General features: G+C 55.9%; 46 protein-coding genes. 17 read left to right on the top strand and 29 right to left on the bottom strand.

Annotated features, from left to right (window positions below):
- Window positions 1–273: 273 nt before the first annotated feature.
- On the bottom strand, window positions 274–900 hold the full coding sequence (locus HDF16_RS26485; RefSeq protein ID WP_184223342.1) for a hypothetical protein: 627 nt from the start codon (window positions 898–900) through the stop codon (window positions 274–276).
- 314 nt (window positions 901–1214) lie between these two features.
- Between HDF16_RS26485 and HDF16_RS26475 the strand changes: the two genes are divergently transcribed.
- The gene (locus HDF16_RS26475) at window positions 1215–1592 is read left to right on the top strand and encodes an HU family DNA-binding protein (protein ID WP_246410217.1); all 378 of its coding nucleotides are present in this window, start codon (window positions 1215–1217) and stop codon (window positions 1590–1592) included.
- A gap of 226 nt (window positions 1593–1818) precedes the next feature.
- Here the strand turns inward: HDF16_RS26475 and HDF16_RS26470 are convergent, their stop codons facing one another.
- From HDF16_RS26470 to HDF16_RS26370, 20 genes are all read right to left on the bottom strand, one after another.
- The gene (locus HDF16_RS26470) at window positions 1819–2676 is read right to left on the bottom strand and encodes a dienelactone hydrolase family protein (protein ID WP_184223338.1); all 858 of its coding nucleotides are present in this window, start codon (window positions 2674–2676) and stop codon (window positions 1819–1821) included.
- A gap of 303 nt (window positions 2677–2979) precedes the next feature.
- Complete coding sequence (locus HDF16_RS32220; protein ID WP_432432291.1) at window positions 2980–3474, bottom strand: phosphotransferase; 495 nt, start codon at window positions 3472–3474, stop codon at window positions 2980–2982.
- Between the two features lie 546 nt (window positions 3475–4020).
- Window positions 4021–4809, bottom strand: coding sequence for a hypothetical protein (locus HDF16_RS26460; protein ID WP_221313220.1), 789 nt, complete (start codon window positions 4807–4809; stop codon window positions 4021–4023).
- Window positions 4799–5590, bottom strand: a complete 792-nt coding sequence (locus tag HDF16_RS26455; RefSeq protein ID WP_184223332.1) for an ABC transporter permease subunit — start codon at window positions 5588–5590, stop codon at window positions 4799–4801. Before HDF16_RS26455 ends, HDF16_RS26460 begins: the two co-directional genes overlap by 11 nt.
- Entirely contained in the window at window positions 5587–6477 is an 891-nt protein-coding gene (locus tag HDF16_RS26450; protein ID WP_184223330.1) for an ATP-binding cassette domain-containing protein, read from the bottom strand. Before HDF16_RS26450 ends, HDF16_RS26455 begins: the two co-directional genes overlap by 4 nt.
- A 2-nt stretch (window positions 6478–6479) precedes the next feature.
- Window positions 6480–6968, bottom strand: a complete 489-nt coding sequence (locus tag HDF16_RS26445) for a GntR family transcriptional regulator (RefSeq protein WP_221313219.1) — start codon at window positions 6966–6968, stop codon at window positions 6480–6482.
- A gap of 116 nt (window positions 6969–7084) precedes the next feature.
- Complete coding sequence (mobF, locus tag HDF16_RS26440; protein ID WP_184223325.1) at window positions 7085–10645, bottom strand: MobF family relaxase; 3561 nt, start codon at window positions 10643–10645, stop codon at window positions 7085–7087.
- 6 nt (window positions 10646–10651) lie between these two features.
- A complete protein-coding gene (locus tag HDF16_RS26435) occupies window positions 10652–12703 on the bottom strand; it encodes a type IV secretion system DNA-binding domain-containing protein (RefSeq protein WP_184223323.1) in 2052 nt (683 codons plus the stop codon).
- Window positions 12700–13092, bottom strand: coding sequence for a plasmid mobilization protein (locus HDF16_RS26430; RefSeq protein WP_121625956.1), 393 nt, complete (start codon window positions 13090–13092; stop codon window positions 12700–12702). The genes HDF16_RS26435 and HDF16_RS26430 overlap by 4 nt, the downstream gene beginning before the upstream one ends.
- Window positions 13093–13273: 181 nt before the next feature.
- The gene (locus HDF16_RS26425; RefSeq protein WP_184223321.1) at window positions 13274–13606 is read right to left on the bottom strand and encodes a hypothetical protein; all 333 of its coding nucleotides are present in this window, start codon (window positions 13604–13606) and stop codon (window positions 13274–13276) included.
- A 23-nt stretch (window positions 13607–13629) separates the two neighbouring features.
- A complete protein-coding gene (locus HDF16_RS26420; RefSeq protein ID WP_184223319.1) occupies window positions 13630–14661 on the bottom strand; it encodes an ATPase, T2SS/T4P/T4SS family in 1032 nt (343 codons plus the stop codon).
- On the bottom strand, window positions 14658–15503 hold the full coding sequence (locus HDF16_RS26415; RefSeq protein WP_184223317.1) for a VirB8/TrbF family protein: 846 nt from the start codon (window positions 15501–15503) through the stop codon (window positions 14658–14660). The genes HDF16_RS26420 and HDF16_RS26415 overlap by 4 nt, the downstream gene beginning before the upstream one ends.
- 35 nt (window positions 15504–15538) lie before the next feature.
- Window positions 15539–15784, bottom strand: coding sequence for a hypothetical protein (locus HDF16_RS26410; RefSeq protein ID WP_184223315.1), 246 nt, complete (start codon window positions 15782–15784; stop codon window positions 15539–15541).
- A complete protein-coding gene (locus HDF16_RS26405; protein WP_184223313.1) occupies window positions 15781–16677 on the bottom strand; it encodes a type IV secretion system protein in 897 nt (298 codons plus the stop codon). The genes HDF16_RS26410 and HDF16_RS26405 overlap by 4 nt, the downstream gene beginning before the upstream one ends.
- 360 nt (window positions 16678–17037) lie before the next feature.
- Window positions 17038–17826, bottom strand: coding sequence for a hypothetical protein (locus HDF16_RS26395; RefSeq protein ID WP_184223309.1), 789 nt, complete (start codon window positions 17824–17826; stop codon window positions 17038–17040).
- 23 nt (window positions 17827–17849) lie between these two features.
- A complete protein-coding gene (locus HDF16_RS26390) occupies window positions 17850–19151 on the bottom strand; it encodes a TrbI/VirB10 family protein (RefSeq protein ID WP_184223307.1) in 1302 nt (433 codons plus the stop codon).
- Window positions 19152–19155: 4 nt separating this feature from the next.
- Window positions 19156–19983 (bottom strand): TrbG/VirB9 family P-type conjugative transfer protein, encoded by an 828-nt coding sequence (locus HDF16_RS26385; RefSeq protein ID WP_184223346.1) that lies wholly within the window; start codon window positions 19981–19983, stop codon window positions 19156–19158.
- A gap of 214 nt (window positions 19984–20197) precedes the next feature.
- Window positions 20198–22564, bottom strand: coding sequence for a VirB4 family type IV secretion system protein (locus HDF16_RS26380; protein ID WP_184223305.1), 2367 nt, complete (start codon window positions 22562–22564; stop codon window positions 20198–20200).
- Window positions 22545–22808 carry a VirB3 family type IV secretion system protein gene (locus tag HDF16_RS26375; RefSeq protein ID WP_184223303.1) on the bottom strand — a complete coding sequence of 88 codons (264 nt, stop codon included), beginning with the start codon at window positions 22806–22808 and terminating at the stop codon, window positions 22545–22547. Before HDF16_RS26375 ends, HDF16_RS26380 begins: the two co-directional genes overlap by 20 nt.
- Before the next feature lie 12 nt (window positions 22809–22820).
- Window positions 22821–23204, bottom strand: coding sequence for a TrbC/VirB2 family protein (locus tag HDF16_RS26370; RefSeq protein WP_221313218.1), 384 nt, complete (start codon window positions 23202–23204; stop codon window positions 22821–22823).
- A gap of 355 nt (window positions 23205–23559) precedes the next feature.
- On the opposite strand from HDF16_RS26370, the gene HDF16_RS26365 reads away from it, so the two are divergent.
- The 3 genes from HDF16_RS26365 (at window position 23560) to HDF16_RS26355 (ending at window position 25356) form a co-directional block, all read left to right on the top strand.
- Entirely contained in the window at window positions 23560–23868 is a 309-nt protein-coding gene (locus tag HDF16_RS26365; RefSeq protein ID WP_348641443.1) for a helix-turn-helix domain-containing protein, read from the top strand.
- A gap of 128 nt (window positions 23869–23996) precedes the next feature.
- The gene (locus HDF16_RS26360; RefSeq protein WP_184223299.1) at window positions 23997–24596 is read left to right on the top strand and encodes a sigma-70 family RNA polymerase sigma factor; all 600 of its coding nucleotides are present in this window, start codon (window positions 23997–23999) and stop codon (window positions 24594–24596) included.
- Window positions 24597–24891: 295 nt separating this feature from the next.
- Window positions 24892–25356 (top strand): hypothetical protein, encoded by a 465-nt coding sequence (locus HDF16_RS26355; RefSeq protein WP_221313214.1) that lies wholly within the window; start codon window positions 24892–24894, stop codon window positions 25354–25356.
- A 191-nt stretch (window positions 25357–25547) separates the two neighbouring features.
- Here HDF16_RS26355 and HDF16_RS26350 read toward each other — a convergent pair whose 3' ends face one another.
- The 8 genes from HDF16_RS26350 to HDF16_RS26310 all read right to left on the bottom strand — a co-directional run bounded on the left by HDF16_RS26350 (window position 25548) and on the right by HDF16_RS26310 (window position 36244).
- The gene (locus HDF16_RS26350) at window positions 25548–26783 is read right to left on the bottom strand and encodes a S41 family peptidase (RefSeq protein WP_184223295.1); all 1236 of its coding nucleotides are present in this window, start codon (window positions 26781–26783) and stop codon (window positions 25548–25550) included.
- A 9-nt stretch (window positions 26784–26792) separates the two neighbouring features.
- A complete protein-coding gene (locus HDF16_RS26345; protein ID WP_221313212.1) occupies window positions 26793–29300 on the bottom strand; it encodes a CHAT domain-containing protein in 2508 nt (835 codons plus the stop codon).
- 845 nt (window positions 29301–30145) lie between these two features.
- A complete protein-coding gene (locus tag HDF16_RS26340; protein ID WP_184223291.1) occupies window positions 30146–31195 on the bottom strand; it encodes a replication protein RepA in 1050 nt (349 codons plus the stop codon).
- 291 nt (window positions 31196–31486) lie between these two features.
- Window positions 31487–32098 carry a ParA family protein gene (locus HDF16_RS26335; protein ID WP_184223289.1) on the bottom strand — a complete coding sequence of 204 codons (612 nt, stop codon included), beginning with the start codon at window positions 32096–32098 and terminating at the stop codon, window positions 31487–31489.
- A gap of 131 nt (window positions 32099–32229) precedes the next feature.
- Window positions 32230–32505, bottom strand: a complete 276-nt coding sequence (locus HDF16_RS26330; protein ID WP_184223287.1) for a hypothetical protein — start codon at window positions 32503–32505, stop codon at window positions 32230–32232.
- A gap of 143 nt (window positions 32506–32648) precedes the next feature.
- Complete coding sequence (locus tag HDF16_RS26325) at window positions 32649–33524, bottom strand: ArdC-like ssDNA-binding domain-containing protein (protein WP_184223285.1); 876 nt, start codon at window positions 33522–33524, stop codon at window positions 32649–32651.
- Between the two features lie 706 nt (window positions 33525–34230).
- Window positions 34231–35811: a ParB/RepB/Spo0J family partition protein gene (locus tag HDF16_RS26315; RefSeq protein ID WP_184223281.1), complete on the bottom strand. Its 1581-nt coding sequence runs from the start codon at window positions 35809–35811 to the stop codon at window positions 34231–34233.
- An 85-nt stretch (window positions 35812–35896) separates the two neighbouring features.
- A complete protein-coding gene (locus HDF16_RS26310) occupies window positions 35897–36244 on the bottom strand; it encodes a single-stranded DNA-binding protein (RefSeq protein WP_184223279.1) in 348 nt (115 codons plus the stop codon).
- A gap of 556 nt (window positions 36245–36800) precedes the next feature.
- Here HDF16_RS26310 and HDF16_RS26300 point away from each other — a divergent pair.
- From HDF16_RS26300 to HDF16_RS30385, 13 genes are all read left to right on the top strand, one after another.
- Window positions 36801–37520 (top strand): SOS response-associated peptidase, encoded by a 720-nt coding sequence (locus HDF16_RS26300; protein ID WP_184223275.1) that lies wholly within the window; start codon window positions 36801–36803, stop codon window positions 37518–37520.
- A 130-nt stretch (window positions 37521–37650) separates the two neighbouring features.
- Window positions 37651–38076, top strand: a complete 426-nt coding sequence (locus HDF16_RS26295) for a LexA family protein (protein WP_184223273.1) — start codon at window positions 37651–37653, stop codon at window positions 38074–38076.
- Entirely contained in the window at window positions 38073–38405 is a 333-nt protein-coding gene (locus HDF16_RS26290) for a hypothetical protein (RefSeq protein ID WP_184223271.1), read from the top strand. Before HDF16_RS26295 ends, HDF16_RS26290 begins: the two co-directional genes overlap by 4 nt.
- Window positions 38398–39672 carry a Y-family DNA polymerase gene (locus HDF16_RS26285; RefSeq protein WP_184223269.1) on the top strand — a complete coding sequence of 425 codons (1275 nt, stop codon included), beginning with the start codon at window positions 38398–38400 and terminating at the stop codon, window positions 39670–39672. Before HDF16_RS26290 ends, HDF16_RS26285 begins: the two co-directional genes overlap by 8 nt.
- A gap of 209 nt (window positions 39673–39881) precedes the next feature.
- Window positions 39882–40046, top strand: coding sequence for a CopG family transcriptional regulator (locus HDF16_RS26280; protein WP_184223267.1), 165 nt, complete (start codon window positions 39882–39884; stop codon window positions 40044–40046).
- Between the two features lie 67 nt (window positions 40047–40113).
- On the top strand, window positions 40114–41580 hold the full coding sequence (locus tag HDF16_RS26275; RefSeq protein ID WP_221313211.1) for a hypothetical protein: 1467 nt from the start codon (window positions 40114–40116) through the stop codon (window positions 41578–41580).
- Between the two features lie 18 nt (window positions 41581–41598).
- The gene (locus HDF16_RS26270) at window positions 41599–42993 is read left to right on the top strand and encodes a DNA methyltransferase (protein ID WP_184223263.1); all 1395 of its coding nucleotides are present in this window, start codon (window positions 41599–41601) and stop codon (window positions 42991–42993) included.
- A 3-nt stretch (window positions 42994–42996) separates the two neighbouring features.
- Window positions 42997–44211 (top strand): hypothetical protein, encoded by a 1215-nt coding sequence (locus HDF16_RS26265; protein WP_184223261.1) that lies wholly within the window; start codon window positions 42997–42999, stop codon window positions 44209–44211.
- Window positions 44204–45439: an AAA family ATPase gene (locus HDF16_RS26260; RefSeq protein WP_184223259.1), complete on the top strand. Its 1236-nt coding sequence runs from the start codon at window positions 44204–44206 to the stop codon at window positions 45437–45439. Before HDF16_RS26265 ends, HDF16_RS26260 begins: the two co-directional genes overlap by 8 nt.
- Before the next feature lie 178 nt (window positions 45440–45617).
- Window positions 45618–46742, top strand: coding sequence for a hypothetical protein (locus tag HDF16_RS26255; protein WP_184223257.1), 1125 nt, complete (start codon window positions 45618–45620; stop codon window positions 46740–46742).
- 428 nt (window positions 46743–47170) lie between these two features.
- On the top strand, window positions 47171–47782 hold the full coding sequence (locus HDF16_RS26250) for a recombinase family protein (RefSeq protein WP_184223255.1): 612 nt from the start codon (window positions 47171–47173) through the stop codon (window positions 47780–47782).
- A gap of 22 nt (window positions 47783–47804) precedes the next feature.
- Window positions 47805–48581 carry a MobA/MobL family protein gene (locus HDF16_RS26245; protein ID WP_184223253.1) on the top strand — a complete coding sequence of 259 codons (777 nt, stop codon included), beginning with the start codon at window positions 47805–47807 and terminating at the stop codon, window positions 48579–48581.
- Window positions 48578–48969, top strand: a 392-nt coding sequence (locus HDF16_RS30385) for an HNH endonuclease signature motif containing protein (protein WP_221313210.1), incomplete at its 3' end; no start/stop codon positions are given. The genes HDF16_RS26245 and HDF16_RS30385, both read left to right, overlap by 4 nt.

The following is a 48969-nucleotide window of genomic DNA, read 5'->3' as shown; positions in this document are numbered from 1 at the left end:
AAGTTTAAGGGGCTGGTGCGGCGCAGCTACCTAGAACCCACCATCACCGCCCTGTACCAGATTGCCCTTGGTGACAGCAATGTTGGGTTTACCCCTTCTACGTGGTTTCCGTATTCTGGGGCGAGATGCTCTGGAAACGCTCCCTAATGGCTTAGGCGACAAACACATCTCTGGCACCTGACGTGGTCCTGAAACTCGTCAATCATTGCGAACTTTAGGATGTGGAAGCTTTTATCCCGGCACTGTCGCTCGGACCTGAGGAGGCTTAGCGGCTCATTCGGGCCATACGTAGTAATCACTCGCAGGAACCCGAACAAACCCTACCTCTTCCCAGAATTGCCTCACTCGTTGCTGCGCTGGCCGTTTTCCTCGGGGATTTTGGTCTTCACATCTACCAGTAAATTGCAAAGGAACTGGGACGCAAGTGATGACACCGCAGTTAGCTCCAAGTCTTCGAATAGCCATGAGAGCAATTTCCTTTCCTATGCCTTGTCCACGGTACTCCTGATCGAGTTCAAGATGCTCAATCAGCATCAGGTCCCAGTCAAGGGACCGATCTTCGGAAAGCAAATGCTGAACGACCGGCTTAAGCTCTTCAGTCTTGTGATCGAATAGGTTCGCAAAGCAATCACAACTATCTCCATCAAGGGAATCCATGACCTCGAAGAGAGACACTTCTTCATTAACGATGCGTCCGCGCTCAACAATGTAGATCGTGACTTTTCCAATCTTGCGCTCACTTTCATCGTTCATCGTTGCGATGGCGCTTCCGTGATAAACAGTGATGAAATCGCTGGGATCTCCAAGATCCTGGGCGATACTGAATTCAAAATCGACGCGAATGCCTATGTGCTGAGCCTCTTTGCGTCGTTCCGATGTGTTGGCTATCGCTTTACGCACGGGTACAGCATATCTGTCCCCGTGATGTTTAAGCACCTCTTCTGAAAACTTCAGGGAGCTCTAGGACGTAGAATGACGAGATGCCCAAAGCAGCTGCAGCAATCACATCTCCTAAGATCAAGAAGCTCGCCCAGAAAGCGCTGAAATCGCCTAGCATGTTGACGACCGCAGAAACGCGTGAGCTCGGCGCGTCCGTCATTGCTTACGTCTCACCTCCAAAGGAGGGAACTGCGGTTCCAGCAAAGAAAGCGGCCTCCAAGAAGACCCCAGCGAAGCAGAAGTGACCTACTAACCCGTTCGACCTTGAGGATTCCATGGCAACGAAGAAAGCACCCGCAAAGAAGACCGCTGCTCCCGTGGCGGCAAAGAGCAGCGCCGCTCCAGCGAAGAAGACGAGCTCCACCAAGAAGATGACGAAATCAGAGCTGGTCAAATTAGTCGCAGAGAAGATGGAGTTGTCGTCGAAGCAGACAGCGGCGTTCCTCGATTTCCTCGCGTCGACTGCTATCCAGGAGACCAAGAAGAACGGCGAGTTCACGATCCCTGGCCTCGGTAAGCTGGTGAAGGCTCAACGGGCGGCTCGTATCGGCCGTAACCCTCAGACAGGTGAAGCGATCAAGATCAAAGCCAAGACGGCCGTCAAGTTCCGGGTTGCGAAGGCAGCCAAGGACCTGATCGCACCCATGAAGTAACGAGGAAATCAGAGCAGTAAAGCGATCCTTCGCGTCAGCGGAGGATCGACTGTTTAGGTCCTCGAAGGAGCATAGGTCTGATAATGCTATTAACCCGCGATTGACTATACGTAATTACGCTTATCAGACGTAAGTAATTGATAACAACACGCTTACATAGTATAGCGCAAGGAACGCACCGCTCTCAGTCCACCTTCTCGGCCGGAGACACGACGACAGCAGTGCGTCATGGTTTCACGGTTGCGTGATGGTCAGGTAATGTGGCGAAGCGCTCCCAACTTAACGCAACGTCCCTAGAGGGGAGCCAACCGGCAGGAACCGCGTCTATCGGAGGAACTTCAGAGGGCTGTGCGTACCGTAGATCTACTGCTCCCATAAGCGGCACGTGGCTATTGGTGAGGAGTCCAGTCGGTTCTTTGCGAAAAAACGCATAGTAGCCACTGTTTTTATTTACTACGGCTGAGGCTCGTTTCGATCCAGAGTTGTCCAGAATTGCGTTTAGCCACGCGAGGATGAGCTCGGTCGCATCCTCATTGCAAAAATGATTCGCATCGTTCTGGGTAGCGAAGAGCCATGGAGCGCCCCGCCCCCAATGCTTGGAAAAGTACGAATAGGGCGTTTCTGTTCCCACAATCTCGTCTTTGCCCCCGACCAGAATAAGTACCGGAATCTTCAAGGCAGCGCCTGAGAGGCTGATGGTATCGAGTCCCAATGGAGCGCCCTGCCCACCGTGAGACACAATTGCTGCTTCGATTCGGTCAGGAGCGAAACCTACAAGCCTGCCCACAAGCGCACCCGCTCCCGAAAAACCCATGAGCAGGAGAGGGGCAGTCTTCAGTTCCAGATGATTCGTTGTCACAGATAACTGGTCGATGGCCGTCAACAAACTTCGGCCGAGACCATGATCTGGATCGACATCGAGGTCTCCATTATTTTTTGTTGAAGGGCACCCCATCGGCATGAGCATTGCCAAATCGTGTTTTCTTGCGAAAGCCGCAACCTCGGGTTCCTCGTAAAAATGTTGTAGCTCGGGGCCTCGTTCGAAGACCACAAACAATCCACGAATTGGTTTGGCTTCTGACAAGATTCGCAGATCGTACTGGCATGGGGCTGCGACATCCTCGTCTGGTTTCGCAGCTACGATCGTGTGAAAAGAGGTCACCGTGCTTTGGGCAAAGCAATCAGACGGGATTACAGTCGGGATAAAAAGCGTAAACGCGGGAAACAACACGCAATAAGTGCCTACTCTCCAAAGACGAGACAATCCGTGCTCCTTTCCAGATGCCAGCTACTATAGGGGATCATAATTAAGCATGTTCAGGTATTCCGCCAATGTCTGTCCTGATAAACGCCGCTCACGCCACTTTGCCGGTTCTGCCTCAATTCGCTAGCGTTCGATTTTTGACGTTTGGTGTAGGGACCCCTTCAAAGAGGCGAGCAATTCTTCTAAGGCTGAAGCATTCTGGTCGATGTAATCCGATACCGGACCCCAATATCGGTGGTGTTCCTCAACGTAAAGTCGAGCCCAGGGTTCCTGTCCCTTTTGGGCACCCTCAACAATGAAGTCATGCTCCGCTCGGGCTCTCTTAACCATTAGCTTTATGAGCTTGCCGTAGCTGGACCGCTGAAGACGATACCCATCCAAGAGTGCATGCATGGCAGTTGCGGCCCTCGGAAGCTCGCATTGAGGTTCAAATGGTGGGAACGCTATTGAAGCCCACGCCAAGTCCCATAATCGGGTGGCGGGCGCAGCAGCGTCCCAATCAATGAAAACCCACCGGTCAGCGCCACAAACCAAATTCCATGGTGCCAGATCATTGTGGCAAATGAGATCACGTTCGTCCGGCTCATAGCGGACGTTCCATTGAGCCTCTTCGGGCATTTGGAATGAGGCGGCTGCGTCGTGCAAAGTCCTGATGATGGTGCCGACGCGGCGAAAATCAGTTTGTGTGTGAGTTCCAACGCTGCTCCACAACGAACCTTGTACAAACTCCAAGACCTGTCGCCCTTGCTCGTCTATTCCGAGAGCGGCTGGAGATGCTTCGAAGCCTACAGCCTGAAGATATGCCAAGAGACTGTGTACGGCAGGAGTAGAGGATGTCACAGGTTTGCGCACAGTCGATCCAAGCCGAACAACTGATTCGGCGGTGTTGCCACCCGTAAGCTGTTCTTCTTGTTCTGACATAATCCTCGTGGAAATTCTAATTGCTCCTGAAATGTCGCATTCTCGGCAGTCGTGGAAATGCCGGAGTCGTGCAAAGCACGGAACGGTAAAGCTGTCCCACCCTTCGCACCGCTCCTTGGCAGACGCCAATGCTGCCGGCGTCTTCCACATCCCCCAGCCCTCGACGGCGGGATATTTATGTAAAGACACAAAGACATAAAGGGGGTCACTACACCAAACGTCAGAAATCGTACGCTAAGCGTCTTAGAAGTCACGAATCTTGATGACCGCGCCTGCGACTAATAGCAAGATCAAAGAGATCAAGAGACAAATGGCTAGGCCGAGCCAATGAAACGTTCCTGTTAGCAACTGGGTTTTCGAATCGATTGAGGCTGTAGCGCTCATCACGTCGAAGACGTTCCAGCCCTGAAGCGCATGTCCTCGATAGCCGAGAAACACTGCGGTGAGTGTGCAAAGGCCAACGACCGGAGCGGTGAACTCTCCCTCGAACATTTCCGACAGCAACAATCCAAAGGTTACGATCACAAGACCCGTTACGCCCATCCACGCCCCGAACGCTAACGCTTGAAGGAATGGATAGGATTCGCCAATGATTGCTGACAGCGCTGGGATGAGAATGGCCGAGCCCAAACCAAATGCGATTGCCTCGGCCCACGCTATGGAGGCGCGGGCGAGGAAGAGATCGAGCCGCCTGACCGGCAGAGCAAGTGTAAAGAGGGCAACGCCGGTTGTTCTTTCCCTTGTCAGCCCTCCGAGGGCAACGATAAAGGCCGCCAAAATCCACAATCCTTGTAGGGCGTAGTGGAACAGACCTGACCAAACATAGGCCGAGTAGAGCAGCGGCTTGTCAGGAAAGCGTGTGTTGTAGCGGGCAAGAAATCCGGGGCTGGTAAGCACTGCATAGAAAACCAACGATGCCAACAGCACGAGGGAGCAGAAAAAGCGCCCACGAGATTCTCGCCAGGCTTTATGTAGGAGGGCGGGCCTGCCAGATACAAAGTCATTGCGTCGCCTAAGAGCATCAGTAGTCAATGTGATCTCCATGGGCGACAGTGGCCGCGAGCAAAGCTGCTGTGAGCATCCACGTTACGAGGAGAATCGTCCATGGTGTCGCACTCCAGCTCAACTGCCATGGACCGGCCATGGCGTGCGCGAAGTCCAGGTACCCCAACCATGTGGAGTGCCCGACGTAGCGCATGTGTTGCATATAGGTCTGAAGCCAAAGGTAAGGCGCTCCGAGGACGGCCAGAGTAAGAATGAGGCTCATATAGTTGCCCGGAAAGAGCGTGTAACAGAGATTGCCGAAAGCGATCAGGAAAACACCAGCGGCAACCATGAGCGCAGTATGCAAAAGCAGCTGTGAGAGTGAACAGGTTTGATGAATTACGAGAGAGCCGACGATGACCACGAGTACGGCGAAGAGACTCAGAGCAATGCTCTCAAACAGCGCTACCGCCAATCTCGTGAAGAGCCACTGTCGTCGGCTGACCGGTAGGCCCAGGCTGAACAAAACCGTTCCGCCGTTGCGCTCGCGAACCAATCCGCCAAACGCAAACAGGATGGCAAACAAGGCCCAAACCTGTTGCAGGTAGTTATCGTAAAGGTAGTGCCAGAGATACCAGCCGTATTCATGAATGCCAAGTGGCATCCATTTCATATGGTAGCCATGAGGGTTTTGCAATTCCCCCGTCCACATGCTGACTAGCCAAGCGTGCTGCTGCATGTAAAAGATACAGACGATGGCTGCAGCAAGAAGGCCAGTAAAGAAGCGGACTCGGGTCTCGATCCAAGCCTTGTAAAGAAGCATTCTCATGATCTGGCCTTCACCTTCTCAAGGAAGATTTCCTTCAACGAGATGGGTAGAACATCGACGGTTCTCGCATGGAGCATGCGAACATGCTCGACGATAGAGTCCACGTTGTGGCTGGCGACGAACGAAGCTGTTCGCCCTTCTATGCGAACCTTTTCTATCCCCGGCACCCTGAAGTCACGCTCTTCGACCGGTTCCGGGAAGACCGCCTGAATGTGCCGGTACTGCTCCTTGACCTGGTCCACTGACGCATTGAGCACAAGCTTGCCATGGTCAATCATCAGAATGTGATCCGCTACCTGTTCGACCTCCGCAATCTGATGGGATGAGAAGAAGATGGTTGTCCCTTGGGCCGCGAGCGACACAACAATCTGAAGCACGTCTTCGATGGCTACAGGGTCTAGCCCTTCTGTAGGCTCATCCAGTATCAAGAGTTCGCAGCCACGGGCGAAGCCAAGAAGCAAAGCGAGTTTTGTTCGCATGCCCTTCGATAGCTGCCGGATCTTGCGATCGGGAGGGAGCTCAAACTGCTCCAGGAGGCGCGCTTCGAGGGCGTGATTCCATCCAGGAAAGAATGACTTCGTGAAGTGAATGATCTGGGCGACGCTCATGTAGTCGTAAAGCCGCTTATCCTCCGCCACGAAGGCTACTTTTTGACGAATTAACAGACTCTCCCTCTCTCTATCGATGCGGTGTCCGAGGATGCTGCCACTGCCTGACGTAGGGTGAATCATTCCGAGTAGCATCTTGATCGTCGAGCTTTTTCCTGCACCGTTTTGGCCAAGAAAAGCACATACGGAGCCGGCCTCAACCGAGAGACTCAGACCACGAACGGCCTGCTGCTTTCCATATGTTTTTCTCAGATCGATCGTTTCGATGACTGCGGCCACGACTACCTCCCTTGAAGCTCTTCGGCGAATTCGGCTTCAAAGAGTCGTCGAATCTCGCCTTCGTTCAGACCTTGCTTTTTCAAAGTGTCGATAAAATCACGAACCAGCTGCTGGGCGTCTCGCATCCCCTCAGCACCGGATAGACTGCGGGGCCGGGTCGTTACGAACGCTCCGAGTCCGTGCCTTATATCGAGAACTCCTTCGTTCTCCAGCTCGCGATAGACCTTTATGACAGTGTTGGGGTTGATGACAAGAGCTTCGGCCAGGCTGCGGATGCCCGGCAACTGATCTCCGGGAGAGAGGGCACCGGTTTCAATGACATGCCTAATTTGTTCTTTGAGCTGAACGTAGATAGGAATGCCCGACGACGGATTTGGTTTGCGAAACACTGTTATAGAGTAATAGCACAGTAGGGCGGACAAGGCAATCGTGTATCTGTTGCGCAAACGAACGTTTGTGCGAGGGTGCGTTACCGAGTCGAAAACCGTCATTTCTGGGTTGCAGAAGCCTATTGCGATTGCCTTTCCAGTGGCGACAGGTTTGTGCAACAGGCCTTAGCGTACGATTTTTGACGTTTGGTGTGGTGACCCATAAAGGCAAGCGATGGCTAGAAGCCGATGCCGAAGTCGTGCTGCTGCCGGACAGGCTGTGCAAGTTCAGGCGCCGCGATTTGTTTGGAAGTAGAGAAATCGTGCTGCGGCTGGTTGGTGTACAAAGCAAGATCCGTTTTCGGAGAAACGCCCTGGAAGGTTTGTTGGGAAAGGCCATCGCCTGTTGCGATCACGCGTTCCGCGCGGAGGTTCTTCAGGCCGTCGACGGCGTAGCCGTATTCGATGTGCCGGGACTTCTCTGAAGAGACCTCGGCGTTCTTGCCGGAATCGAGCTTCACTGTCATGGAGTGGTCCTGACCTATGCGGGTTACGGTGCCGAGGTCACCGGAGCGGACGCCGGTCTCCTTGTCATAGCTGGTAAAGCGGATGCGCTCACCTTGCGCTATTTCGCGGGTCTCCTCTTGGTAAGTCCGGCTCTCGCGTGTTTGCGTGCGGAGCTGCGCCGGGTTGTAGGAAATTTCTTCACGCGTGGCGTCTAGCTGAACCGAAAGGACGTTGCCGCGCGGCTTCGTAGATACAACGGTGGCCTCGCTGTCGTGGGGAATGCCATGAAGGCTGGGACTGCCAGTCTTGTAGTGGATCTTGTCTCCGGGTTTGTAGCTCTCCACGCGCATTTTGCTGCCGGTGTCTTTCTCCACTAGAACCGGAACAGCCTGCGCGTCCCGGCCGAGCTTGCCCTGCGCGTAGAGGTCGGCACGGACGAGCTGCGTCAGCTCCTCACGCTCCGTGCGATCGGGTGCGACGATCACACTACGCTCTGGGCGGCTGACGTACTCACTCGCAACGGCGGCGAGCCGTGAGTCGGCATTGTTGTACTCGTGGACCTGAACGATCTTTGGAGCTTTGGGGGGCTGTACAGCTTCGGCCTTTTCAACTTTGGTTGTGAAGTCGAGTGCGGCCGTCTTGGTTACATCCGTAGCGAGCCGCGCACCCAACGTTTCAGCGTCGTTCGTGTAAATTCTCGCGTCCTGGGCCGCGCGTGAGATGGCTACATAAGCGAGGCGGCTGTTGATGAGGCTGCGCGAAGAGTCGGTGTCGATGTTGGCTATCACGCGGTCTGCCGTGAGTCCCTGGGAGCTGTGCGATGTGACGGCGTAGCCGTGGTCGAACTGCCGAAACTCTGTGGGGTTGAAGCTGACGAAACGCTGCTCCTTGCCATCCATAAGGACGGTCATGCGGTCTGGCTCCATCTTGCTGATGGTGCCCATGTCGCGGTTGGAGATCCCAAGCTCCTTATTCAGCGCAGAGAACTGCAGCCGGTCGCCCGTGGCAAATTCGCGGCTGGTCTCGCGATAAACGTTCACGCCATAGACGCGCCTGGGGTCGTACTCTACTGTTGCGCCGTTTGGAAACTCCACGGTCAGCCGATTCGCGGTCGCATCGCTCGATCGCACAACGGCGAAGCTGTTGCGCTCGATCCCTTCGGCTTTGCTGCCGCGCTCGTACTGGACAACATCGCCGGGACGGTACATCGCCGCCCAGGTGCGATCGGGACCGGTCATGTCCGAGCGATGGGAAAGTGTAAGGAACTGTTGGCCATCCCCGGCAAGCGTGCCGGCTTTCAGCAGCTCGCCGCGCACGGCTTCATTGATCTGCTGGCGGCTGCGATTGTCAGGGGAGACGATGAGGGTGTTCTCTGGTTTAGCAGCGTAGTCCCGCGCGATCGCCGCGATGCGCTCTGGCGCATTGGCAAGCTGAGTGACACGTCCTTGCTCGGAAAGCAGCGCAATTCCCTTCTCCGTTTCGTTCGTGGCGAGGTGCTGCACGGCGCGAAGCAACTCGGGGTCTTTCTGCCTCATGATGGTGTCCAGCCTGGAAGTCTGCATGCCTGCTTCCTGCATTTGCTGGAACGGTCGGCCCGCATCGACACCCTGGTGCTGGCGTATGTCACCGATGACGAGAACGCGGTCCTCCGGGCGTATCTTCTCTAAGAAAGCTCGCATCTGCTTGGTGCTGGCGAGACTGGATTCGTCCAGCATGTAGAGATGTTTGCTGGCAGGGTCGGACTCCTTCTGCCGTGCAAGGAAGCTCTGAAGCGTATTCGCTTCGATCCCGGCTTCGCGGAGCTGGCCTGCCGCTTTAGAGGTCGGGGCGAAGCCTTCGACCTTGTAGCCGCCTTGCTCCGCACCCTCGCGGATGGCCGACAGGGCGCTCGTTTTTCCGGTGCCCGCAAGCCCCTGAAATCCGTGTACACGGTCGGTACTTGTCAGCACCTCGCGGATAGCTGTGCGCTGCGCGTCGTTCAGAAAATCACGAGATTGGGCCTGCTTCTCGGCGGCACGATCACTCAGCATGGGTTTGCTTGCGTCTCTTCCATCCATGACGTGTTGCACGTTGGCACGCTCCGCCGCGATGGTCTCAGGAGTGGTGAAGCTGCGCCCGGAACTGTGCTTTTGCCCCTGGACGGAGCGGAACTCCCCTTCCTCTCGTCGCCGCTGGAACTCGCTCTGCACTTCGGAAAAGCTGACTTCGCCCATACCTCGGCGCAAGGCCTCGCGCATGATGATCCGCTCATCGGCGACGGCCTCGCGCTCGAAGACCTTCTCCTTGGCGAAGGCCACGGCTCCGCGAGCATCGCCCTGCAGGCCGGTCCCCTGTGCCTGGCTCAACGCGCGTTCCCGCGCCGCTGCGACGACTCGCTCCGGCTGGTTGCCGAAGTCCGCGGCCATCTCCTTATGCGCTGCCAACACCTCGGCGGGCGTGAGGGTCTGCTTACGATCGCGCGTTGCATGCGCGGCGATCTGCGCGGCCTCTGGTCCTTGGAAACCGGCACGCTCCATCTGCTCTTTGATCTGCTGGGAGCGTGGGCTCGACGCGTCAAGGTATGGCTGCGAATAGCCCTTTACTTCAGGTGCGCCGCTCTGCCCTGGCTCGATCTCATAACCCAGCCTGCGGAGCTGGTAGGTGAGAGCCGACTGGTAAACGGCGGTGGCATAGTTCTGCGACTCGAAGAGAGCCTGGGGTTGTAGAGCGCGAGTCGAACCGTCCGCACGTTCGGTGACATTAAAGATGATCGCGTGCGTGTGGAGCTGGGGTGCGGCGTAGCCGTTCACTGGCCGCGCCGTGTCATGCTCGAACTTCGCCGCAATGAACTTCCCCGTCTGTTCGGCGGGATTGTTGCCGCCGATCCGCGCGTGCGTGTACTTCTCGAGCTCTTCAAGTGCCGTCGTCACAGCAGCACGGTGAGCCTCCCTGACGCGGTCGTCGCCACCTACCAGAGCAGTCAACGAGACCGACTTGGGGGCGGAGAACGTCGCATCCCATCCGGCCCGGTGCTCAACGGGCTTCGTCACGCTGCCGTCCGCGTTGGTGTACTCCTTCCCTTCCCGATGCTTCACCATCTGTTCTTCAGTCTGCGGATGTTTGCCTTCCGTCAGACGGGAGAACTCCAGCGGCGCAACCTCTCCGGAGAGACCGAGGGAGGCGGCAAGTTTTCCCTGCCACTCTCCCTTTACCGTGTCGTCCTGCTTGTAATAGCTCTGGGCGTCGCTGGTGTATTCCAGACTGTGGTATGTCTGCGCCTGAGCCGGGCTGATGGCTTTGGAAATAGTGAGCATGGCGACCTAGAGATTCTGTGAAAGGGGCTGTTCCTGGATGGGCGTTGGAGGAACAACCTTGGGAACTTCGCGTTTGGGGACCAGGGCCTCGGCCTCTTTTACGGGGGCGCCCTTGCTGGCTGGTTTCTCCGGTTCACTGACTGGCTTCTCGGTGACCGGCTGTGCCGGTGCCGGGGCGGGTGCAGGGGCAGGGGCAGGGGCCAATGGGTTGAACCACATTTTGTTTGGAGCAATCTGCCGCCGTTGCAACGCCTCGGCGATCTTCGGAAGGCTCATGGGTGGAAACGAGAAGCGCGATACGTAGTTATTGATCTTTACGAACGCATGGAGGTCGGGCAGACCTTCCACCTCAGACTTCATCACCAGTGGCTCGATCTGACGATCAAGGGTGAAGCTCTTGCCCTGGCGCTTCCCGTCCGCTACCGTCTCACGGACACGCTCGATTTCGACCTCGCCGATCATCTCGGCTGCCCACTTCGCGGCGTTCGGTTCGGCGGTGCGGAGGATGAACTTCGTGGTGGGCTGCGAAAGCATCACCTCGGCGAGATGGCCGTAGATGGTTTCTAGCTGCGCCTTGCCCTGGTAGCCGAAGACGATGGGATTGTCGCTCTTGCGGCCTTTGGTCAGTGCCGTATGGAACTGCGGAAGACGCTGCAGGCTGGCAAGTTCATCGATCACCAGCCACACCTTCTTCTGTCCCGGCTTTGGCTTCGTCAAGAGACGTAGCACCAGCAGGTCGATCCAGAGAGAATGCAGCGGGCGCAACGCCTCCTGCTGGGCTTCGGTGGACGTGAGGAAGATCCATCCCTCCCGTTTCTCGGCCCAATCGGTCGCGCACCACTCGCGCCCCTGCGCCTCTTCGCGGGTGGGCAAAAGGCGCAGACTGTCGGCAACGAGACCTAACGATCCGAGCACGCCGCTCTTCTGCTGCGGCGCATCCCTGGCCGCCATAAATGCAAGTTCAGTACCCTCTAAACGCCGTTGAATCTCGTCTTCATCCGACATCCACGCGACCAATTCTTCTGGCGAAGGTTTGTACTTCAGGAGATGGGCGAAGATCTTCTGGGGCGTGTCTGTAAAGAACTCACCCCGCTTATCGTCGCGTGGCTGATACATAGAGGCAGCGATCGTACGCGCCTCGGCCGGGTCTCTCAGTTCGCTCGATGGAGTCCAATAAGGCGTTCTCTCATCGAGCGGATTCAGAATCCAATCCTTCCGGCTCTCTTTGTAAAAGCTCTCTGTGAACTCCCCTGCGGGGTCGTAGACGATGGCAATTTCACCTCGGTCGGCGATCTGCTGGAGGAGCTGTTTTATCAAAGTTGACTTACCGGTCCCGGTGTCGCCCATGATCTGGATGTGCTTCGCCTCGGCGCTCTTGGGGATGCGCAGCTGCGTCGGCTTCCGAAAGAAAGACCGCTTTTCGGCGGTGTCGATGGCGAGTCCGTCCGCCTGCAAAGCTTTGTTGAACTTAGCCGGGGTCGTCATCACCGGCCCCTTCAGGCGCCGTCCATACTTCAACTCGCGGAAGCGCTTCACGTCCGCACGTCCGGCGAAGACAAGGGCGATCACGAGGACGGCAAAGCCTTCGGCTAAGGACGTGCCGTAGATATCGAGCAGCCCTTGACCGTCGAAGTACACGGTGCGGAGCCAACGGCTAAGAGCAGCGTCGTTGTAATCCTTCTCCGCCCCTTTGTAGAACACCGTGAAGCCCTGATGCCGCGCGGCCAGCGACAGATCGACCGGGGAGATGGCACCGTTGGGCAGCTTGGTTTCGCCTGGAACGAAGTCGGCCGGCAGTGCAAGTCGGGGCGCGGCTTTGCCGCCGCCCACATAGAGCAGCCGATACTTTCCTTGCTGCTTGAACGTCGCCCCGACGAGCGACCGGATATAGGTCGTCGTGTAGTCCCGCCTCAATGGAGTCTCAGAGAAGCGGAGAAACTGCCAAACGAAGAAGATCGTTACGAAGACACCCAGAGCCAAGGCGCAGAACGTATAAATGGGTGCGTGCGGCGGCCAGACTATGGTTTCTTTGCGGCCCCACTTCTGATTGTTGTTCATCGTCCCGCCTCCGTTGCGGCGTACTGCTGCATGACTTCCGCTGCTGCCTTGTGCTTTGAATTGCGAATCGTCTGAAGCTCTTTCTGGAACGCTTCGGGCGTCATCGAGTCGCCACAAACGACACTCCGCAGCGTGGAATTCAGAAGTTGGCGGATGGCCACGATCTCTGTAAACGTGGGCGTGATGGTTTCACCTCGGGCGGCCGCAAGTAGTACCTCGCGGCACCACTCGCTAAGGCTCTGCCCCTTCAGCTTGGCGGCTCGTTCCATCTCGTTCTGTTCGTCGCGAGTGACGCGAGCGGTCGCGCTGATCGTGCGCCCTGTGCGTCCTTTCGAGCGTCGTATCCGCGTCTCTAGGTCTAGGAACGATGGCTGCGTATTCTCTTCCATTAGCGGAATTCCTCAGTTGACTATCGTTGACCGGTGGTTGACGATAGCCAACCGATTTGGCGTAAGTGGTTTGTTTACAAAGAGGTTGACGATAGTCAACCCGCTCCGCTTCTAACGACACCCTGGAAGGGGTGGAGTGTCATACTTTTCATGCGCAAAGCGCATCATTGGACTTCATTGCCTACTTCGCATCTGAAGGTGCAACCGCTGATGCTGAACGTGCGACAGAACCGTTGGTGCTACCGGTGCTCTTAGCGGCAGACTTCGCACCCTTCACAGAGCCCGGAGCCTTCTTAATTCGCACAGAAGCCGCTACTTCTTCATCGGGGTTCTTCTGTAGGTGTTGCTGAAAGTCCTTATCGTGACGGAAGATGTATTCCAACGCTTCATTCACCACGTCATCTGCCGGTCCTTTGTGGAAGTGGGCATACCGGTCAAGCATTTTTGCGGTTGACTCTTCAAGCCTGATGTTGGTTTCTACCTTCTTGGAAGTCTTCACTGTGAATAGCGCCATGATGTGTTTCCTCTCTTTTTCGGTTATGCAAACTGCGCGATGGGTGTTACAGCCGGTGCGCCAACTATCAGCAACTCGCGGGCTGTCTTAGGCTGGGGTGCTGAGTAAACTTCCTCGACCTGGAACTGTTCGGAACGATAGTCGTAGCCCTTCACGAGTACGACCTCGCGCACCTGACGACGACCACCTGCCGCACGTTCGCAGTACAGGGCGAAGTCGATTGCCTTCGCTGTCTCGCTGCGCATGAACGCGTGATTGAGGTTGGCTCGTGCGCTCAATGCAAGGTTGGAAAGACGGTCCAACGCTTCGACGGCACTGCTTGCGTGGATAGTGGACATCGTGCCGCCGTGTCCGGTGTTCATCGCCTGGAGCAAGTCATAACCTGCTTCATTGCGAATCTCGCCCATGATGATGCGATCCGGCCGGTGACGGAGCGCTGCAGCCAGAAGCTCGCTCGGCGTGATGGCAACCTGACCGGGAATAGCATCGACTGCCTCCCATCGCACGGTGTTCGGCTGCAGGATTTGCAACTCGGCAGGCTGCTCGATCACACACAGCCGTTCCGTCATCGGAACATGGTCCAGCAACGCTTTCATCAGCGTTGTCTTGCCCGAGCTAGTCCCACCAGCGATGATGCCGTTCTTACGTTGACCTATGAGTGAAACGATGAGGTCGCGCACCTCCGTGGGCAGGCTTCCGCTCGCTACCAGCTCATCGCTCGTGTACCACTTGTTGAATTTGCGGATGGTGAGAGTGGGACCGTCTATGGAAGCAGGCGGACCCACAACCGCAACACGCGAACCATCAGGCAGTCGCGTGTTGAGAATGGGATTCTGCGACGTGAGATCCTGCCCCAAGACACGGGCCACACGTTCAATCGCTGCGGTGAGGCGCTCGTTGGTATAGGCGGACGCCAACTTCACGCGTTCAACAACACCATTGCGGTCGGCGTACACACCGCTGGTGCCGTTAATCATGAGGTCAGAGATTGACGGGTCGAGCAACAGCACTCGAATCTCTTCTGGGAAGAACGGCAGGATGAGATCGTAGCTCACTGTACGTCACCCGCTTTGCTCTCCGGCAAGAATGGGTTTGCGGGTGCGATAGGTACGGCCACGGCATGCTGTGGCTTCGGCAGTGTGCCGTCGTTTGCGATCGGATCGACGCCGAGACGGTTCTCATGGAACTCCGTAATCGTCAGACCGAGCGGATTGATGGTCTCGAACTGAGGAAAGACTTTGGCCTGGTCCGATACCTGCTTGGGATTGAGATAGTAGGTGACGCTCAGCATCCAATGCTCGGTACGCGGCTGGCGGGAGTTGCGCAGGGAGTAAAGCTTGTCGAAGTTGACCAGCGCGGTGCCCTTCGCCATCACTGCGCCCTGTACCTGCTCGGTAGACATAGAAGTGATGGTGACGTTGCGCACGTCCACCTCGCTCTGCTCGGTTTGTCCTGCCGTGACCTGCGAGACGATATGATTCGCGTTGTCCTCGCCCATGAGCTGCGATGCGAGCGACTGTGAAAGAAAGTAGTAGTTCAGCGGGTACTTCTTCGCCACCGTCTCCCGGTTCAACGTATAGCGATAGTTCGCCCAATCGGTGAGGTAGGTCCGGACTTCACCCTCGCGCGGAGAGTAGTTGAGGTCGCTGTACACGATGGCCTGCGCCTTGCCCATCTCATCGATGCGGATGTAGCGGTTGATGACAGGTTTGTGTGCAAGAGAGATGATGCTGGCGAACGAACCCAGCAACAGAATAGAGAGGCCGCCGATAACGATTCGGCTCGTCTTTCGTTCGTTGTAGTGGGCGGCGTAGACCTCATTGGCAATAGTGTCCGTAAGCACGGCCTGCTCTGAGGTGTACGCTGCATCGGTGAGAGGTACGGTCTGTGTCGCCATGGTCTAGCTCCTTCTAAGAAACGTGGAAAGAAGAATCATCTGGATGTTCCCTGTTGCGGGTGGTGTTGATGTGTCGTCGGGACAGTCGAGTGCGAGTGGCTCAAGATCTTCGCGACGAGGAGAGAGGTGCGATACGCCTGGAAGAGTCCTCCCGCAACCCCCGCGACGATCAATACGGCAAGAAACAGACGGAACAACACACGGAGGAATTTAGGTGGAGTTGCTGGTGGTGATGTCGCAGCCACCGTGGAGACGAATGGGTCATCGTGGTGCCAGCTCATGGCTTCCTCGCGGATGGAGTTGGGCTTTTGCCTCCATAACGGAGGGCGACACTGGTCACAAGATTCTGCGCGGAAGCGGTTGTGCCCGCACTGCCACCAAAGATCGCCTGCGCAATCTGTGGGATGAAGAGCATGTTGAGGATGAAGGCAACGAAAACCATCGTGACTGGGAGTAGATTCGCCATCCACATAGTCATCGAGTAGTCGCCGTTAAAGGTCTGCTGTAGAAACGTCGTATAGAAGCCGGACCAAACAAAGATGAAGGCTGCTGCGACAGCGCGAATCATAGCGAAGCTGAGAAGCGTGTCGAGGAACTGGAAGAACTTGCCCCGAAGGCTCTCCACCATGTAAAGCGGGATAAAAAGTGGTCCAAAGAGAGCAGTTACCGCGTAGAAGATGAAGCTGCTGACGTTGATGACGAAGATGATTGCTGATGCGACACCCATCAGAATCTGAACGTACACGTACATGAAGATTTCGAGCGGCGAGATGAGCGAAGGCATGCCGGTCTTATGCCACGCGTCACTGATCGCCGAAGCGAGCATTGACTGTGTGTTCTGATCGAGCGCCTTTACAATCTCCTGGGCGAGAGCGGAAAACAGTTTGTTGAATCCCCAGCTCGCACCGGGCAGAGGATTGATCCAGTAGGTCTCCAGAATGCAGCAAAACCCGAGCCGCAACATAAACCGGACGATCTCTCCACCTTCGAGAGGAGCCGGATTGAAGCTGAAGCTCATGTTGGCGAGGCTGAAGTTGATGACCATTTTGGCAAGCTGCATGAACGCGATGAAGCTAAGCAGCGAAAGGCCGAGGCTGGTCAGCGCTCCACCGTTCGCCGTGGTCAACGCTGTCAGGTTGTTGGTGAACTGATAGAGCCAATCTGTGCCGGGCATCGTGTACGCCTTCTATAGGGGTTAGGGTTGTTTGATCGTGCCGGGTGCGTGAGTAACGACCGGACTCGCATTGCTCTTCTGTCTTTTCTTCAACACTTCCGCTCTGAAGCGGCAATCTTCAGCGGCAGCAGGGTCAGAGATTGCGTCACAGCCTTGCGCTTTAGGCTGTGTGTTGGCGCTTGCTGGTGTAGAGTTCGCGGGGGTCTGCGTGGCTGGTGTCGTTGGTGCGGCCGAATGACAGCCCATGAGAGCGGTGAGCAGGAATGGAAGCACGATGGATGCATTTGGTCTGGCGATCATGGAAAGCTCCTGTTGTTAGGGGAGCAGCGTCGCGGCGAGAGCTGTGACGCTGCCCTGTTGTTACGGCAAATAATCTGTATACGTGCCGGTTGAATTAACGTATGCGGTTTGGTTGGCCGAGCGTTGTGCCTGGACATCCGCCGCAAGATTCAGATCATGCACCATAGCTGCCCTCTGCTGCATGTTCTGTACTGTCATCTGCTGGGCGATACAAGCATGGAGCGCACCTTGGGCTTGTTGCTCGTTGAGCTGCTGGGCCTGTGATGCGTTCACTAGGTTTAATTGCTGAACCTCACTATTCGTGGAGCCGGTACCGTCAAGCTGGTTGGCCTGCAGGCTGGTGTTTGCCGTCACAGATGCAGAACGTGCGGCACGGTAGGAACCTACTGCGTTCAAGCAGTCGGGTGAAACCGTGTCCGATGTTTCTACGATGGCAAGCTGGGTGAGCTTGTCGCTGTTGCCGGCCGCTTCACTTGCGAGGTACGTGTTGGTGTTGGAAGAAAGAGCAACGCTTGAATTGGTCCATGCCGTGGTTGCGGCGGTGGTGGAGTTTTGGTTTAGAGCTGTCGTCATCCCGTTGGTTTCGCCATGACGATTGGTGACCTGAATCTGCTTCATCTTGTTCAACGTCGTCTGCCACTGCGTTTTCACGCTGAAGTTGACGATGTTGCTCTTGAACGTTTTGTACTGACTCTCCAGGGTGGTCAGTTGCGACACGAGAGAGGCGTAGCTGGTCGGATCGAAGACGATATCTCCGATCCCAAAGAGAGCGAAGCTCGGCGTGGCCGTGCAGAGCACCAAGGCTCCAGCGGCGATCCACTTGCTCTTGCGGGATAGTTTGAACTGCATGCGTCCTCCGTATGCAAGTTGCGTTAGAGTGACGGGTCAACGCGATGTTCCGCGTAGCTCGGGATGAGTATGTCTTGGTTGATATAAACGCGTGCTCTGGAGCCCTCCTTTACCGTGATGACGGGCAGACGATTGAGGAATTTGTTCAATATCTGCTCCGACTCCTGCGCGGTCTGCGAGGAGATCCCGTTGCGGATTTGCGTATTGGCGTCCAGCACGCTTCCGTTGTTGCCGACCTGCGCCAGCCCGCCGATCCCGCCCACTGCGGCGGCGGCTGCAAATGAACTCAGGTAATGGTTGTTGACGTTGGTCGCAAGCCCGGTCGTTCCGAGCGGATCAAGCCCGGTGTACTTGTTCAGGTCGATGGAAAAACCATCTGGGCAGATAGCGCGATTGAAGGTGACGAAAAGCTTCCTTTGACCAGCGCCGGACACGCTCTGGACGTTCCCGATAAGGCGCGTTCCCTGCGGAAGAAGAAGCTGCTGGTGGTCATGGGAGTAGTAATCGGTCGTGAGCATCACGATCATGGGACCGGCGAAACCGCCGTCGATGTGGTTGGTTAGCACACCTTCAAGCACCGTGCCCTCGAATACGCGATAGAGACGCCCTTGGTAGCCATCGAACTCGTACTGTCCCATTGGATCTTTCCGGGACGGCGTCTCTGCTGACACGGGACGCGCTACGGGGCGCTCCTGAGCTATGTCTTCCCCTGTGGCCTTGGCTGCCGGTGCCTCAGAAGAAGCAGCCTCTACGGCAGTGCTGTTATTGGCATTGCCGGAAGTTGGTGCGGTGCGCGCGAAGTCTATTGCAACGGTGTCGCTGTTGAGGGCTTCCTGGTGCTGCCGTTCGCGTGCAAGCTGGCGCTGCTTCGCTTCAGCTTGGGCTTGGGACTGGCCGGAGGTCTTTTGGGGCGCGTTTGGGTTATTGGTGCCGTACATCGCGTCCCGCTGCGCCTGAGTCATCGGCGCGGCGTTCGGAGACTCAGGACCAGGAACTGCCTCCTCCTGTTGAAGTTGTGCGTTCTGAGCGGCTAATACTGCCTGCCGCTGGCGTTCTTCGGCATCCTTCTGTTGAATGAGGCGCTGCTGGGTTTCGAAGCTTCGTACCTGGGTAGCGTTGGGGGATGCAGGCTTCATCATGCCGCTACTCGCAACGGTCGGTCCCGGTTTGGTGCCGTTGCGCAGATTGGCGAGGCCGATGACGAGGATGACGGCGGCAATGCCACCGACAACCTTTAGATTGAACCGCTTGCTTGATTCGGCCTCGGGCTGGGTCGGAACTTGACCCACTTCCGAGGGGTCGTGATCGTGTGGGGTCTCTGCCATGGCTCTAGTTCCCTTCCTTGCGGAAATCCACCCGCTGTTTGCCGATAGTCAAATAGCCCCGCAGGACGGTCTTGGGAACCGTGTACAGGCCATCGTTGTAATCCCAATTGATGAGGCTGCCCTTGCCGTCCTTGGTTTCGTAGAGAACAGGCGTCTCCTGGAAATGGCCGCGTAGGTAGGTGAATTTGTCATCCCGCCACACTTCCTGCAAACCAAGCTCGCCGGCCTTTTTGCGGTCCCAGGTGTAATCGAAATGAAGCTGACCGGGATATTGGCTCCGATATGCTTCGGCCTTCGTCTCCGCGGCTTTCCGCTCGGTGGCTTCCTTCGCGGCTGCTTCGGCGGCCTCTCGCTTGGCTCGGTCCAGCTCTGCGGCCGGTACAAAGACTGGCATCGCGGCGAGCTTGTCCTTACCGGCCTGGTCGCCGGGCATCACGAAAACCTTGGAATCAAAGTGCGCGTCTGGGTCATTGCTCACTTCACGGAGCTGCAGGGTGTACTCGTTGCCGTGATCGGAAACGATATGCACGTCTGTACTGCTGCCTGCGATCTTTGGCTTGATGGAGATAAAGCGGCTGGCAACATGGCCACCGTCGAACACCCAGCTTGAGGTGTCACCCCCAAAAACAGTCGCAACCTTCTCCTCGGCTGGAAGCAGGATCAGAGTCGATTGCAGCAGACCGGCGCGAACGACCGGTGGCGCTTCGGAGTCGATGACAACCACCGTGCGTGGAACGCTTGGAAACAGGGGGTGCTTGGCGTCCGTTGGTTCGGCAGCATGGCAGACAGCGACAATAACGAGACTAGCTGCGAGATATAAGGGAGTTTTCATAGAGAGTCCTCGTGGCGAGAAGGTGTGTGCTGAACCGTGGTTGTTGGCTGAAAGAGGCCCACCAGAAGCAAGACCGCAAAGCCAGCCGCCACGAGAAGAAGACCCGTATTCAGCCAATGCGGCATCGTTTCTAGGCAATCGGTAAACGTCTCGGAGAACGGGGAGAACTGAGGCACAGTCCTACAGCTAAAAAGATCGTCCGGGCCGTAAGAGATCATGCGGTCTCTCCCTGCGCGAACCGCTCGATGCCCTCGGTGAGGCCGTATTTCTCGACCAACTTCGCGCGGCGGGAACGATCCTTGGGCTTCGTGGAGAATTTGGCATAGCTCCGCTTGTCGAGATTCAGGGTGATGACTTTTGTGAGTCCATCCCGACGCACATACAGGGCTTCCCGCTGCTGAAGACTCTCGAAAAGGTCAAGCTGCTGGTCGCTCAACTTGAACAGCTCGCCGTAGAACTTCCGATTGAAGGTGGCGTCCGGCAGGAAGAGAAAGGACGTGCAAGAGTTCACGATGCTGTCTGCGTTCTCGCCCAGGTCGTTGGCGGACTGGCCGATAAGAGTGACACCCCCGAGGTTCTTACGCACGGTCTTGATGGAAGCGAGTGCGGCCTCGAGAAGCTGCTTATTCTTCATGGAGGAAAATAGCTCTTCGATCACGATGTGCTTGGGAACCCCAAGGTTCTTCGGGTCGTACAGCACTGCATTGATGCGTCGCAGCAGCCACACCATCAGAGGCTCAATCAGGTCGGAGTCCTGCTGACCGATGCCCTGGAAATCGAAGCACTGCACTTGACCCAACTCCAGCTCATCGTTCACGTTGTCGAAGATTGCGGCGTAAACGCCGTTGCCCGTCCACTTCGACAGATAGCGGTTGAGGTGCTTCGGCAGCATCAAATTGGAGAGGCGACGGTTAGATGGATCAAGCTGGTACGTGCTACGCACGGCACCAAAGATCACATCCTCGTCCTCCGGAGTCAGCTCAGCGCCTCCGTTGGTGAGCAACAACTTGATGAAACTGTAGAGAAACTTTAGATTGTCCTCAGTCGGTTCCAAGGAGAAAGGGTTGACCCGAGGGCCGGTTCTTCCTACCTTGTCCACCTTGCCGCCGTAGAGCTCGACAACGCTTTCGTAGCTGCCGCCGATGTCGAAAATGTACGTGAAACCGTTGTATTTGCGCTCCATCGCGACATGTTGGTTGTTGTGGACCGACTTACCGGAGCCGGTTGGCCCCAAAATCATTGCGACCTTAACGCCATTGACATAGCTGTCTTGGAAGAACGGCGTCTTCGTCCTGGTCTCGAAGACGTTCAGGTATTCGTTGTCCAGATCTTCTGAGTACGGATGGCCGATACTCGGCGCGTAAACGCTTGAGAGCCGTGCATGATGATCTTCTGCAAGCCACAGTGGAAAGACGTTGAACTTCGGGTTGCCGGGAAACATCGTGTAAAACGACGACAGATTGCCCAAAGACTCTTCAATGACCTGGGCGCGCGCGTCGACGAACACACGGTGCACGCTGGGAATGGTCTCGTGAAGCTGCACTTTGCTTTTGGCTGCGAGTAGAAGGCGCATGGTGAACTCGCCCTGCCCTATCCTGTCTAGATCGCGGATCACGTCGCTGAGATCGTCGACGTTGGCATCGGCGGCCTTTGCTCCTGCGCCCGTCTCCAAGGAGGCGGTATCTCGACCGCTCATCACCCGGCTCAGCACGCCGACCTTGAAGAAATTGATGAACTTCTCCTGATTCGAGATCTCTGCGCGGACCTTCGCCGCAGACTTCGGCCTCCAGGTCGTGCAGAGGACGCTATCGCAGTCCAGCGTCATCAGACCGGCGAACTGGCATGGGCGGGAGACCTCGGGATTGTTCATCAGGGAGAACATCTGCACGTAGCGTTTGCCGACGCGCAGGTGGTCACCCTCAATGGCTACCGGACTCTGCACAATCTGCCGGTCCAGTCCGGAATCGGACCGCAAAACGGTACGGTCGGCCCACGGTTCGAGGTTGAACAGATAGGAAAAGAACGGAAAAGCCTCAGCCTTGGTGAGGACGCGTAAACCGATGATGGGGCCTAACTGGGTTTCGAGGATGCTGGCCGTTTTACGGAGCGCCGCGAGACGGCGGGTGTTGTCGGCCTCGGCGTCCTTTGGCTTGCGGTCCAAGGGGTTCGATTCGGACGGCTCGAAGGTGAGGCACCAGAACAGTTTGATGTGTCGAAATCCCGCGTTGGAATTTAGATACTCAAGCCGGTCATTTACAAAGGAATCGAGAACCGGATCTCCATAGGTGGCCTTTCGCGGAATCTCATAGCCGGACAAAACCCGGCTGTATTGGTAAAGGCAAGAGCCTTCAGGAAGGCTCCGCAATGCGCCTTCCAGCGCGCGGGTGCGTGCCTCAAGCTCCTGGTCAGTAAGGCTCTCTTCATCAACGCCCGCCACTTCGAGGGGAACGCCGTAGCCGCCGTTCTTCAGGGCGAAGATGGTGGGAGAAACCCATCGAGATAGAGGGATGATGCTCGACGCCGCGCCAGCTTTCGCGTACCACGGCAACAAACGGGATTGCTCAGAACTTGCGCGGGTCATAGTAGCTCTTCTGCTGGAGGCTGTGCCCCCAAAGCTGAAACATCTTGGGGTGTTTACGGACAACGAGCCATGCTGCCGTGACGAGGATTGGAAAGCTCGCAAGGGCCACCATGCGGAAGCCCACGAGGAACACCGTGATCGTGAAAAAGACGATCACCATCCACGTTCCGAGTTCCAAGCCCAGCTTGGTTCGAGAACGGTTCAGTGCCCCATTGATTGGTACCGGTGTTCCTCGTTTGCGCATGGTTAGCAACTCCTACTGTGTGACCGACTGGCCGGTGAGAGAAGAAATCCAGCCAGCGCCCCAGCCAAGCACACCGGCACCGAAGAGAGCACCGAAGAGGGCCGGAATGGCTTCCTGAAAGCGGCCTCCCATCATGCGAATGCCCGCAAAGATGAGGCTGCCGAGGCAGATCACGGCTCCGGCGTACTCAGCGAAAGTCTTAAAGGTGTTCATGACGTTGGTCGCTCCGCTCATGTCGATCGAGCCACCCTGGGCGTGGGCGACGCTGGAAACAGCGAAAGCAAAGACGAGAGGTGCCGCAGTACGTGCGGCGAGGGCGGCCTGTTCCTTCACCTGTTGCCGGGTGATGGTGAGGTTGCGAAGACGAGCGAATCGAGACTGAAGCGACTTGTGCAAGGGAATCTCCTGTGGAACTCAGGGTTGAGGGGAGGGGTTTGCTCTCTTCTGGAGAGCCTTCAGGCGGCTGATCTCAATTCCTCCTTTCATCAGGTTTTGCGGGCACTGCCGGACGGATACGCGATCACTTTGTCGCCGTACACACGTTGCAGTGTTACCGCAAACTCGGGTAGTCCTCAGTAGCAACAACCAACATATATATGCATCCCATATTCCGTGTCAACCTAATTTCATGTATACCTATTTTTAGGTATACAGACGCAAAGGAGCGTTGACACATTTGTGTGTGGTTGGTGGTGTTGCTATGATCCGTAGGTACCGGCTCTCAAGCTTGCTTAGGAAGTGCTCGTTGACGGTGAAGGCAAAAGAACCCAGCACCCCGAGCAGCCCTGCGCTGCGGTACGACTACAAAGCCTTCGCGGCCGAACTCGGTGCGCGAATCCGGCAGCTCCGCAAGGCGAGCGGGCTAACCCTTCGCGCATTACAGTTCGAACACAACTACCACTTGAGCCAGATCCAGCGGATTGAAAAGGGCGATGGCATTTCCCTGCCGACCCTTTTGAAAATCGCTGAGACCTATCAGGTTCCCGTGGAGCGTCTAATAGAGGGTTTGGGTATGGTGACGGAAGCCCAGGAGCTCCGGCCAAAAGTGGGCAAGAAGTAATTGCTTTGTCACCAAATGACTGCGTGCGACGAAGGGGCCGAGTGCTTGGGGGAAAGTAACGCATCTACTAACTAAGCGCGGTGAGCGAGAGGGTTTGTGACACCCCTTGCATCCTGTATTCGAGAGAAATGTGGCTGATGACGGAACGGGCTCAATTACATCTTGTAGACGCCGAGGGAGCTGCCGTTAGTCCTGTCATACGGGACGCCGTTGAGACGGTGTTCCGGTGGGCGCTTAGGGACTATCCCAATGTCGACCGGGCGCAAATGGCAGATTGGGCCGAGACCGTAGCGAGGTCGATGCAGGCGCGCGGAAGTGATATTGAACTACCGGAGAGGTATGCTTACGCTGCACTAAAGGGGAAAGTCCGGGATTGGTTTAGAACGGGTGCCGCACAAGAGGAGAGCTCCGGCGTCAGGCGTGATATGGAGCGCATTGGAGGCTCAAACAGTTCCTTTGAAGGTACCGTCGATCGGAGAATCCTGTTCGACCAACTCCACAACGCTCTAGGGGAACGGGATCGCGTTATTCTCTATTTGCTACTCAACGAAAAATCTGCTCAAGAAGTTGCGGGAGAGCTCGAAACGAGCTATCCGGCTGCGCGAAAGGCGATCCAACGGGTCAAGGAACGCATTGGAGCGATGCTGGGTGGTGGTACCTCTAAACAAAAGGATGGGGTCGTGAACGTGCGCGGCTCTGTAGATCAACGAGGTTTGACAGTTGAATGACGATCTTCTGAATGACTTCCTCCTAGAGGCGTTCCCTAACCCAGAGAGGAAAGGCTGTCCTGACGAGAAGACTTTACGCGACTTCGCGGAGGATCGGCTGCCCCCAGGCAGTCCGACGCTTCAGCATGTAGCCTCGTGTTCTGAGTGCTATGCCGAATACCGCCATTATCGGCAGGATTGGAAAGAAGCAAACACCCAATCACAAGACGCTGAATCCGAGAAAAAGAGAGCGCCGATATTTCCTGCTGAAAGCCAAACACTGCCCGTTGTATCTGTCTCCGCAGGGCGGCCGAAGATGTATCCGTGGGCAATCGCGGCGGGCCTTCTGGTTGTCCTCGGGGGCGGGATCTATATGGCAAAGGATCACCATGCGCCCGCTCCCGCTACTTCCCAGGTTGCGACCAACACGCCTCCGGTCACAGCAAAGGTAGATCTCTTCAACGCTGTTACGGTCCGGGGCGGAGGGAACTCAGACGAGCCAATGCCGATGGAACAGGTTTCCCTTCCCTCTGCCATCGTTAACCTCAATGTGACTCTCCCGCGATTTAGCGAAAGCGGAGCATACGGCATCCTCGTAGCAAAGGATCGGGCAGGGACAGACGTTGTCGCGCGAGGTCTTGGAAACGCCGTGCAGACAGACGGCAAGGTGAGCGTGATGGTGACGCTCGATCTGAGAAAGACTGCCCCTGGCATGTATTTCCTCGCTACTGTGCGCGGCTCGGATAACGGGACCTACTACTACCCTCTAAAGGTGAACTAGCATAGGCGCAACATTCGACCTTTGGAGCCGTGGAAATGGCGGAACCGTGCAAAGCATGGAACGGTGAAGCTGTCCCACCCTTCGCACCGCTCCTTGGAAGACGCCGATGCTGCCGGCGTCTCCCACATTCCCCCAGCCCTCGGCGACGGGTCTCTTTATATAAAGACACAAATACGTAAAGACAGTAATACCTAGTGCATCACCTGTTCGATCGCGGCGGCGAGCTGGTTGTCCTTCCCCTCTACTGCATCGACGAATGACCAGGGCACAAGAACGTCCGGGTGAATGCCGTTCCCCTCGATCTGCTTCCCTTTCGCACTCACATATGCCGCAACCGGCACGATCAATCTGTACCCCGCATCTAGCTTCGTAGCGCTCCGTGAGACAAGACGACCAGGTGTTTTACTGCCCACGATAGTGGCAAGTGCGTTCTCTTGGGCGAACTGTGCCAGCATCTCGGCCGCCCCGGTCGTATGTTCGTTGACCAGGATGACGGTACGTCCGCGAAAGGCTTTGCCCCCCTGCCCTTCGGTGTAAAGAAAAACTGAAGTTTTCTTCATGAACTTTAGCGCGAGTCCGGGGATGGCAAGCTTTGAACGCGGAACCTTGTCAAAGACAGGCAGGGATGAGGGATGCAAGCCTTTCTGGGCCATCTTCCGATTCTTGCTGTACCCGATGGGCAGGCGCTCCGGAGTTAGATAGCTCATCAGCGCCAGGCCACCGATACCGCCTCCAGGGTTGCCGCGAAGGTCGATGATGAGCTGGTTCGCGCCTGAGAGCCGACCGCTAAACAGACCATCTACTTCGTTCGCAAAGTCGATTCCAATCTTGCCTGGAAACAAGCTCACGCGGAGGTAAGCGACGCCACCATCAAGCGTTGAAGACGTGATGGCTTTCAAATCGGAGTAGGGGTTGTCCTTGTATTTCGGGTCTCCCGTCCGGAGCGAGTAGGTTACGTCCAAAGCGCCGCGGCGAACTGTCATGGGAATGGCGTTTGACATCTCGAAAGGCGGTTCGCCTGCTGTCAGGGATGCTGGTCGCATATCCTTACCCGCCGCAGTGAGCAGAACGTCACCGCTCTTAGCCCCTGCCTGCGCAGCTACCCCTTCAGGGAGAATGTCTTGGAAAACCCACCGAAGCCCGTCGCCGACCTGTTGAGCCGAGAAGCTGGCATTGATCGCATTACGGGGATTGATTGGCGTTGTTTTCGAAAGAAGTCCCAGAGTCTTAGGCGAAAGCTCGTGGAGCATGTCTCCAATGCCCTTCTCGAAGGCCTCCGTGCTTGAGGCAGAGACTATTCCCTGCCGGTGCCGAGCAACGATATTTTCCCACGCTCTCTTGTCGAATGCGGGGTCGTGGAACTCCTCAGAAACGGTCTTCTCGATCTTGGAAAGAAGCGCCTCGCGCTGTGATTCACTGAGATTCATAATCGCCTTTCATAGAGTGCCGTCCGCATCCCCTACGAGCTGGAAGCTGGCCCAGAAATAAGGTGGCAACCCTTCGTTTAGGAGCTCTAGTTGTGCAGTCCGTAAAGCGTCTACTTTGCGACTGTGCGTGGCTAGTTCTGCATAAAAGTTGGTCATCAATTTGCTTGTTGGTTGGTCAGCTAATTCCCATAAGGTGGATACCACCGAATCGGCGCCTGCTTCGATAAACGCATTCACGAGGTTCACAATTCCAGTCTCACCAACCGGCCCAACGCCTGTATCGCACGCTGAAAGCGTAACGAGCTTCGAGTTCAGATGCATTTGTCGGATCTCGCGCACCTGAAGGAGACCATCGTCTGTACCCGATGCCTCCGGCGCAAAGATGAGAGCGGAGCGCTCTGGATAGTCCAGGTCCGCATAGCCGTGCAGCGCCAAGTGGATCACCTGCGTGTTCTGGAGGGGAAGCTCCTTGAAGCGAGTTTCTGTCGCGTCTGCTCCCTCAAGAAGGGTGCTCGGACGCGGAAGGTCCTGGGCGATTGTCTCGATCTCTTTTTTGCTGTCAGGTAGGGATACAAGTTCGCTGCGTTTTGGCCCGGTGACGGCTCGAAGGATAGGGTTTCGTGTGTCTGCTGGCTGCGTCCAGGCAGCAACGCCGACGTAGGGCATTGCGGAACCGGCAGTCTCGTCGACGCGCTTGTGGAGGAGAGCATAAACCGTCGCTGAGGGGTCCACATCCACGGTGTGAGTGGCGAGAACATACCCCTTCCGATCCTGCAAAGCCGAGAAAGGAAGAAGATGCAGTGATCCGTCTGGAACGATAATCAGGTCTGTCTTAGCACCGTACTCCTGAATGGGCTCTAGCAACTCCGCGAAAAGCTTCTGGGCCTGCGCGACATCAACCTTCTGGGACCGTATCTCTTTGCGATAGAGTGTTGCGTCCGACTCGATCTGCTGTTTTGAAGGGAGCTGGTAGTGCCTAACCGAATCGTGAGTGATTGCCAGGACGTAAGAGGCCGGTTCAGCCAAGACGTACTCAATCAAAAGAGCTTTGGGATTTAGGGTCTTTTGCAGTTCCGCAAGGCCTACAGGATGCGTAACGCTTTGCATCGCTAACGTGCTCGGCGTCATGAACAACTCTGTGTTGTAGATCGCGCTTGATATTGCGTCCCGTGTGGACGGATCATCTGTGTTGATGAGCGAGAGATTCAGGCTCGTGAGTTTCTTGTCCTCCTCTGTAGCCTCGTGAACGGGTTGCGTTTCATGGTGCTGAAGTGCCTCGGCCTCGACCCGGCCGCGAACATTGTCAAGAATTTGAAGCGCCTCGTTATAGCGATGTTGTGAACATAGGGTCGCGAAATAACCCGAGTAAACGTCGCTCATCTCGGCGAGGAGCAGCCGCTGCACGCCGGTTGTTGGCGCATGTTGAATCATGCGGTTTACAAGAGTGATTCCCTTTCTGTACAGGTCATCAGCTTGTCGGGTTTGCCCCATCTTGTTCACGATCTCGGCCTTAATCGCGAAGTTTCGCGGGACAAGGTACAGCTCGTCAGGGATTGTGGTGTTTGCGCTTATAGCTAAATCAATTGCTGTCAGCGCTTCTGGCAACTTCTGCTGCTTTTCGTAGGCAAGCGCAAGCTGGCCGCCTGCGTCCACTATGCCTCTGGAGTTCTCGATCCGCTTCGAGATGGAAACGGCTTGCTGAAAGTCGACTACTGCTGCAGCCGTGTTGCCTTGTTGCCGCTCAATTGAGCCTCGAGAGATGAGAACCTGAGTCCTGTGTCCATCGTATGGAGTGCCTTCCAAACGCTTCAGTGATTCATCGGCAAGTTGTAGCGCCTTTCCGTACTCATGCAAGCCAGCCAAGGCGTCGATCTTCGCGTAAATCGCGATGGTCGGGTACGCAATCCGAGAGTTCCCTGCTGTGATAGAGATGGCTTTGTCGAGTGGCGTTAAGGCTTCTTTGTAACGATGGATCTGGACGAGGCCTGCGCCGTAGATCGACGCATAACGGACCGTCGCGGCAGGATCATGCTCGACCTGGGATAGGCCCCAGGCTTTAATCACCTTATTCTTCGCCGTCACCGTGTCACCCAAGATGAAAGCTGCGATGCCTTGCTCGCCCCCAGCGCGAGACGCCAGTCTGATTTGGCCTTGTTTCAGTGACGTGCGCTCAACCTCGCGCCATGTGGCAAGAGCTTGCCCGGCGTCATAGTTGGTTTCGATCATTCCCCGAATGGTAAGAATTCGCAGACGTGTCGCTGGTGCTTGTCCTTCGGGCGAGCCGAGTGCTTGGGTCAGGCGCAGAATGTTTCTGGCTCCGCTCACAGACTCATCGGCCGGAATCTCACTCACCTCGGCATAGAGTGCCTTGTCCGGCTGACCCTGTTGGTGAAAAAGTCTGGCTGCCTCGGCGTAAAGTGGTTTCGCTTGAGCCCAACGGTTTTCCCAAGAAAGCGAATCAGCCCGATCAAGCAGACCTGCGGCGGATTCCGGCTTGGCGAAGGAATGGTGAGGCAAGATTGCTACTCCGTAGGCGACTGCCAAACCTACAATCGCTGTTCCGAGCACGACGAAAATTCTCTTGGTCGTTGAAGCCATCCCTCATTTTCGCCTGATCTACCCACTTGTGGGTAGCCGCACAAGTGTGCGATCACCATTCGCACCCGATTCCGGCGCTCTGAGGGCCGCTAGCGCGTTGGGGGGGTTCTATGCCCCCAACTGGTCCGTACGGGACGCTCCTGAGGCCGTCTGGGCGCGATACCGATGCCATCTGAGCCATTGCCCTACCGTTTTTGACCTTCATAGGGAAGGCTTTTGTTTTTAGGTTTTATTTGTGCCGTTTTTAAAGAGATTTCGTAGTCTTCCGTTGCAGAGACGTCGTGTTTCATCCTGTTACTTTTTGAAACATCTTGCTTCCTTATAAAGAGCGCCCCGGAGGTACGGAACTCGAGCCCCGGAGGTACGGATTTCTCATCCCGGAGGTACGGAAAGAACGCCCCGGAGGTACGGCAGCAGAGGAGACAACGTGTGGAACGGTGGAAAGCTTATAACGCCTTTAGTTTCTTTTGCTTGCAGCAAGTTAGCCCCGGAGGTACGGTCAAAAGATCCTCAGAGTTCTCCACAACCAACCTTTTCTCGTCTAAGTGCTTTGTAATGATATGCTTGCAGGTGTAACGCCCCGGAGGTACGGAGGCTCTAGGCGGGGCAAATAGCAGAAATGGAAGTGGCGAAAAGCCCCGAACTGATTGCTTCTCTGGGGTTCCGGGGGCTCAGAGCGTTGATTTTAGTGGCTCAAACCGCCCTGTTAGTACGGAACCCCAAGCGGGGCGAGAATGGCAAAATGTGACAGGTGAGTGCGTTTTTTAGTTCGATGATCGCCCGTTAATTCGACGGGCACCGCGAATGAGAGTTCTGCCCTCGATCGCCGGGCCGATGAACAAGCCACCGGGACGGGCTTCTGCTGGAAGCTCCGGGAACACAATCTTCAATGCTTTGATGGCATCGGCAAAACGATTTCGGATGCGCCACGTATGCGTGTCTTCCTGCCACATCTGTTGCCGGAGCTCTTCCCAGCGGATGACGCTTTCGCTTCTGGCAGCGAAGGTTCGCCAGTGCAGAAACATCATGTAATCGAGCATTTGTGGCTTTCGTGCCAGCGTCCGCAGGATGGGCCACGGAAATGGAACGTGGTTCTTGCTGAGCTCTTGAAAGAAGGGATTGCTGAAGAGAATGCCTGTAGGCAGGTGGTCATCCTCGTTCTTTTCTGGGAACGCAAGCGTATTGGTATCGAAGAGCCGAGGCAGATTGGAGCGTTCCATGATGGGCATGATGAGGGCCTGGTCACGGTTGGCAGTCTGACGTTCAACGGTGATGCTCAGACCCGCAATTCTGCGATAGCTCTCTTTCAGGCGAGCGTAGTTCTTCCCGCCGTCGCTCTGCTGCATATCGGACAGGAACTCGGTCGCTGTCTCCCACGGCACAAAGGGAGTTCCGCTCTTGATGGAACGATCTGTGGCCCAATGAAACAGGTTGCGGTCACTCCCGTAAGGGAGAGGCACATTGTTCAACATCGCTTGGAAAGTGACAGTAATGAGCGAGCCGTCGGCTTGTCGCGAGGTCCGGACGATGGTCCGTTCCTGGGTCTGCCGATACGGGAGACCGCAGAGAACCATAACCTTCGCTACCTGCGTGAGCTGCGCAGGCTCAGGACCGTTCATCTCTTCCCGGAGTCGGGCAAGATCCTTTGTGAGTTGGATTTTCGCTGCGCGGTTCTCTGAGACGTGGCTACGCGAGGACGATTTTGCGATAGCAGACGGCGTGCTTCCCTTCTTGGCTTCTGCCTGCTTCTTCTGCTGGGCTTTCTTCTGAGCCTCAGTAAACAGCTCCTCGAAGAGGAGATCGACTTTCTGCATGTGTACCGCCTCCTCAGAATCTAGCTTTTCTGCTTTTCTAACCACTCGCCAAGCAGCTCGGTGATGAGGTCAGACATATCGCGTCCATCCGTAGTCTTTGTTTGTCTCAGGCGGATGTCAGCTTCGTCAACAAATTCCGAACGCAGTAGCCCTGACCAAGGGCGGTAGTCGGGGTTCGAGCGCTTGGAATCCGCCTTTGCCGGCCGACCTGGGCCGCGCCGAGCCGTGTTTTCCTGGGGTGGTGGTGCCATAACATCCCGAAGCCCTCGGAAGGCGCTGGGCGTCTGCTTCTTACCTGTTAGCGACATATGCAAGACTCTCCTTCCCTACTGCAACGTATGCGTCCCATCCTCGTTCCGCGCGTGGGTCTTTCACCTCTGACACGATTTGTCCTGTTCCAGACGCTTTCACAAACGCCTTCAGACGCGGAATCGCGGTCTTAAACAGAGGCACCTCCAACTCCTTGAGTATGCCCATTAGCTCTGCTCCTTCTGGTTCATTCGCGGGTGGCATGCTCGTAATCAGCACCTTGTAATGTGTGACCTTGAGGCGCTGGAATGCCTGGATGGTTTGCTTGAGGCCATCTGTATCCAAAGGTCGCGGCGTAGTGGGAACGATCATGAGGTCGCAGGCCTCAGCGAGGAACTTGAGGTCGTCGTCCGTAGGGGCTAGGCCCGTGTCGGTGACGCTGTGCACGAAGGTCCCGACCATCTTGCGAGCTTGCCGAAGGTCCGCGATCCGAAAAGGAAACCCATTCCCGCGTGTCTGCCATGCAAGCGCGTTGTGAGACGGGTCACCGTCGAACAGCACGGTTGCTCCCTTCGTCTGCAAGACAGCCGCTAGCGTAACGGAAGTGGTTGTTTTCCCGACACCACCCTTGATGTTTACGACGCCGATATCCATAGGTCTCCGCAATTCTATCCCGATGTCATTGTGTAAATGTATAAATATGTCAATTCGTGAATACGTATCGGTAACCCTACGTATTGACGGGCCGGAGCAGGGTTCGATGCCCTGCCCCGGCCTAGGGCGATTTATGCCCTCGCGAGGAGGTAAGGCTCCGCGATCTTTCCTCGGTGGCAATGCCCCCCGAAGAACCATTTGCGCCCCTCACGGTAGAAGGTTGCGAATGTGGGGCGTCCGTCGATATGGCTGTGAGGTTCTCCAATCTGGACGACGTTGGAGCTCCAGAACGCAGGCGGCAAAAGGTTCAGCGCCCAATCAGAGAATGCTTCCTCTACTTCATCCCCTGGCTGTAGAAAAGGCGTAAGTTCCTGCCCGCTTTCATTCCATCCCGTTAAGGTCTTCATGTTGTTCTCCTGTGCGTTTCGGTTGGGCAGTGTTCCCGCACTGCCTGAGTTGTGGTGGTTGGAGCGGCCGCCTCGCTTACAGAAAGCAAAACGAGCGTCCTTACGTCTTTATGTACGCACGTAAATACGTAAAGAAAACACGGCTACGCCGCGAGTGGAAGGGCCGAGTCATCCTCGGCCTCTCCCTTGTCGGTGTTTGTTCCTTCGATCTGGTCGATAATCCGCCGCGCGGTCGCGGAGATGGTCTGCATGGAAGCCGTCAGCATCTCGCCAGTGATGCCGTAGCCATGAAGGTAGAAACGGCTTCCGCTGCTCATCTCGAAGTGACTCAACACAACGTAGGCCGTAGCTTCGGCCTCTAGCTCGCGCTGCTGCTTGGTGCCGCGCTCGGCTCCTTTGTGCATCAGCTCGTGAGCGATCTCATGGGCGAGTGTTCCACACTTAGCGGGTACAGGCTGCGATTCCTCGACCACCACACGACCGCCCATGCTGTAGCCCTCGGCGCGTCCGGGAATGGATTCATAAGCAACAATGATCCCGAAAGCTTCCGCGGCTGCTTCCAGCTTAGGCAAAAGGGTTTCGCCCCCTGTGGTGGCGTTATGTTCGGGAGCCTCTGGCAGGGGTTCGCCGTCTGTCTGGGCAACGTCGAAAACCGTCGTGCCTTTGAAGCCTCCAACCCGGCGGGGTCCTTTCGCTGTCAATTCCATGCGTTCGCCCTCGCGGCTCGGCTCCTCGGCTGCCCCCTTCCTGATGATCGGCGCGGTGATGCTGATACCCCTCTCGCCCTTCTTGACGAACCGGCCTACTTTGCGCCAAGTGTGGAAGCCAGCTACACGCGTAGCGTCGGGGCGCTGTTCAGCAATCCGAATCTGATTACCCCATGAGTAATGATGGAAGCGGCTCATGCTTGTGAGCCATGCGCGGAACGTTGCATCCTGCTTTACGCTGTCGGTTTCTGCTGCAAGGGCTTCGATGGAGGAACGCAGAGTTTCATGCAGGTTGTCGGCTTTGGTGGTCATGCTCACGGTGTTTTCTCCTGTGCGGTTTGTTGTCCGGGGCGTTTCCCGCGCCCCGTCTTGATGTTCTAAGAATATCGTACTTACGTAATTATGTCAAGACGTAAAGGCATCTTGAGATAATTATTTTGAGGTTTTTGCTTGCGATCTTCTCTTTAGAAAAACCCATGTTTTTCGAAGAAAAACGGGATGTTTTGCTTCTGCCGGAACCGACGGAGCCGGGTGTCAAGACCTGGCCGAAGGCCCACCGCAACGCGGCGCGAAGCGGGTCTTTACTCACGGCGCGGTTCTGGCCTTTGTTGCTGTTGCTCTTGCCTGTGGGAGGGTGCGGTGCCGTGCCGCAGCTTTCCATGGGCTACCGTGATTCATCCTCGACAAGGTTTGTGACTGGGGGTGTCGGCTTGTGTGTCCGTGGCTGGCGAGGTCTCGCCCATGGGCAGGCCAACCGCTGAAACTTCTGCACGGCAGCTTCTAAAGCAAGACGTGACTGGTAGAGGTCGAACAGTGCAAAGCAGCCGGAGCAGCCGCCTTTGATCCCATTCCGGCCTTCCTTCTCTGGGTTGTATCGCGGATGGCGGCTGCATTTAGCAGTGATGCGCTCAGTTACTTTGAGCTTGAACGTGAACTTCATCATGACGGCATTCCTTTCGGCGTTGAGGCAGGATGGGTGAGGCCGGGATTTCCCCCGGCCCCGTTTGGTCGGCCCTTCTTAGCGGCGCTTTGTTGTCGCCACTGCCTTCTTCGCTGCCGTCTTCGTGGCGGAAACCTTCTTCGTTTTCTTGCCGGGTGCGTTCTTGGTCGTGTCCGCCGTGGGCTTGGGGGCCTTTGGAAACAACTTGTCGGCCTCAGCTAGGTAATCGCGCTCATCAGGTCGGGGAATATCGACCCAGCTTCCAAGTGCCAGCTCCGCGAGGTATCCGAAGAGGCTGGACGGCATGCAGGTAGAGAGGGCATCAGCGCACACGTCATCGCTGCCTTTGTTGTGGTCTGGCTCCTCGCCTTCCAATCGGAGCGCGATGCGTTCCATCGCGTCCGTAAGGTCACCCATCACAAGGGCTGTGAGAACGAAACGCATCTGCTCTTCGGTTACGGTTGAAGGTGCACGCAAGATAAGGTTCCGGAGTCGCTTTTCACGCTTTTCCTTTTCCGCTTTGCGCCGGTCGGCTTCCCGCTGCCGCTCCTCCATTTCCTTCTCAAAATCGTCATCTGTGCGTCCGGCGGCGTTTGAACCTAAACGGCGGGGATGGTGGACCGCGCAATCGTGGTCTGCACACACCAGATGAATGGTTCCCACTCCATGCCCGTAAGTGACGATGGCGGGAGCGGCGCTGTCGCACGTCGGAACAGTATTGTCGTCCTGCCCCGTAGCTCCGATCTTCCTGTACTCCATGGGTGAAAGCTCAGCGGTCGGCTTGTCCTGTGCGGGCCGCCAAACGGTGCTGATCTGAACGAGGTTTGCAACACCAGCCTTTGCGCTCTCGATGTGGGCATTGATCTTTGCCCGAAAGCACTCTCCATCAAGGCAGTTGTCGTCTGTCACGTCCGCGAAAAGGGCAGTGTTGAACCCGGTGCGCTTTGGGCATGCATGGCAGGAACCGGCCTCGGGGAGCAGGGAAGCAGACTCTCTGTCGAAAGGGGCTTCCACAAGGGCAAGGTAGAGGTTGTCCTGAATCCACGCGGCAAGGTGCTTCGCTGGTAGTAGGTGGCGCTCATCGTCCCGATAGTCTTTACGGAACGCGTTGGGGAACGCCTGGGCCTGTTGCTCGGCGCTGAGTCTCGCGAGTAAGTTGGCGTGGCTGGCCGTGATCTCGTCTTTCTGAAAGGCCTCCGCTACTTCAGGGATGAGTGAGAGGAGCGTCAGACGGGCGTAGATGTGGCTCTGGCTCTTGCTGCACTTTGACGAAAGAGCGGCCACATCATAACCGGGAAGGTCTAAGAGGCGTTGATAGCCGCTGGCCTCCTCGTATGGATGGACGTCTTCGCGCTGGCTGTTTTCAACGATCTGCACTTCGAGCATTTGTGCATCGTCCAGTGCCAGCACGCGGGTGGGAACCTCGGCCAGCTCCGCGATCTGCGCCGCCCGGTAGCGTCGAGCACCCGCGATAATCTCGAAACGGTCTGCCTTGGGGCGAACTGTGATGGGCTGAATGAGGCCGCTCACACTGATGCTTTGCGCAAGCTCGACCAGCTTGGAAGGCTCGAAAGTGCGACGTGGGTTGGTGGTGGATTCGACTAGCAGAGAGAGGGGAATCGTCCTGTATTCTGAAAATACGGCTGCGGCGTGGCTCATGGTCGTGCATCTCCTGTGCGTGTGTGCGGCGCTGTAGTTAGGGGCAGTGTTTCCCGCACTGCCCCACCTTCAAGCTCTCGGCCTGCTACTCTTCGGCCTCTGTCTTTGCGGTTACGCGGTCGATCTGCGAGGCGTGGTATTCCGTCGCATAGATCGTGATGGTTTCTCCGCCCACGGTGCGCTCGTAGTTGTTGTTCCGTGCCTCGGCTTCGATGTAAACGCGGTCGCCCTTCTTGAGCTTCGCGGCGTATTTGCGCAAGTTCCCGAAGACCGCAACGGTGTGCCAGTCGGTACGGGTATTGCGAGTATTCTCGACATTCCAATGTGAAGATGTGGCGATGGAGAGGCGTACTGGGGCATTGTCAGAGGTAAGGGATTTCGGGTCGGCTCCGATGTGGCCCATGATGACAAAGCGGTTAAGGTCGTTAATCATTGCATTTCTCCTGTGCGGTTCGGTTAGGGCAGTGTTTCCCGCACTGCCTGAGTTGTGGTTGCCGGGGCTTGTTTCTTGCCCCGTCTTGATGTTCTAAGAATATCGTACTTACGTAATTATGTCAATACGTAAATGCATCTTGAGATAATTATTTTGAGGTTTTTGCTTGCGATCTTCTCTTTAGAAAAACCCATGTTTTTCGAAGAAAAACGGGATGTTTTGCTTCTGCCGGAACCGACGGAGCCGGGTGTCAAGACCTGGCCGAAGGCCCACCGCAACGCGGCGCGAAGCGGGTCTTTACTCACGGCGCGGTTCTGGCCTTTGTTGCTGTTGCTCTTGCCTGTGGCTCTTAGGCTTTTGCTGTGGAAATGTGGGAGGGTCTGGCCCTTATGGGCGCCTTCCAAGCGGAGCGCCATTTCCATAGCGGGGCGTTACGGGGTGTCCCCGTCCCCAAAAAGTCTTTCAACTAGACTTGATTTGGCTATGGAATCGAGTGAACCGGAAAACGCAGAAGAAATCGTGGCACCGGCGAGCTAAGGCGTCATTGGAGTAGCTCATGTGTGGTCGGTACGGTCGTCGCAGCGACAAACAGAAGATCGCGGAACACTTTCGTGCGAAGCCTTCACCGGCTGAGTTGCCGATGCCTGACGCCGACTACAACATAGCGCCGACGACTCATCAGCCCATCATCCGGCAGAGTCGCGAGACGGGTGAGCGAGAAATGATTCTGGCCCGCTGGGGACTGGTGCCGTTTTTCACAAAGGATCTGAACGACGTCAAAGGTCTCTCGACGATCAACGCGAGAGCGGAAACGATCACCAAAGCTCCGACTTGGCGGGAACCTTTCAAGAAAAGGCGGTGCCTGATTCCCGCCTCGTTTTTCTACGAGTGGCCGAAGGAAGGGAAGCCTCCGAAGCAGCCCTATGCCTTTGAGCTGGGGAATAGCAGCCTCTTCGCGTTTGCGGGGCTTTGGGACGCCTGGAAAGACAAGGACGGTCACTGGCTTCAGTCCTACGCCATCGTGACCACTGAGGCGAACGAGCTGATGGCGAAGATCCATCCGCGTATGCCTGTCATCCTTCACGCACGCGATTATGACCGCTGGCTGGACAGGGAAGAGACGGAACGTTTGCCGATCGATCTCCTCCGGCCCTTCGAATCTGAAGAAATGGAAGTCTATGAGGCCAATCCGAAAGTCGGGAACGTAAGAAACAACGGCCCGGAGATGCTGAAGGCGGCCGAAAAGGCCGCCGTGGATGGCGCGCTGCCACTCTAGGCCGGTTGTTCACGGTTGGGGCGAATGCGTGAACGTTGGAAACAAACGAGATATCGCTCGCGCACAAAGAGTAAAAGACGCGTTTTCGCTTTTCCTTCGCTATACCTGCTATACCTGAGGTGAGGTAGCGATGAGCCTGATTCAGGTCGAGTGGGCGTGTGACTGGCCGTTAATCCTTCCATACTTTGATGGCAGCGTGCCTGCGGGCTTTCCAAGCCCCGCAGAGGACTACCTGGAGACTCCTCTCGATCTGTCCGAATACCTGATCGAAAACAAGGCCGCGACGTTCATGATGCGGGTCGATGGCGACTCGATGAAGGATGCCGGCATTCTGGACGGTGATCTGCTGGTTGTGGATCGCGCGGCGAAACCGGTGAATGGTTCCGTCGTGATTGTCGCGGTCAACGGTGAGTACACGGTGAAGCGCTTGCGTCGCTGTCTTGACTGCGTGTGGCTCGAACCGGCAAACCCGCGTTACCAACCCATTCACGTTGGAATTGGCGAAGAGCTGCATGTCTTCGGTGTTGTAAGACACGCGATTCACACCTTGCGATGAGCCAGTATCCCGTAACCCCGGACGGCCGCTACTTCGTCGTGCGTGGACGTTTGTGGCGCTGCAGTAATCCTCAGCTTTCTGATGAAGAGAAGCAGCGCCTGACCGCGGTGCTCATGGCTGCGCGGCGCGCAAAGGGAATCGCAATGCGAGCTGGAGACGAAGGGGGCCGGGAGCAGGCCAGGCAACAAGTCGATGCTGCGAAGATCGCCCTGGGTGAGCGGGGACTTGTTTGGTGGACGGATGGCGCACCCGACGTAAATCGTCACATGGTTAAGAACACGAACTATGCCGCGTGGTTTGCTGCGCTGGAGAACGGTGAGCATGGATGAGACATTCGGCATCATCGACTGCAACAATTTTTATGTGAGTTGTGAGCGTGTCTTTCGACCCGACCTCGAAGGAAAGCCGGTCATCGTGCTCTCGAATAACGATGGTTGCGCGGTGGCCCGGTCAGCAGAGGCCAAGGCTCTTGGGATAAAAATGGGAGACCCTGAGTTCAAGCTGCGTGATCTCATCAAGCGTGAGAATATCCGCGTCTTTAGCTCAAATTATGCGCTTTATGGTGACGTAAGTCGACGGGTAAGTGACACTCTTGGCTCGATGGTTCCGACGATCGAAAACTACTCGATCGACGAAAGCTTTCTGAATCTTGGAGAGTTCGCGGAAAGGGAAGTGGAGCCTCTCGCGCGTGAGCTGCGCGAGCGCGTTCATCGCTGGGTCGGCATCCCTACGTGTGTTGGAATTGCCCCCACAAAGACGCTGGCCAAGGTCGCCAACTTCATTGCGAAGAAGCGTCCGCAGTATCGCGGGGTCTGCGATATGCGTTCCAGCCAGGTGCGGGCTGAGCTGCTGCCTACGGTGCCGGTTGATGAGGTCTGGGGAATCGGTTCGGCGTCGGCCGCGAAGCTCATTAGGATCGGGGTCCGGACGGCCGCCGATCTCGCGGCGCTAGACCCGGACAACGCGCGCGCCTTGATGACGGTGACGGGTGGGCGCACCGTCTACGAGCTGCGCGGGATTTCCTGTATGCCTTTGGAATTGATGGAGCCGACCAGGAAGGGAATTGCCGTCACCCGCAGTTTCGGGGCGTCGGTTACATCTTGGGAGCCGATGCGGGAAGCGATCGCGAGCTATGCCACACGAGCAGCGGAGAAGATGCGCCGGTACAAGGTGGCCGCAGAGAACATCTTCATCTTCATGCACACCAATACCTTCAACAACGATCCGTTCTACTCGAACGGGGCCTCAGCTCGGTTTGCGGAAACCACCAACGACACCGGGGAAGTCGTCGCCTTGGCCGTCCGTCTGGGTGAACGGCTATGGCGGGAAGGCTACCGCTACTCGAAGTGCGGAGTGATGATTACGGAGCTGATGCCCGAAACCATCCGGCAACCAGCCCTATGGGGCGAGCTGGACCGCGAGAAGAGGGAACGGGCTTGGAGAGCCATGGACAAGCTCAACGCGACCCTCGGGCGCGATACTGTCCGTATTCTGGGTGCCGGTCCCAAGAATGCCGCCTGGAAGCTCAAGGCTGAGCATCGCTCGCCACGGTGGACAACGCGATGGGACGAACTGCCAAGAGTCCTATCAAAGTGACAAAGCGACATGCTGATATCGGTTTGTACGGATAAAGGGGTAGTCGGATGTTTCTTGGCCGTGTTTTCGACCGGTATCGAGAAGGAATCTTAGAGCAAAAAGATGGTCCAAGGAAAGGGAACGCGGCTATGATCGAAAGGGTGATGCAGCAAAGTGATGCAAGTTGCAGCAACGGCGGTGATAGTTGCCGTCGAAAAGAGGAGGACAGAATGCCACGAGCTTCGGTAACGCTGCGCCCCGATGTGTACGAAACATTGGAGCATATCGCCCGAGAGAAAAAGGTCTCTCTCGCTTGGGTTATCCGGGAGGCGGCTGAAACCTATATAGCTGACCGATGGCCGCTGTTTCCTCCGCAGAAGGACACCCCAGCATAGAGGGCTTTGCGTTTGATCAAACGCAATCTTTCCGACAAACAGGCTTAGGAATCGAACGGATAATAATTTGCGAAATCTACAGCGCCAAGCAAATGAACAGGGAACGCGAGACGTGAGGGCTGTTCTCTCTCGCGACACTCTGGCTTATTGTGGCGAACCAAACACGTTTCTTGCGGATCAAAAGGCAAGGTTGAAGGGTGGCGAGGAAGCGCGGGCGCGGACTCTCACTAGTATTCTGCGAAAACTCAACGAGTCTGTTCCGTTCAGCGAGCGGTCTGATCTGTCGTCGTTTGTCAATTGGAAGGGAAATGCCGCATCACCGATCCATAGATGGATGCGATACCGCGAAGCATACTCCCCCCACCTCATAACGAAGCTTGGGCTTGGATCGAGCATTCTCGATCCCTTTTGTGGGTGCGGCTCCATTCTGATTGGAGCGGCAGAAAATGGCTATAGCTCCACGGGCATCGACATAAATCCATTGGCTGTATTCGCGACGAAGGTCAAGCTGACGCCGTTGCCCAAAGGGAAGATCGCGGCACTGAAGCGCTTTGCTGCCATGCTGACGAACACCGGTGACTTGGGTAAAGCTTGGCCTTTGCCAGCATTGTCAATTGCGAGCAAGGTCTTTGAACCGGTGATAACCGATACGCTGCTCAAGATTCGAAGGCTAATCGAGTCAGAGTTCTCAGATGATAGCGAGAGCCGCGATTTTCTGATGCTGGCGTGGATCGCCATCCTTGAGAGCGTCGGCAGCTACTTCAAAGAAGGCAATGGCATAAAGTACCGGAATAAGAAGCGACTAAAAACCGGCTATGTGCAGAGGCTTGAAGGTGCCTGGCAGACTGAGCGGTTCGGCGACGATCAAGAGCTTTTTGTGCGCGATGCGTTCGAAGCCCAGATACAAATGATGCTGCAGGACACCAAGTTTTGGCGCAAGGGAGATTGGGCGAAACAAGAGGTGGTGCACGGAAACGTGCTGGAAATGGATTCGTTGCTGGGAACCCGCAAGTATGAGTCGGTGATCTTCAGCCCACCCTATGCGAACCGCTTCGATTATTTCGAATCCATGAAGGTTGAACTGTGGTTCGGCGGCTTCGTAGACTCCTATGAGTCGATCAATCGCTTCCGCAAAGCGTCATTGCGATCGCATCTGGGTGCAGATCTCACTCGGCCCTACGAACCAATTAGCGAACTAGAGAAGCTGATTGGCCTGATGGACCAAGACGCCAGTAGTTGGCGGATGGGTGTACCTGCTCTTCTCCGAGGGTATTTCGAGGATATGCGGACAACGCTGAAACACTGCCGAAAGACGCTCCATAGTGGTAAGTGTTTTGTTGTGGTGGGCAATTCCGCTTTTGCTGGCGTGATCGTGCCTACCGATGTGATTTTGGCAAAAATCGCCTTAGAAAGCGGGTTTAAAAAAGCCGAGGTCCTCGTTACTCGGCATCTCACGGTAGCTCCTCAACAGCGAAATCAATTGTCCCGATTCCAGGACAACATGCGTGAAAGTGTAGTGGTTCTCTCCACGTAGCAGGCAGAAGGATATCAAGTGGAAGCGCTTCAACCGACATTGATCGATTTAGATGAACCGGCTGAAGAGCCTCGCGAGCGTGCGTCTGAACTCTTCAGCGAAGTCGCACAATTTCCGTCATTCAAACATATCCAGAATGGCGATCTCTTTTCTCTAAGTCTGGCCAACAAAACTTCGGCATTGACGCATGGGTTTCACCGGTTTCCTGCAAAATACATCCCGAGAGTGCCCGCGTGGGCATTGGATCAGTTTGCGCTTAGAGACAGTGTTGTCCTTGATCCATTCTGCGGCTCCGGCACGACTCTTGTAGAGACTCTATCGCGTGCGCGAAAGGGAATTGGATTGGACTTAGATCCACTTGCCTGCTTGATCTCTCGTGCGAAAACGACTGAAGTGTGCCCCTCCCGAATTCGTGATCTTGCCACGAAGCTGAAGGGGAAATGGGCTGACACAGCGATTGATCTTGCACCTCCAATGGACGATATCGCCAACTTTGGGCATTGGTTTTCATCCTCGAATTGGGGAAGTCTGCAAGGGCTCTTTGCTGCAATCCAGCGGATCGACTGTACAGAAGAAGAACGAACCTTTTTCCTTTGTGTCTTCAGCTCGATAATCCGTTGGGTGTCGAATGCCGATGATCAAACCCAGAAGACATACGTGTCGGGCACTCTAAAGAAGTCGCCTCCGATCGTTGCACCAACGTTCTGGAAAGCGTTGGAAAAGGCCATCAGTGGACTAGAAGATCTGTCTAAAGTGCGCCTGGCTGGTGCATCTAGCGTGGTTATGCGAGGAAGTGCGACTGACATACCTCTACCGGATAGTTCTGTAGATCTCATCGTGACGAGCCCGCCGTATCTCGATTCGGTGGACTATATGTACAACTTCATGCTCGAGTATTTCTGGTTGGGGCCTCTCTTGGGCGTTCCAAATCGAAAGGTATTCAACAGTATGCGTCGAGGCGTGACCGGAGCGAAGAACCCGGTTAAGCAGGGAAGTCTTTCACTTCCCGCATGCTTGAGTGACCTCATATGTGAATCGGAGATCAGTCCTGGCCGAATAGAAGCTATGCGGGCTTACTGCGATAGCATGTCACGTCACTTTGAATCGGCTAGCAGGGCTCTCAAGCGTAACGGCCTCTATGTATTGGTGATCGGCAACAGTCAAAGCACGCAAGGGGCGCTCCCCATACATGACTCATTGATACGTCTTGCGGCGGAAGCGGGTTTCGCCTTTCAAAAAGCCTTTGCCTACCGGATTCGCAGACACTATATGAAGTTTCCGCGCGCTGGGCGGGGGGGGATCATAACGATGGATTGGGTCATTACCCTAAAGAACACCCGTAGCAACGCTCAGTATCCAAGCCGTTTGCCTATGCCAGCCTTCACTCTTAGACATGACGAGGTGGCGAACTAACCTATGGCTCCGATTCCGTTGGACGTGCTCGATTATTGGCGGGTCAACAGCTATGGATACCCAAATCCATTTAGTGGCGATGTGAAGTCTCAAGAGGCATGGGTGACGTTTGAATCGTTCTACGATCGCGACGGCATGTCCTACAGCGATCTCAAAGGTTATTGGGGATCTTCGAGCGCCCCACGCAGGCTTGATCCGCACGCAGTAGAAAGCTGGAAAGCAACTTTCGAAGAGTTTGGGCTGTTATATGTAATATCCCGCTCGAACGCGGTTACTGTTACGCCTGGCGGCCACCAGATTTATCAGGCGGCAAAGGCATTGAACCGTGAGGCATTCGTCTGGATCGGCCTAAACCTGCTATTTCGCTACCCGGTCCAAGGGCCACCGCGAGGAGGACGCAGGAGCGTAGCGCATCGTTCTGCCGATGTGTTGCCCTACCGATTTCTGTTTTCTGCAATGCGTGATCTCGGCGATTATTTTTGGTGGACAGAGTTGGAGCGGATTCTTTGCCGGGTCTTTTCAACGTCCCAAGCAAAGCGAGCTGTAGCGGCGGTGGGTGCGCTTCGGATGGACACTTCTCTCCTGAAGACCTTTGAACTGCCGGTGGAGAACCGCAAGGGCGGGTTCTACAATTCTTTAAATCAGATTGCAAACCATGCAGGTTTAAATCATTTGGTACTCCGCCAAGATGATACGAGTGAACACTATGGACCGACGGAGAGTCGGCGTAGGCATTTCATCGACCGCGAGCTTTTGCCACTTGTCTCGGCTGCTCTAGGAGACCGAACGACCTTATCTGACTGTGCTGCAAGTGCGTTGTATGTCGATCGCTTGCCCACGGCTCCGACCTTCACAGACGAACAGGCTTATTTCCAATACCTCGGGGCAACCGTCCCAACGTTAGCCGGTGTTGCAGCCGCTAGCGCACCTCAAATTCTTGATCTTGCTGGAGACAAGGTACTCCTCCTAAAGATCGGGGAGCATGTAGAGCGCGGAGAGCAAGCCGGAAATCAGGTGTCTGTCCGTGGCCGCTTATGGGTTTTGTGTCAGGTTGCTCGTGGACAGCGGGTCATTCTTTCGACCGACACCCGTTGGTCTTATCTGGTTTTGACGAAGGACCTTATAAATTCCGACACTGTGGAGGTGTCCTTGCGAAAAGCTAGGCCAATCACCAACATCCGCTTAATCGAAGAGCTTTTTGGAGGTGAAGATGCCTGATATCAACGAAGACACCCTCGTCGAACAGGGGGCGATTCCACCAACAGACTTCCACGACAAGATCGAACGTATTCGAGAGATCTCTGACTACGATCTTGAGTGGCAGCCAGATTTCCTTGAACGCTTAGAGAAGGCCACGGACGGCCTGCTATTTCCGGAGGATACCCTTAGAGCTGTGGCGGCGGCGCTACGGGCGGGGCATGTAATTCTTCAAGGGCCGCCAGGCACAGGTAAATCCAGCCTCGCGCGTGCATTATGTGATGCCTTTCAAGCATCTGTGTTTCCGGTAACTGCTCATGAAGACTGGACCGTGTTCGATGTGATCGGACGTCTCGAACTCCGCCTACACTCGGATCGGAAAGAAGAGATTGTGCCAGTGAATGGGTACTTCACCGAATCAGCCATCAAGTGTGCAAACACTATTGTGAAACACTTCGACGATCCTTCTGAGCCGCAAGCTGAGTGGCTGTTGATTGACGAGTTGAACCGGGCCAATATGGATCGAGCATTCGGCGAGCTGTTCACGGTACTTGGAAGCGATGCGGCAACACCAATCACTCTTCCTCATCAACGGGATGGAAACCGAAACCTGGTGGTCCCCCGGCGCTTTCGGATCGTCGCCACACTTAATTCCTTCGACCGGCAATTTGTAAATAATCTCAGTCAGGCTATTCGGCGGCGCTTCACTTTCATCACAGTAAACATTCCTGATAGGAAACCAGAAGGCGTTCTCTGGAGCAGCTCTTCAGAGCCTGCGCCGCTCGCTGTCCAAGAGTTCCGTTTGGTGGTTCGGAGGGCGGCAATAAGGACTGCGAAGCGAACAAATATAGGAGAAGATTCTAACGAACAGCAGCTTGCGGACACCTATAGAGAAAGGCTCCTTGGCTCTTTCGGCCCATTGGTCGTGAGCCTTTTCGACCTTGTTGAGCGTGTGCGCTATGCTGGCCCCGAACAGCGCATCCCCCATTTGCCGATCGGTACGGCACAGATCATCGATACGCTTGAGTTGTTCATGCTTCGCCTACTACAAGACGGAGCTTCGGATGAAGCGGCAGCGGGGCTCTTGGATTGGGCGGTGTCTGTAAAGCTTGTCCCTCTATTTGATACCGATGTTGTCGCTCCCGAAGTTCTCCAAGAATTCGCAACTACTCTCGTCGCTCCCTTCAATAAGGCGACCCGCCGAGAACTTCTAGGTATCGTTGCTGCGGGTACACACTTCGTTGAGTGAGACACTCCTAAACCGTCGATTCCTTAGAGAGGCATTGCCGCTCCTATCGTCCTACGTCTACTCCGAGCAGGTCTCTCTGGAACCGACCGCTATCGAGGTGGGCGATGACCAACCGGAGGAATTTGAGAGTTTTAGACGTCTTCTAAGACTCCGCCACGCTGTAGCGTGTGGACTCCAGTTGAAGCCCATCATCGAAGACATCGAACGAGGAGTCTCGCAAACCTCAGAGATCGTTCGAACAGAATCGAAGGGATCTCTCAACGGACGCCTCGATATAGCAGTGTATCTAGCTCGCCGTGGCACTAACCTTTCATGGCCCAAGAGCTTACCGGTCTTGGTCGCAAAAGCGTCCGCAAACACACCAGAGAATCAGCTCGTCGTCGACGCATTGCGCCAATTGATCAGGCGGCTCAACGAGGCAACGGGTTTGATCGTAAGTGCAGAACGCAACTACAGCCTCAACCTACTTCGCTGGGCGAGGGAACGGCTACATGCTACGCCATGGCAGAAAGTTCTTCCTGCTCGCAGCTCCACTATTCTCCGGCGGGAGACAGAGCATCGTCTCCGAAAACGTCAAACGGGCAATCAGGCGGCATACGGGCGGCTTGCTATTTGGTACGGACAGTGGACGTTCGATGCGACTCTTGCTAGTCCCGATTTAGCTGACCGGATGGTGGACCTGATGCTGGCATTCCCCGCAGGGGAGTTCTTTGCTGATCGCGTTTTTGAGGTGTGGTGTTTGAACCAGGTCATTGAGTCATTTCGGCGTATCGGAGCGGTTACAGTAGAAGGCCCCCGGCTTCTTTGGCAAAGAGCTGGGCGATCAATATGTACTCTCAGGTTTGAGGAATACACTTTCGATGTGTGGTTCCAGAAGTCATTGCCCAGTTCTTCTGCTCGATGGCGCTACGTCCACTCAGGTAATGCGCTGAAGGGCATTCCCGATATCACATTGATTGGTGAGGACAGTCGTTATCTGGTGATCGACGCAAAGAACCGCAAGTCCTATGGAGCGACTCGGCCAGAAGAAACGTACAAGATGTTGGGATATTTAGAGAACTTTCGAGGTACGTTTCAGCAGTACCCTTTCTGGGGCGCTCTGTGCTTCTTGTCTGACGACGATCTGTTTACAGAGGTTGGCACTGAAGGCGGCAACAGACTTGTTCTGCTCGGAGCGCATGATAATGATCCGAAGGTATGTGCGCTTGGTGGCCGGATGGATACCTTGTTATCAGAGTGGCTTTCATTACGCCGAACCGAAGGATTACTAGCCTCAGCGCCTGTTCCACAAATCATCATGTGAGGCCTTGGGATACGCGTTCATTGTGGATGAGTTGACACTCGTGTGCCCTAACGAATTCAGCACCAATACCGTCTCTACAACGCTGGTCAGAGAATTGTCGAAAAGCTGTTGCAATCTGCTGTGCTCGCCGTCCGTAAGGCTCTGGAATCCGTTCTGGATGAGTGAGCAAGGGAAGCAGCTCGGAAAGTTCCTTACTATTGAGGGCCAACGATGCGGGTAGTTCGTCAAGCACGGCAACTGCGGCGCTAGTCCAGAAAGGAACGTCATTCAATAGAAGAGCTTCCCTCAACGTCATCCGTTGGGGACTTGTTTTTTGATGTGCTCTTCGTCCCATGAGCTATGTCTCCTTGGGTATACCCCAGCGATACGTAACAGGTTCCTGCAAAACACGTATCACAAGGATTGCAATCTCCTTTATGATACAGGTAATGCCGAGGGTCAAGGAACCTACTGTTACAAAGAAGAACCCCCGGCCCTCAAAAGGGCAACGGGTGGGCTATATCCGCGTGAGTACGCTTGACCAGCGGGAAGACCGGCAGCTTGACGGAGTGGAGCTGGACAAGCGTTTCGTCGATCGCACGTCTGGGAAAGACATTAAGCGTCCGCAACTCACGGCGCTGCTTGGCTTCATCCGAGACGGAGACACCGTTGTGTGTCACTCCATGGACCGGCTGGGGCGCAACCTGGATGATCTGCGCAAGCTCGTGTTTGGAATGACCGAGCGCGGAGTTCGGGTGGAGTTCGTCAAAGAAAATCTGATCTTCACCGGAGAGGATTCGCCGATGGCGAATCTACTCCTGAGCGTGATGGGAGCGATTGCCGAGTTTGAGCGGCAACTGATCCGCGAGCGCCAGGGAGAGGGAATTGCGCTGGCGAAGAAACGGGGCGTGTATAAAGGCAGGCCGGCAATGCTGAACGCGGCTGTCGTAGCTTCGCTCCTGGGGAGATTAGCTGCTGGGGAAAAACCCTCGGAGCTTGCGCGGGAGTTCAAGATATCGAGGATGACGCTGCACCGCTACAGTAAGCGCGAAGTCGCCTGAGTACAGACGGCAGAGGAGACATATGGCGATTCTGCATTTGAGACTGCATGGACCCGAAGGCGGAATGTCGGCTATGAAGAGGTTCGACTACCTTGGAGCGGAGCTGCCGCATTTCTCACGTGGGAAAGTCGAATACGTGGAGTCCGGCAATGTGCCGACTTTCGCAGCGGGTAGCGCTCGCGACTTTTGGTGTGCAGCGGACGAACAGGAACGTGTGAATGCCAGGGTATTCACCGAGCTTGAGACTGCTCTTCCTTACGAACTGAGTCTGACTGAGAATGAGGCTCTAGCTAAAAAAGCAGTCAGCGAGCTTCTTGGCAACACGTTTCCGTACACGATGGCGGTGCATTCGCTTCTGAACGCAGGCAAAAAGCAGTATCACCTGCATGTGATGTTCTGCGTGCGGAGTGTAACGGAGGCAACAAGGGCGCTTCCTCGTGAGCGCTTCTTCAAACGGAATGGTGCCAAGAAAGATCACTCCTGGAACCACCGGAGCCGTCCTTTTCAGCTCAGGACCCAATGGTGCAACCTGTTGAACGAGGCATTGGCGGATGCCGGTGTTGTGGTGCGCTTATCACCAGGGAAGAGCGAGGTTGCAGTCGAACCTAAAATCCTTAAGCCAGGTAGATCACTCGACGACGACGCCCTTCGGGAAGTGATTGAGATCCGTAAGGTAAGACGCGAGACAGCGAAGGTTATCGAAGAGTGGGAGCGCGAAGCGAATGTGCAGATCGCCGCTATCGAAGCGAAGCTGGCCGAAGATCTGCGGGAGCTGGATGCGGTGGGGGTTATGCCATGAAGCCGTCGAAGCAGATTGTGATGCACTGCCCTTGTGGGCGCTCCAAAGTTCTCGCGAAGGGATTATGCCAGATATGCTACACGCTCAAGCGGCAGGATGAGGCCTACTTCGGCGGCCACCGTGAGGACGTGTTGAAGCGCGACGACTACCGTTGCCGCGTACCTGGATGCTCGACCATTAAGCGCGGCAAGCGCTCGGTGGCGGTTCATCACAGGGAACCGGGGAATAGCGATCCGGTGAAGATGCTCACCCTGTGTCTGCCGTGTCACGCGAAGGTCACGCGGACGCTATTCGGGGTAGACCCAACATTGCTGTCACCGGGGGCAATCTGTCAGGCAGTTTGCTGGTCGTACCTGAGCAGCATTTGCGTGCCGACCGATTTGGGGCC

Origin of the sequence: Granulicella aggregans, assembly GCF_014203275.1 — a bacterium.
Lineage (GTDB): Bacteria > Acidobacteriota > Terriglobia > Terriglobales > Acidobacteriaceae > Edaphobacter.
The sequence above is the reverse complement of the archived record's forward strand: the minus strand, read 5'-3'. Positions and strand labels throughout refer to the sequence as shown.

Coding starts and splice junctions, on each gene's coding strand:
- HDF16_RS26475 (WP_246410217.1), top strand. CDS start 1,215: ATGGCAACGAAGAAAGCACCCGCAAAGAAGACCGCTGCTCCCGTGGCG.
- HDF16_RS32220 (WP_432432291.1), bottom strand. CDS start 3,474: ATGCCCGAAGAGGCTCAATGGAACGTCCGCTATGAGCCGGACGAACGT.
- HDF16_RS26455 (WP_184223332.1), bottom strand. CDS start 5,590: ATGAGAATGCTTCTTTACAAGGCTTGGATCGAGACCCGAGTCCGCTTC.
- HDF16_RS26445 (WP_221313219.1), bottom strand. CDS start 6,968: ATGACGGTTTTCGACTCGGTAACGCACCCTCGCACAAACGTTCGTTTG.
- mobF (WP_184223325.1), bottom strand. CDS start 10,645: ATGCTCACTATTTCCAAAGCCATCAGCCCGGCTCAGGCGCAGACATAC.
- HDF16_RS26435 (WP_184223323.1), bottom strand. CDS start 12,703: ATGAACAACAATCAGAAGTGGGGCCGCAAAGAAACCATAGTCTGGCCG.
- HDF16_RS26430 (WP_121625956.1), bottom strand. CDS start 13,092: ATGGAAGAGAATACGCAGCCATCGTTCCTAGACCTAGAGACGCGGATA.
- HDF16_RS26425 (WP_184223321.1), bottom strand. CDS start 13,606: ATGGCGCTATTCACAGTGAAGACTTCCAAGAAGGTAGAAACCAACATC.
- HDF16_RS26415 (WP_184223317.1), bottom strand. CDS start 15,503: ATGGCGACACAGACCGTACCTCTCACCGATGCAGCGTACACCTCAGAG.
- HDF16_RS26410 (WP_184223315.1), bottom strand. CDS start 15,784: ATGAGCTGGCACCACGATGACCCATTCGTCTCCACGGTGGCTGCGACA.
- HDF16_RS26405 (WP_184223313.1), bottom strand. CDS start 16,677: ATGCCCGGCACAGATTGGCTCTATCAGTTCACCAACAACCTGACAGCG.
- HDF16_RS26395 (WP_184223309.1), bottom strand. CDS start 17,826: ATGCAGTTCAAACTATCCCGCAAGAGCAAGTGGATCGCCGCTGGAGCC.
- HDF16_RS26390 (WP_184223307.1), bottom strand. CDS start 19,151: ATGGCAGAGACCCCACACGATCACGACCCCTCGGAAGTGGGTCAAGTT.
- HDF16_RS26385 (WP_184223346.1), bottom strand. CDS start 19,983: ATGAAAACTCCCTTATATCTCGCAGCTAGTCTCGTTATTGTCGCTGTC.
- HDF16_RS26380 (WP_184223305.1), bottom strand. CDS start 22,564: ATGACCCGCGCAAGTTCTGAGCAATCCCGTTTGTTGCCGTGGTACGCG.
- HDF16_RS26375 (WP_184223303.1), bottom strand. CDS start 22,808: ATGCGCAAACGAGGAACACCGGTACCAATCAATGGGGCACTGAACCGT.
- HDF16_RS26360 (WP_184223299.1), top strand. CDS start 23,997: ATGTGGCTGATGACGGAACGGGCTCAATTACATCTTGTAGACGCCGAG.
- HDF16_RS26355 (WP_221313214.1), top strand. CDS start 24,892: ATGTATCCGTGGGCAATCGCGGCGGGCCTTCTGGTTGTCCTCGGGGGC.
- HDF16_RS26350 (WP_184223295.1), bottom strand. CDS start 26,783: ATGAATCTCAGTGAATCACAGCGCGAGGCGCTTCTTTCCAAGATCGAG.
- HDF16_RS26340 (WP_184223291.1), bottom strand. CDS start 31,195: ATGCAGAAAGTCGATCTCCTCTTCGAGGAGCTGTTTACTGAGGCTCAG.
- HDF16_RS26335 (WP_184223289.1), bottom strand. CDS start 32,098: ATGGATATCGGCGTCGTAAACATCAAGGGTGGTGTCGGGAAAACAACC.
- HDF16_RS26330 (WP_184223287.1), bottom strand. CDS start 32,505: ATGAAGACCTTAACGGGATGGAATGAAAGCGGGCAGGAACTTACGCCT.
- HDF16_RS26325 (WP_184223285.1), bottom strand. CDS start 33,524: ATGACCACCAAAGCCGACAACCTGCATGAAACTCTGCGTTCCTCCATC.
- HDF16_RS26315 (WP_184223281.1), bottom strand. CDS start 35,811: ATGAGCCACGCCGCAGCCGTATTTTCAGAATACAGGACGATTCCCCTC.
- HDF16_RS26310 (WP_184223279.1), bottom strand. CDS start 36,244: ATGATTAACGACCTTAACCGCTTTGTCATCATGGGCCACATCGGAGCC.
- HDF16_RS26300 (WP_184223275.1), top strand. CDS start 36,801: ATGTGTGGTCGGTACGGTCGTCGCAGCGACAAACAGAAGATCGCGGAA.
- HDF16_RS26295 (WP_184223273.1), top strand. CDS start 37,651: ATGAGCCTGATTCAGGTCGAGTGGGCGTGTGACTGGCCGTTAATCCTT.
- HDF16_RS26290 (WP_184223271.1), top strand. CDS start 38,073: ATGAGCCAGTATCCCGTAACCCCGGACGGCCGCTACTTCGTCGTGCGT.
- HDF16_RS26285 (WP_184223269.1), top strand. CDS start 38,398: ATGGATGAGACATTCGGCATCATCGACTGCAACAATTTTTATGTGAGT.
- HDF16_RS26280 (WP_184223267.1), top strand. CDS start 39,882: ATGCCACGAGCTTCGGTAACGCTGCGCCCCGATGTGTACGAAACATTG.
- HDF16_RS26265 (WP_184223261.1), top strand. CDS start 42,997: ATGGCTCCGATTCCGTTGGACGTGCTCGATTATTGGCGGGTCAACAGC.
- HDF16_RS26260 (WP_184223259.1), top strand. CDS start 44,204: ATGCCTGATATCAACGAAGACACCCTCGTCGAACAGGGGGCGATTCCA.
- HDF16_RS26250 (WP_184223255.1), top strand. CDS start 47,171: ATGCCGAGGGTCAAGGAACCTACTGTTACAAAGAAGAACCCCCGGCCC.
- HDF16_RS26245 (WP_184223253.1), top strand. CDS start 47,805: ATGGCGATTCTGCATTTGAGACTGCATGGACCCGAAGGCGGAATGTCG.